Origin of the sequence: Stenotrophomonas sp. C3(2023) (genome assembly GCF_032911385.1) — a bacterium.
GTDB lineage: Bacteria > Pseudomonadota > Gammaproteobacteria > Xanthomonadales > Xanthomonadaceae > Stenotrophomonas.
On record NZ_JAWJLO010000001.1, the window covers coordinates 1,646,379 to 1,702,542 of the forward strand.

General features: G+C 66.3%; 50 protein-coding genes and 7 tRNA genes (1 of these 57 running past the window's edge). 38 read left to right on the forward strand and 19 right to left on the reverse strand.

The annotated features are described in order from the left end of the window. The 7 genes from RZA67_RS07150 to RZA67_RS07180 form a co-directional block, all read left to right on the forward strand. The coding region (locus RZA67_RS07150; RefSeq protein ID WP_317212006.1) for an XVIPCD domain-containing protein at positions 1-785 on the forward strand (785 nt) is incomplete at its 5' end. 351 nt (positions 786-1,136) lie between these two features. Beyond that, on the forward strand, positions 1,137-1,721 hold the full coding sequence (locus tag RZA67_RS07155; protein ID WP_317212007.1) for a hypothetical protein: 585 nt from the start codon (positions 1,137-1,139) through the stop codon (positions 1,719-1,721). Then, the gene (locus RZA67_RS07160) at positions 1,718-3,049 is read left to right on the forward strand and encodes an XVIPCD domain-containing protein (protein ID WP_317212009.1); all 1,332 of its coding nucleotides are present in this window, start codon (positions 1,718-1,720) and stop codon (positions 3,047-3,049) included. Before RZA67_RS07155 ends, RZA67_RS07160 begins: the two co-directional genes overlap by 4 nt. A gap of 90 nt (positions 3,050-3,139) precedes the next feature. Further along, positions 3,140-3,595 carry a manganese-binding transcriptional regulator MntR gene (gene mntR, locus RZA67_RS07165; protein ID WP_317212010.1) on the forward strand — a complete coding sequence of 152 codons (456 nt, stop codon included), beginning with the start codon at positions 3,140-3,142 and terminating at the stop codon, positions 3,593-3,595. Beyond that, the gene (tadA, locus tag RZA67_RS07170; RefSeq protein ID WP_317212011.1) at positions 3,588-4,100 is read left to right on the forward strand and encodes a tRNA adenosine(34) deaminase TadA; all 513 of its coding nucleotides are present in this window, start codon (positions 3,588-3,590) and stop codon (positions 4,098-4,100) included. The genes mntR and tadA overlap by 8 nt, the downstream gene beginning before the upstream one ends. A 72-nt stretch (positions 4,101-4,172) precedes the next feature. After that, positions 4,173-4,745, forward strand: coding sequence for an oligoribonuclease (gene orn / locus RZA67_RS07175; RefSeq protein WP_317212012.1), 573 nt, complete (start codon positions 4,173-4,175; stop codon positions 4,743-4,745). 55 nt (positions 4,746-4,800) lie between these two features. Further along, complete coding sequence (locus RZA67_RS07180) at positions 4,801-5,646, forward strand: EcsC family protein (RefSeq protein WP_317212013.1); 846 nt, start codon at positions 4,801-4,803, stop codon at positions 5,644-5,646. Between the two features lie 145 nt (positions 5,647-5,791). Here RZA67_RS07180 and ppsA read toward each other — a convergent pair whose 3' ends face one another. Then, positions 5,792-8,170: a phosphoenolpyruvate synthase gene (gene ppsA, locus RZA67_RS07185; RefSeq protein ID WP_317212014.1), complete on the reverse strand. Its 2,379-nt coding sequence runs from the start codon at positions 8,168-8,170 to the stop codon at positions 5,792-5,794. Positions 8,171-8,313: 143 nt separating this feature from the next. Between ppsA and RZA67_RS07190 the strand changes: the two genes are divergently transcribed. From RZA67_RS07190 to phaC, 6 genes are all read left to right on the forward strand, one after another. Further along, the gene (locus RZA67_RS07190; RefSeq protein ID WP_317212015.1) at positions 8,314-9,135 is read left to right on the forward strand and encodes a pyruvate, water dikinase regulatory protein; all 822 of its coding nucleotides are present in this window, start codon (positions 8,314-8,316) and stop codon (positions 9,133-9,135) included. A 112-nt stretch (positions 9,136-9,247) separates the two neighbouring features. Further along, on the forward strand, positions 9,248-9,766 hold the full coding sequence (locus RZA67_RS07195; RefSeq protein WP_317212016.1) for a DUF1249 domain-containing protein: 519 nt from the start codon (positions 9,248-9,250) through the stop codon (positions 9,764-9,766). 40 nt (positions 9,767-9,806) lie between these two features. After that, a complete protein-coding gene (locus RZA67_RS07200; protein WP_317212018.1) occupies positions 9,807-10,295 on the forward strand; it encodes an 8-oxo-dGTP diphosphatase in 489 nt (162 codons plus the stop codon). A gap of 340 nt (positions 10,296-10,635) precedes the next feature. Beyond that, positions 10,636-11,250, forward strand: coding sequence for a phosphatidylcholine/phosphatidylserine synthase (locus RZA67_RS07205; RefSeq protein ID WP_317212019.1), 615 nt, complete (start codon positions 10,636-10,638; stop codon positions 11,248-11,250). 19 nt (positions 11,251-11,269) lie between these two features. Further along, the gene (phaE, locus tag RZA67_RS07210; protein ID WP_317212020.1) at positions 11,270-12,457 is read left to right on the forward strand and encodes a class III poly(R)-hydroxyalkanoic acid synthase subunit PhaE; all 1,188 of its coding nucleotides are present in this window, start codon (positions 11,270-11,272) and stop codon (positions 12,455-12,457) included. Then, the gene (gene phaC / locus RZA67_RS07215; protein WP_317212021.1) at positions 12,454-13,518 is read left to right on the forward strand and encodes a class III poly(R)-hydroxyalkanoic acid synthase subunit PhaC; all 1,065 of its coding nucleotides are present in this window, start codon (positions 12,454-12,456) and stop codon (positions 13,516-13,518) included. Before phaE ends, phaC begins: the two co-directional genes overlap by 4 nt. Before the next feature lie 2 nt (positions 13,519-13,520). Here the strand turns inward: phaC and RZA67_RS07220 are convergent, their stop codons facing one another. After that, on the reverse strand, positions 13,521-14,021 hold the full coding sequence (locus RZA67_RS07220; protein ID WP_317212022.1) for a DUF4822 domain-containing protein: 501 nt from the start codon (positions 14,019-14,021) through the stop codon (positions 13,521-13,523). Positions 14,022-14,158: 137 nt separating this feature from the next. Between RZA67_RS07220 and RZA67_RS07225 the strand changes: the two genes are divergently transcribed. From RZA67_RS07225 to RZA67_RS07255, 7 genes are all read left to right on the forward strand, one after another. After that, positions 14,159-14,362, forward strand: coding sequence for a PspC domain-containing protein (locus tag RZA67_RS07225; RefSeq protein ID WP_317212023.1), 204 nt, complete (start codon positions 14,159-14,161; stop codon positions 14,360-14,362). A 38-nt stretch (positions 14,363-14,400) separates the two neighbouring features. Continuing rightward, positions 14,401-14,808 carry a hypothetical protein gene (locus RZA67_RS07230; RefSeq protein ID WP_317213934.1) on the forward strand — a complete coding sequence of 136 codons (408 nt, stop codon included), beginning with the start codon at positions 14,401-14,403 and terminating at the stop codon, positions 14,806-14,808. Between the two features lie 224 nt (positions 14,809-15,032). Continuing rightward, complete coding sequence (locus tag RZA67_RS07235; RefSeq protein WP_317212024.1) at positions 15,033-15,248, forward strand: hypothetical protein; 216 nt, start codon at positions 15,033-15,035, stop codon at positions 15,246-15,248. 186 nt (positions 15,249-15,434) lie between these two features. After that, positions 15,435-17,831 (forward strand): Tex family protein, encoded by a 2,397-nt coding sequence (locus RZA67_RS07240; RefSeq protein WP_317212025.1) that lies wholly within the window; start codon positions 15,435-15,437, stop codon positions 17,829-17,831. A gap of 248 nt (positions 17,832-18,079) precedes the next feature. Beyond that, positions 18,080-20,263, forward strand: coding sequence for a PAS domain S-box protein (locus RZA67_RS07245; RefSeq protein WP_317213935.1), 2,184 nt, complete (start codon positions 18,080-18,082; stop codon positions 20,261-20,263). A gap of 68 nt (positions 20,264-20,331) precedes the next feature. Continuing rightward, complete coding sequence (locus RZA67_RS07250; protein ID WP_317212026.1) at positions 20,332-20,613, forward strand: hypothetical protein; 282 nt, start codon at positions 20,332-20,334, stop codon at positions 20,611-20,613. Between the two features lie 63 nt (positions 20,614-20,676). Continuing rightward, positions 20,677-20,763 (forward strand) — tRNA-Leu (locus RZA67_RS07255). A gap of 92 nt (positions 20,764-20,855) precedes the next feature. Here RZA67_RS07255 and RZA67_RS07260 read toward each other — a convergent pair. From RZA67_RS07260 to RZA67_RS07300, 9 genes are all read right to left on the reverse strand, one after another. Beyond that, complete coding sequence (locus RZA67_RS07260; RefSeq protein ID WP_317212027.1) at positions 20,856-21,797, reverse strand: SOS response-associated peptidase family protein; 942 nt, start codon at positions 21,795-21,797, stop codon at positions 20,856-20,858. A gap of 192 nt (positions 21,798-21,989) precedes the next feature. Next, a tRNA-Glu gene (locus tag RZA67_RS07265) sits at positions 21,990-22,065 on the reverse strand. Positions 22,066-22,112: 47 nt separating this feature from the next. Beyond that, positions 22,113-22,188 (reverse strand) — tRNA-Ala (locus tag RZA67_RS07270). A gap of 45 nt (positions 22,189-22,233) precedes the next feature. Continuing rightward, positions 22,234-22,309: transfer RNA gene (locus RZA67_RS07275), tRNA-Glu, on the reverse strand. Positions 22,310-22,356: 47 nt separating this feature from the next. Next, positions 22,357-22,432 (reverse strand) — tRNA-Ala (locus tag RZA67_RS07280). A gap of 168 nt (positions 22,433-22,600) precedes the next feature. Beyond that, positions 22,601-22,676 (reverse strand) — tRNA-Glu (locus tag RZA67_RS07285). Between the two features lie 53 nt (positions 22,677-22,729). Continuing rightward, positions 22,730-22,805, reverse strand: a tRNA-Ala gene (locus tag RZA67_RS07290). A gap of 76 nt (positions 22,806-22,881) precedes the next feature. Continuing rightward, positions 22,882-25,161, reverse strand: a complete 2,280-nt coding sequence (locus RZA67_RS07295; RefSeq protein ID WP_317213936.1) for a heavy metal translocating P-type ATPase — start codon at positions 25,159-25,161, stop codon at positions 22,882-22,884. A 71-nt stretch (positions 25,162-25,232) separates the two neighbouring features. Continuing rightward, on the reverse strand, positions 25,233-25,631 hold the full coding sequence (locus RZA67_RS07300) for a heavy metal-responsive transcriptional regulator (RefSeq protein WP_317212028.1): 399 nt from the start codon (positions 25,629-25,631) through the stop codon (positions 25,233-25,235). A 193-nt stretch (positions 25,632-25,824) separates the two neighbouring features. Here RZA67_RS07300 and RZA67_RS07305 point away from each other — a divergent pair, with 193 nt between their 5' ends. The 3 genes from RZA67_RS07305 (at position 25,825) to dsbG (ending at position 28,365) form a co-directional block, all read left to right on the forward strand. Next, positions 25,825-26,874: a helix-turn-helix domain-containing protein gene (locus RZA67_RS07305; protein ID WP_317212029.1), complete on the forward strand. Its 1,050-nt coding sequence runs from the start codon at positions 25,825-25,827 to the stop codon at positions 26,872-26,874. A 70-nt stretch (positions 26,875-26,944) separates the two neighbouring features. Beyond that, positions 26,945-27,463, forward strand: a complete 519-nt coding sequence (locus RZA67_RS07310) for a hypothetical protein (protein WP_317212030.1) — start codon at positions 26,945-26,947, stop codon at positions 27,461-27,463. 83 nt (positions 27,464-27,546) lie between these two features. Continuing rightward, a complete protein-coding gene (gene dsbG / locus RZA67_RS07315; RefSeq protein WP_317212031.1) occupies positions 27,547-28,365 on the forward strand; it encodes a thiol:disulfide interchange protein DsbG in 819 nt (272 codons plus the stop codon). Between the two features lie 483 nt (positions 28,366-28,848). Here the strand turns inward: dsbG and RZA67_RS07320 are convergent, their stop codons facing one another. Continuing rightward, the gene (locus tag RZA67_RS07320; RefSeq protein ID WP_317212032.1) at positions 28,849-29,268 is read right to left on the reverse strand and encodes a hypothetical protein; all 420 of its coding nucleotides are present in this window, start codon (positions 29,266-29,268) and stop codon (positions 28,849-28,851) included. A gap of 392 nt (positions 29,269-29,660) precedes the next feature. Between RZA67_RS07320 and RZA67_RS07325 the strand changes: the two genes are divergently transcribed. Beyond that, complete coding sequence (locus RZA67_RS07325) at positions 29,661-32,426, forward strand: beta-glucosidase (RefSeq protein WP_317212033.1); 2,766 nt, start codon at positions 29,661-29,663, stop codon at positions 32,424-32,426. Between the two features lie 46 nt (positions 32,427-32,472). On the opposite strand, the gene RZA67_RS07330 is transcribed toward RZA67_RS07325, so the two are convergent. After that, positions 32,473-33,561 carry an alkene reductase gene (locus RZA67_RS07330; RefSeq protein ID WP_317212034.1) on the reverse strand — a complete coding sequence of 363 codons (1,089 nt, stop codon included), beginning with the start codon at positions 33,559-33,561 and terminating at the stop codon, positions 32,473-32,475. Between the two features lie 279 nt (positions 33,562-33,840). Between RZA67_RS07330 and RZA67_RS07335 the strand changes: the two genes are divergently transcribed. The 3 genes from RZA67_RS07335 to lldD all read left to right on the forward strand — a co-directional run bounded on the left by RZA67_RS07335 (position 33,841) and on the right by lldD (position 36,371). Continuing rightward, positions 33,841-34,599, forward strand: a complete 759-nt coding sequence (locus tag RZA67_RS07335) for an SDR family NAD(P)-dependent oxidoreductase (RefSeq protein WP_317212035.1) — start codon at positions 33,841-33,843, stop codon at positions 34,597-34,599. A 121-nt stretch (positions 34,600-34,720) separates the two neighbouring features. Next, positions 34,721-35,170, forward strand: coding sequence for an MgtC/SapB family protein (locus tag RZA67_RS07340; protein ID WP_317212036.1), 450 nt, complete (start codon positions 34,721-34,723; stop codon positions 35,168-35,170). Between the two features lie 64 nt (positions 35,171-35,234). Further along, a complete protein-coding gene (gene lldD, locus RZA67_RS07345) occupies positions 35,235-36,371 on the forward strand; it encodes an FMN-dependent L-lactate dehydrogenase LldD (RefSeq protein WP_317212037.1) in 1,137 nt (378 codons plus the stop codon). Between the two features lie 27 nt (positions 36,372-36,398). Here the strand turns inward: lldD and RZA67_RS07350 are convergent, their stop codons facing one another. Together RZA67_RS07350 and RZA67_RS07355 are read right to left on the reverse strand one after the other, a co-directional pair. Further along, positions 36,399-36,698, reverse strand: a complete 300-nt coding sequence (locus RZA67_RS07350; protein WP_317212038.1) for an I78 family peptidase inhibitor — start codon at positions 36,696-36,698, stop codon at positions 36,399-36,401. Positions 36,699-36,770: 72 nt separating this feature from the next. Further along, positions 36,771-37,337, reverse strand: coding sequence for a hypothetical protein (locus RZA67_RS07355; protein ID WP_317212039.1), 567 nt, complete (start codon positions 37,335-37,337; stop codon positions 36,771-36,773). A gap of 268 nt (positions 37,338-37,605) precedes the next feature. Between RZA67_RS07355 and RZA67_RS07360 the strand changes: the two genes are divergently transcribed. The 3 genes from RZA67_RS07360 (at position 37,606) to RZA67_RS07370 (ending at position 44,462) form a co-directional block, all read left to right on the forward strand. Then, the gene (locus tag RZA67_RS07360) at positions 37,606-38,019 is read left to right on the forward strand and encodes a hypothetical protein (RefSeq protein WP_317212040.1); all 414 of its coding nucleotides are present in this window, start codon (positions 37,606-37,608) and stop codon (positions 38,017-38,019) included. Positions 38,020-38,170: 151 nt separating this feature from the next. Next, a complete protein-coding gene (locus tag RZA67_RS07365) occupies positions 38,171-40,897 on the forward strand; it encodes an ATP-binding protein (RefSeq protein ID WP_317212041.1) in 2,727 nt (908 codons plus the stop codon). Between the two features lie 37 nt (positions 40,898-40,934). Then, positions 40,935-44,462 carry an ATP-binding protein gene (locus tag RZA67_RS07370; protein ID WP_317212043.1) on the forward strand — a complete coding sequence of 1,176 codons (3,528 nt, stop codon included), beginning with the start codon at positions 40,935-40,937 and terminating at the stop codon, positions 44,460-44,462. A 24-nt stretch (positions 44,463-44,486) separates the two neighbouring features. Here the strand turns inward: RZA67_RS07370 and RZA67_RS07375 are convergent, their stop codons facing one another. Next, complete coding sequence (locus RZA67_RS07375; protein ID WP_317212044.1) at positions 44,487-45,158, reverse strand: response regulator transcription factor; 672 nt, start codon at positions 45,156-45,158, stop codon at positions 44,487-44,489. A 110-nt stretch (positions 45,159-45,268) separates the two neighbouring features. On the opposite strand from RZA67_RS07375, the gene RZA67_RS07380 reads away from it, so the two are divergent. The 4 genes from RZA67_RS07380 (at position 45,269) to betT (ending at position 49,528) form a co-directional block, all read left to right on the forward strand. Further along, positions 45,269-45,949: a response regulator gene (locus tag RZA67_RS07380; protein ID WP_317213938.1), complete on the forward strand. Its 681-nt coding sequence runs from the start codon at positions 45,269-45,271 to the stop codon at positions 45,947-45,949. Positions 45,950-46,023: 74 nt separating this feature from the next. Further along, complete coding sequence (locus tag RZA67_RS07385) at positions 46,024-46,335, forward strand: hypothetical protein (RefSeq protein ID WP_317212045.1); 312 nt, start codon at positions 46,024-46,026, stop codon at positions 46,333-46,335. Positions 46,336-46,429: 94 nt separating this feature from the next. Further along, positions 46,430-47,362, forward strand: a complete 933-nt coding sequence (locus tag RZA67_RS07390; protein ID WP_317212046.1) for a M14 family metallocarboxypeptidase — start codon at positions 46,430-46,432, stop codon at positions 47,360-47,362. Positions 47,363-47,548: 186 nt separating this feature from the next. Continuing rightward, on the forward strand, positions 47,549-49,528 hold the full coding sequence (gene betT, locus RZA67_RS07395; RefSeq protein ID WP_317212048.1) for a choline BCCT transporter BetT: 1,980 nt from the start codon (positions 47,549-47,551) through the stop codon (positions 49,526-49,528). Positions 49,529-49,729: 201 nt separating this feature from the next. Here betT and RZA67_RS07400 read toward each other — a convergent pair whose 3' ends face one another. From RZA67_RS07400 to fabR, 3 genes are all read right to left on the reverse strand, one after another. Then, positions 49,730-50,707: a zinc-binding dehydrogenase gene (locus RZA67_RS07400; protein ID WP_317212049.1), complete on the reverse strand. Its 978-nt coding sequence runs from the start codon at positions 50,705-50,707 to the stop codon at positions 49,730-49,732. A 3-nt stretch (positions 50,708-50,710) separates the two neighbouring features. Further along, the gene (locus RZA67_RS07405) at positions 50,711-51,400 is read right to left on the reverse strand and encodes a type 1 glutamine amidotransferase domain-containing protein (protein ID WP_317212050.1); all 690 of its coding nucleotides are present in this window, start codon (positions 51,398-51,400) and stop codon (positions 50,711-50,713) included. 143 nt (positions 51,401-51,543) lie between these two features. Further along, on the reverse strand, positions 51,544-52,194 hold the full coding sequence (gene fabR, locus RZA67_RS07410; protein ID WP_317212051.1) for an HTH-type transcriptional repressor FabR: 651 nt from the start codon (positions 52,192-52,194) through the stop codon (positions 51,544-51,546). Between the two features lie 93 nt (positions 52,195-52,287). Between fabR and RZA67_RS07415 the strand changes: the two genes are divergently transcribed. The 4 genes from RZA67_RS07415 to RZA67_RS07430 form a co-directional block, all read left to right on the forward strand. Then, positions 52,288-53,346: a ferredoxin reductase gene (locus RZA67_RS07415; protein ID WP_317212052.1), complete on the forward strand. Its 1,059-nt coding sequence runs from the start codon at positions 52,288-52,290 to the stop codon at positions 53,344-53,346. Between the two features lie 12 nt (positions 53,347-53,358). Continuing rightward, the gene (locus tag RZA67_RS07420; protein WP_317212053.1) at positions 53,359-54,495 is read left to right on the forward strand and encodes an acyl-CoA desaturase; all 1,137 of its coding nucleotides are present in this window, start codon (positions 53,359-53,361) and stop codon (positions 54,493-54,495) included. 214 nt (positions 54,496-54,709) lie between these two features. Continuing rightward, complete coding sequence (locus tag RZA67_RS07425) at positions 54,710-55,669, forward strand: glucokinase (protein WP_317212054.1); 960 nt, start codon at positions 54,710-54,712, stop codon at positions 55,667-55,669. Next, on the forward strand, positions 55,666-56,164 hold the 5' portion of the coding sequence (locus RZA67_RS07430) for a copper homeostasis protein CutC (protein ID WP_317213940.1). It continues 257 nt past the right edge of the window; 499 of the gene's 756 nt are visible here — the first part of the coding sequence; it begins with the start codon at positions 55,666-55,668; its stop codon lies beyond the right edge, outside the window. Before RZA67_RS07425 ends, RZA67_RS07430 begins: the two co-directional genes overlap by 4 nt.

Genomic DNA, 56,164 nt, shown 5'->3' on the forward strand with positions numbered 1-56,164 from the left:
TGTACGCCACGCAGGCGGACATCAGCACCCTTACGATGAATGGCTACCGCAACGGCTGGGAGCGGTTCATCACCGATGACAATCCCTTGATCGTGGCGTCCTCGTCGATGAGCGCGCACAAGCTGGACAACTTCCTTGGCGAGCGCTCGGTGCTGGAGAGCCCGATTGCGCGCACGCTCGCCGAGCGCAACCAGACCATGATTGCCGAGTATCGTGAGGACATTGGGCAACGCCGCCTGGCCGTGACTGCGATCTCGCGGACAGGCCCTGGCCTGATCCTGGATGCGGTTGATGCTATTCGCGGTCCGGTCAAGGCTGGTGAGCCGGCACGCGTAGAGCAGGCCCGGCAGGAGAAACGGGCGCTGCAGCTCTCCGACCCCGAGCATCCAGCGCACGGCCTGTTCCGGAGCGCGCGTGTGGGGGTATATGCGCAGGACGCGAAGTTCGGCCGCACGCCGGATGCGGCCAGTGATCGCCTGGCCGGTGCCTTGGCGGCGGAGATCTATGCGCTCGGCGGCACGCAGATTGACCGCGTGGTGGTCAGCAAGGATGGATCGCGGCTGTTTGCAGTGCAGGGTAGGCTGGGTGATCCGGCGAATGTGTACGCTTCAGTAGATGCGGTCGAGGGACTGAACACACCGCTGACACAGTCTACCGAACGCGTGGCGCAGTGCGCCGCGCCGGTGCCACAGCAGCCTGAGATGTTGATGCAGCCGCGACTGGACCTGCATCCCGATGCCAACCAGCAGGCCTGGTCGCCGGCGGTGGGTGGGCGAGGCCTCTGATGGCGGTACACCCTGATTGACGCCTTGTCTCGTGCGTTGAGTCGATGCGCTGACCGGGGCGGTATCGAATGCAGGACATCGGCGACTGATTGCACTGAGCCCAAGTTCATCAAGTTCTGAACGTTCAGAGTGATGGACATGAGTGTGCGCGGAGCTTTCTAAAGAGCTCCTGGTGCCGATGACGCTGATCGTAAGGCGGGGCGTTCTGGTGTGAGATGAGTATTTCATTTCAAGCGTTGCCTACAAATCCCGCGAATTACTAACGAGGAAGACATGCCGCGGTCATTATTGTTCATTGCCATCCTGTCGCTGAGCGTGACGCTCGGCGCTTGCGGCATCAAAGGATCTACTATGGAAGAAAAGAATACCGAGTCCGCCCAGCGTGACTCGAATGATCGGGGCCTTGCCCACCTGAATCCGAATCCGACGGCCAGGTACAGAATTCGCCTGAGGATCAACGACGCTCCTGGGCCGTTTGAAATTGTCAAGCTCGGCGGGCAGTTCGATGTCCGCAACAAGGATGAGTGCAGCAAGATTAACTTTTTCACCGGTACAGCATCCCGAATCACCAGTTCAGAAAGGCTCCCGCTAACGCGCATATCCGACAGCGAGTACGAGGCTGTGTTGGAGCTCGACAGGATGCAAGATGAGGACTACTTCGGCCGCGGTGTATGTCACTGGGAGCTTATCCGAGCCTACGCGGTTCTGATCGCAGCCGACGAAGTCAAGGACACAAGCTTCGTCGTATCACTGCCGGTGCATGATCTACTGAATGGCAGCGCCGTTACGCGCTTCTTCGTGCATGCGCACTACCCTCGCGTTGAGGAGGTGGACGGTTATCCGGCAAGAGGCAAGAAGACGCCTGATGAGTTCCTCCCTGAGTACCGCGCGCATGTGTTCAGTATGACGTTGTCTTCGCTGGGAGCGGCTGAATGAGCATCAGATCGCCGCAGTATGCTGCACTGTCTGATAGTGCTTACGAGAATCTTCGGGCCGGAGTCCGGGATAGAACTGATGGGGAGCGGGTCGTTGCGGGCGACGTCAGGTTCGACGTGCTCAAGCATGTCGACAACAAGCAGACCGGTTACCAGGGCACGATTTACGAGCGTGTGGATACTGGCGAAATCGTCGTCGCACATCGCGGTACCGAGGCGCTCAAAGACGGTCTTGTTGACGCAAGCATGGTTACCAGTCGGCTGAATCCGCAGGCCGCAGATGCGCTTGCGCTGACCCGTGACGCGCTGTCCTTCGCGCGGAGCAGCGCGGTCGCTGAGGGCCAGGTTGTGCCGGTCACCGTAACCGGCCACTCCCTCGGCGGTACGCTCGCCCAGATCACCGCACATCACTTCAACCTCAAAGGCGAAACCTTCAACGCCTACGGCGCCGCCAGTCTTGGCCTGCGGATACCGTCCGGCGGCGATACCGTGATCAACCACGTGATGGCAACTGACGCCGTCAGCGCCGCGTCGCCGCATTTCGGTCAGGTCGTGGTGTATGCCACGCAGGCGGACATCAGCATTCTTACGATGAACGGCTACCGCAACGGCTGGGAGCGGTTCATCACTGACGACAATCCGCTGATCGTCGCGTCTTCGTCGATGAGCGCACATAAGCTGGACAACTTCCTTGGCGAGCGCTCGGTGCTGGAGAGCCCGATCGCCCGCACGCTCGCTGAGCGCAATCAGACCATGATTGCCGAGTATCGTGAGGATATTGGTCAGCGCCGCCTGGCCGTGACTGCGATCTCGCGGACAGGCCCTGGCCTGATCCTGGATGCGGTTGATGCTGTTCGCGGTCCAATCCCGGCGGGCGAGCCCGCACGAGTAGAGCAAACCAGGCAGGAAAAGCGTGCACTGCAGCTCTCCGATCCGGAGCATCCGGCGCATGAGATGTTCCGGGCTGCGCGCGTGGGCGTGTATGCGCAGGATGCACAGTTCGGCCGCATGCCCGATGCGGCCAGCGATCGGCTGGCCGGTGCCTTGGCGGCGGAGATCTATGCGCTCGGCGGCACGCAGATTGATCGCGTAGTGATCAGCAAGGATGGAACGCAGATGTTTGCAGTGCAGGGCAGGCTGGGCGAGCTGGCGAATGTGTACGCATCTGTGGACGTAGTTGCGGGGCTGAACACCCCGCTTGCGCAGTCCAGCGAACGGGTGGCGCAGTGCGCCGTACCGGTGCCGCAGCAGCCGGTGATGCTGATGCAGCCGGAACCGCAGGCCGAGGCGCACCAGCAGAGGTGGTCGCCTGCATTGGGAGGTAGATGACAGGAGGCGGGCTGCGCACCGGGGCGGCTTCAGGACAGGGCAGGCGGTACACTATGCAGCATGCCATCCCTTCTGTTGGCCGGAGTTTGAATGCCCAGCAGCACCCGCCCCAAACCCGCCTTGCCCGCGACCGAGGTGCATGTGGAGGGTTTTACCCAGGTTCGTGAAGCCCGGCGCGCCGAGCTGGTTGAGGACTATGTAGAGCTGATCGCTGACCTCATCGCCGACGGCCGCGAGGCGCGGCAGGTGGACATCGCCAGCCGGCTGGGGGTTGCCCAGCCGACGGTGGCCAAGGCGCTCAAGCGGCTGGTCAAGGAAGGTTGGGTGGTACAGCGGCCCTATCGCGGGGTGTTTCTCACGCCTGAGGGTGAGGCGCTGGCCCTGCAGGCGCGCGCGCGCCACCAGACGGTGGAGCGTTTTCTGCTTGCGCTGGGCGTGGATGCCGACTCGGCCCGCCGCGACGCCGAGGGGATCGAACACCACGTCAGTGCTGCAACGCTGGCCGCGTTCGAGGCATTCCTGGAACGGGAGAAGGCGCGTGGATGAAGCCACCGTGGTGCATGACCATGACGAGCACTGGATGCGCCATGCCTTGGCGCTGGCCGAGCGTGCCGAGCGGGAGTTCAACGAGATTCCGGTCGGGGCGGTGCTGGTAGGCGGCGATGGCCAGATATTGGGCGAGGGCTGGAACCTCAATATCGCTGACCATGACCCCAGCGCGCATGCCGAGATCGTGGCCATGCGCCGGGGTGGCAAGCGGCTTGCCAACCATCGTCTGCTCGGCAGCACACTTTACGTGACGCTCGAGCCCTGCGCGATGTGCGCGATGGCCATCGTGCATGCTCGGGTGGCGCGTCTGGTCTACGCGGCCAGTGACCCTAAAACCGGCGCCTGTGGCAGTGTGTTCAACCTGCTCGGCGACGCCCGCCACAATCACCGGGTCGACATCCACGGCGGTGTGCTGGCGTTGGAGGCCAGCCACCGGCTGACCAACTACTTCCGCGCCAAGCGCGGCAAACCGCTGTTGACGCTGCAGCCGCCTGCCGGCTGAGCATGCACGCGCGGTATCATGGGCCTTCTTTTCCGGCGGGCCCGTGGGGCCTGCCCCCGACGAGGCAGCACGATGGCGGACAAGGGCAGTGGCAACGATCGACTGATCTGGATCGACCTGGAAATGACCGGGTTGGACACCGACAACGACTCGATCATCGAGATCGCCACGGTGGTCACCGACGCGCAGTTGAACGTGCTGGCCGAGGGGCCGGAGCTTGCCATTGCCCATCCGCTTGCCATGCTCGAGGCGATGGACGAGTGGAACCGCAACCAGCACCGCCGTTCAGGGCTGTGGCAGCGGGTGCTCGACAGCCAGGTGACCCTGAGTCAGGCCGAGGCGCAAACGGTGAACTTCCTGGCCGAGTGGATCGGCGCAGGTGCCTCGCCGATGTGCGGCAACTCGATCTGCCAGGACCGCCGCTTCCTGCACCGGCAGATGCCGCGGCTGGAGAAGTACTTCCACTACCGTAATCTTGATGTGTCCACGATCAAGGAACTGGCGCGCCGCTGGGCTCCAGGCGTAGCCGCTGGCATCACCAAGACCAGCAGCCATACGGCATTGAGCGACGTGCATGATTCCATCGCCGAGCTGCGCCACTACCGCCAGTTCATGGGCGAGCTGGCGGGGTTGCGCACTGCCTGAACGATTGGCGGGCGGCACGACGCGGCGTTGAGGCGTGCGGCGCTATGATCGCGCCATGAACACACCCGTCCTGCTTCCCCGCGACATCGCTCACCATCCGGCCGACTGGGCCGACCTGCAGCGGGCGGTGGCTCTGCTGGAGGCGCCGACCTTGACCGCACGCATGGCCAACATGGTCGGTGCCCCCTTGGAGTTTGCCGTGCGGGCGCTGCCTGCAGCGGTGTCCGGGCGCATCCACGGCGCGGTGCAGATGGCGTTGAACAAGGCCGTGCAGGGCGCGCTGCTGAGCATGCGCAACGAGCCGGGGAAGGCGGCGTCCACGCGCTGGCACAAGCTGGCGGCGGCGACCAGCGGCGCGGTTGGCGGCGCGTTCGGGTTCTCGGCGCTGCTGATCGAGCTGCCTCTGTCGACGACGATCATGATGCGTTCGGTGGCCGATGTGGCGCGCAGTGAGGGGTTCGACCTGGCCGATCTTTCCACGCGGCAGGCGTGTCTGGAGGTGTTCGCGCTGGGTGGCAACGCCGAGAATGACGATGCCAGCGAGACCGGTTACTACCTGGCCCGCGGGTTTACCGCCGATGTGATGCGCCATCTTTCCGCCGAATTGGCGGGCAGGGTGGTGACCGGGCGCGACCTGACCTTGGGTGTTGCACCGAAGGAAGCCGGCAAGCTGCTGGCCAAGCTGGTGGAAAAGGTGGCCGCGCGGTTTGGCGTGGTGGTGAGCGAGAAGTTCGCGGCGCAGGCGGTGCCGGTGATTGGTGCGGCGACGGGGGCAGCGTTGAATACGATGTTCACCGATTACTACCAGGACATGGCGCGCGGGCATTTCATCGTGCGCCGGCTGGAGTTGAAGTATGGAGAGGATGTGGTGCGCGCGTGTTACCAGCGCATTGCCGGGTAGTGCAGGATTCGGCCCGGCAACAAGCAAAAGCGTGACGACCAACGGTGGTCACCTACCGGGCGCGCGGACGGCAGAGGCGTGACGACCAACGGTCGTCACCTACCGGGGCATACAAAGAACCCCGCCGGGGCGGGGTTCCTGCAGATCAGCTGTTGGCCTTGAGCTTGGCCAGGCGCAGCCAGGTGTCCACCACGGTGTCTGGATTCAGCGAGACCGATTCGATACCTTCCTGCATCAGCCATTCGGCCAGATCCGGATGATCGGAGGGGCCCTGGCCGCAGATGCCGACATACTTGCCCTTGGCACGGGCGGCCTTGATCGCCATCGACAGCAGCTTCTTCACCGCCGGGTTGCGCTCGTCGAACAAGTGGGCAACGATCGACGAGTCGCGGTCCAGGCCCAGGCTGAGCTGGGTCAGATCGTTCGAGCCGATGGAGAAACCATCGAAGATCTCCAGGAACTCGTCGGCCAGCAGCGCGTTGGACGGCACTTCGCACATCATGATGATCTTCAGGCCGTTCTCGCCCTGCTTCAGACCATTGCGTTCCAGCACCTCGACGACCTTGCGGCCTTCTTCCAGCGTACGCACGAACGGGATCATGACCCAGAGGTTGTCCAGGCCCATTTCGTTGCGCACGCGCAGCACCGCCTTGCACTCCAGCGCGAAGGCTTCAGTGAAGCTCGGATCGACGTAGCGGCTGGCGCCACGGAAGCCGATCATCGGGTTCTCTTCGTGCGGCTCGTAGTTGCTGCCACCGATGAGGTTGGCGTACTCGTTGGACTTGAAGTCCGACAGGCGCACGATCACCGGATGCGGAGCCACCGAGGCGGTCAGCGTGGCGATGCCCTCGGCCAGTCGATCGACATAGAACCCAACCGGGTCGCTGTAGCCGGCAATCTTCTCGTCGATCTTCTTCTTCGTCGCCGCATCCTGACGGTCATATTCGAGCAGGGCGTTGGGATGGATGCCGATGTGGCTGGCAATGATCATCTCCAGGCGCGCCAGGCCGATACCCGCGTTGGGCAGCTGGCCGAAGTCGAAGGCACGCTCCGGGTTGGCCACGTTCATCATGATCTTCAGCGGCGCCGGCGGCATGTTGCCCAGGTCGGTGGTGGTCCGCTCGAAGGCGCGCTTGCCTTCATAGATGAAGCCGGTGTCACCCTCGGCGCAGCTGACGGTCACTTCCTGGCCGTCTTCGATCACGTGGGTCGCGTTGCCCGAACCGACCACGGCCGGCACGCCCAGCTCGCGGGCGATGATCGCTGCATGGCAGGTGCGGCCGCCACGGTTGGTGACGATAGCCGAGGCCCGCTTCATCACCGGCTCCCAGTCGGGGTCGGTCATGTCGGCGATCAGCACGTCACCGGGCTGCACGCGGTTCATGTCATCCAGGCTGCGCACCACGCGGGCCACGCCCGAACCGATCTTGGCACCCACGGCGCGACCTTCGGCCAGCACCTTGCCGTCCTTTTCGGTCAGCGCGAAGCGCTCGATCTGGGTGGCATGGCTGCGCGACTTCACCGTTTCCGGGCGCGCCTGCACGATGAACAGCTTGCCGCTGACACCGTCCTTGGCCCACTCGATATCCATCGGGCGGCCGTAGTGTTTCTCGATGACCAGCGCCTGCCTGGACAGTTCCTGCACGTCCTCGTCGCTGATGGAGAAGGTGTTGCGCAGCTCGGCCGGGGTGTCTTCGATGCGTACGCGCTCACCGGGCACGTCCGAATACACCATGCGGATCGCCTTGCTGCCCAGCGAGCGGCGCAGGATCGCCGGCTTGCCTGCCTGCAGGGTGGGCTTGTAGACGTAGTACTCGTCCGGGTTGACCGCGCCCTGGACCACCATTTCGCCCAGGCCGAACGAGGAGGTGACAAAAACCACATCACGGAAGCCGGATTCGGTGTCCAGAGTGAACAGCACGCCGGAGGCGCCCACGCCGGAGCGGACCATCAGCTGTACACCGGCCGAGAGGAAGACGTCCTCGTGCTTGAAGCCGTGATGCACGCGGTAAGCAATGGCGCGGTCGTTGTACAGCGAAGCGAACACTTCCTTGACCTTGTGCACGACATCGTCGGCACCGGTGACATTGAGGAAGGTTTCCTGCTGGCCAGCGAAGGAGGCGTCGGGCAGATCCTCGGCGGTGGCCGAGGAGCGCACGGCCACGGCCACGTCGCCGCCGCCGTTCTCGGCGCAGAGCTTTTCGTAGGCGCTGCGGATGTCGGCATCCAGCTGCGGCTGCAGCGGTGCATCGATCACCCAGCCACGGATTTCCTTACCCGCCGCGGTCAGGGCGGTGACGTCTTCGACATCAAGCGTGGCCAGCTTGTCGAAGATGCGCGTGGACAGGTCGTTATGGGCAATGAAGTCCTTGAAGGCTTCTGCCGTGGTCGCATACCCCCCAGGAACCGAAACGCCCAGACCGGCGAGGTTGCCGATCATCTCGCCCAGCGACGAATTCTTGCCGCCTACGCGGGCCAGGTCGGCCAGACGCAGTTCGTGCAACCACAGGATGTTCTCGTTCAAGCGCGATGCTCCGTTTGGCCATCGCCCGAGGCGGGCTGAATGGCCGCGTCCGTAGGAAGAAGCCGATATGATGCAGGGCAGACGGCCGTCGGCACAAGCTTGTGTTGAGGGCATTTTTGGGCTTCGAGCGAGGTTTGCGACGCATGACGACTGTCCGACCGGTGTTCTACGTTTCCGATGGAACCGGTATCACCGCTGAAACCATTGGGCACAGCCTGTTGACCCAGTTCACCGGGTTCAGCTTCATTACCGACCGTTTGTCGTTCATCGACGATCCGGAAAAAGCCGCCGAGGCCTGCGATCGCATCCGCGCGGCCGGCGAGCGCTACAACGTGCGGCCCATCGTGGTGAACTCCTGCGTGGACCAGAGCCTGAGCGTGATCCTGGCCGACAGCGGTGCGCTGATGCTGGACGTGTTCGCCCCGTTCATCGAGCCGCTGGAGCGCGAGCTTTCCAGCCCGCGGTTGGCCAAGGTGGGCCAGGCGCATGGCATGGTCGACTTCGAGACCTACCACCGGCGCATCAACGCGATGAACTTCGCGCTGAGCCACGATGATGGGATCGCGGTGAACTACGACGATGCCGATGTCATCCTGGTGGCGGTGTCGCGGGCCGGCAAGACGCCGACGTGCATCTACCTGGCCCTGCATTACGGGGTGCGTGCGGCCAATTACCCGCTGACCGATGAGGACCTGGAAGGCGAGAACCTGCCGCCGCGGCTGCGTAATTACCGTCGCAAGCTGTTCGGCCTGACCATCGATCCGGACCGGCTGCACCAGATCCGCCAGGAGCGTCGTCCCAATTCGCGCTACGCCAATCTGGAAACCTGCCGGCGCGAGGTCACCGTGGCCGAGCGCCTGTTCCAGAAGGAGCGCATCCCCACGCTGAGTACGACGCATACCTCGATCGAGGAGATCTCCAGCAAGGTGCTGGCCACGTTGGGTCTGCAGCGCGGAATGTACTGAACCGCGCCCTACCGGGATGGGCCGGGTGGCCGCCAGCCGAGTCCGATCATGGGGCCGCAGGCGGCGTTGCACAAGGCTGCCGCGGGCGGCTGGCAGCGTGTAGCATCAAGCCATGACCCAGGCGTTGCCCCGCACCCAGCGCATCCCCCGTCTCAGCCGTCTGAGCTGGCTGATGGGGCTGTATGCCGAGAACCACCGCCACCTGGTCCGCCTGTTCGCGCCGGACCAGCTGGCGGTGGGCAGTTATGTGTCCTCGGTGGGCGACGGGCTGGATGTCCGGCTGGATGTGATCGAGTGCCACCGCTATACGGTGGAGCTGCGGCTGACCTATGACCTGTGCGACCCGGTCACCGGCCAGCCGGATCCTTCGGCCTATGTGCGGCTGTACCGCGACGCGCAGCAGGCCGAGACGACGCACTGTTACGTCGGGCGGCGCTGGCAGGACGTGGTGGGCATGTACCCGCCGCCGGCGCAGCTGATCAGCCACCGCATGCGGATGAACACCTTCCTGGGCAAATGGCTGGAGTATCTGGCCGAGCGTGGTCACGGTGTGGCGACCCTGGCGCCCGATCCGGACGCGGCGGTAGCCGGCACCGCGCTGCAGGCCCGGAACCTGTCACTGGTGCGCTGATCGGCCATAATCGGTCGCTTACCTCTCGCTGGAATCCTGCATGCCGTATACGCCGATCGTGGCCACCCTGGGCTACGTGCTTTCCCCGGACCGTCGCAGGGTGCTGATGATCCACCGCAATACGCGGCCGGGCGATCACCACCTGGGCAAGTACAACGGGCTGGGCGGCAAGGTGGAAGCCGATGAGGACGTGGCCACCGGCATGCGCCGTGAAATCGAGGAAGAGGCGGGCATCGTCTGCACGTCGATGCAGCTGCGCGGCACCATCAGCTGGCCCGGGTTCGGCAAGCATGGCGAAGACTGGTTCGGCTTCGTGTTCGTCATCGATGCATTCGAGGGCACGCCGCACGAAGGCAACCACGAGGGCACGCTGGAATGGGTCGAACTGGACAGGCTCGATTCGCTGCCGATGTGGGAGGGCGACCGCAACTTCCTGCCGCTGGTGTTCGACGCCGACCCGCGCGCCTTCCATGGGGTGATGCCCTACCGCGACGGTCGCATGCAGTCCTGGTCGTACAGCCGGCTGTAGGTCACCTGCCCGGCGAACATGTCACTGGACGGGGCCAGCCGGGCAGCATAGCGCCGGTTGTCGACAAAGGGGGTAGGAAAACCCCGCGCATGTGTGATGAAGAAATGAGCAGCGTCGCAGCGGATGCGACAGGGTTGTCCACAGGGGGTGTGGATTGTTGGTGAGCAACCGTGTGGATAACCGGCGTCGGGGCCCGCTGCGCCTGGCTGTCAAGATGGCTGGCCAAAAAATGGCCAGGGCGACCGTGGCGTGATCGCCAGGTGAAGGCGGGGCGGTGACCACGCTGTCGTCGTCATCGCCGCTCGCGTAATCTGTAGCCACTGCAGTCCTGTGAGCCTTCATGAAACGACACTTCTCAATGCTGCGGGAGTTCCAGCTCGCCGACTGGTTCACCCTCGCCAATGCGTTCTGCGGCACCGGTGCGGTGTTTGCGGCAATGCGCTTTCTGCAGGACGGTCACCACGGCTATCTGCTGTTCGGCATGGCCCTGATCCCGCTGGCCTTCATCTTCGATGCTCTCGACGGACGCATCGCCCGCTGGCGTAAATCCAGTTCGACGCTGGGGCGCGAGCTGGACTCGCTTTCGGATGTCATCTCCTTCGGTGTGGCTCCGGCCGCGCTGGCCTATGCCTGTGGCATGCAGGGAGGCTGGGACTGGCTGGTGCTGAGTTACTTCGTCTGCTGTGGCGTCAGCCGGCTTGCGCGCTACAACGTCACCGCCGAGGCCATGTCCGAGGGCGGCGACAAGGTGCCGTACTTTGAAGGCACGCCGATCCCCACCAGCCTGCTGCTGGTGATCGTGCTGGCCATTGCCGCCGGTACCGGTGCCATCGGCAGCCAGCTGTGGCTTGGGCAGTGGCAGATTGGTCCGTGGCAGCTGCATCCGCTGGTGCTGTTGTTTGCCCTGTCCGGGTCGTTGATGATCAGCAAGACGCTGCGCATTCCCAAGCCGTGAGGGCGATCAGGAGCATGCAATGAACAACGAGGGCGGCCAGGGCGGCACCGGCTTCGATCCGCGCGCGCAACAGTACTTTGCCGCGTGGAGCGAGGCCCTGCGCCACGCCGGCCACGCTGGCGCAGCTGCCGCCCCCGGCAGCAACAACCCCGGCGACTGGAAGCAGGTGCTGGACTGGTGGTCGCAGCTGCTGCCCGAGCGCAACCCCGGTGTGGTCGATGACGCGCTGCACCGCTTTGGCAACCAGGCCGGTGGCTGGTATTCGACCATGCAGGGCGTTGCCGCGCGCTTTACCGGCCGCGACACCACCAGCGCAGAGGTCGCCGCCGCCTGGCGCGAAGCGGTCATGGGAGGCGAGCAGGGTGAGGCATTGCTGGACTGGATGCTCGGCGGCGCCCGCCGCACGACGGGCGCAGCGGGGGACGGCATGGACATGGCCGCGCTGCTGCAGCAGTGGCAGCAGCATCTGGCGCCATGGCTGCAGGGGCCGGCATTCGGGCCGGGTCGCGAGCATCAGGCGCGCTGGCAGACCCTGCTGCGCGCGCAGCAGGACTACCAGGACCAGTCCAAGGCCTACATCGAGCAGATCCGCAAGGCGTTGGACGAAGCGTTTGCGTTGTTCGAGCAGCGCCTTGCCGAACATGAGGCGCCCGGCACCCAGCTCACCAGCGCGCGGGCGATGTTCGACCTCTGGATCGAAGTGGCCGAGGAGGCTTACGCCAAGGTTGCGCTCTCCGACGCGTTCCAGTCGGTCTACGCCGCGCTCGGCAATGCGCAGATGCGGCTGCGCGCGGCCATGCAGCAGGAAGTGGAGCAGGTGAGCGAGCGGGTGGGCCTGCCGACCCGCACCGAGATGGATGCGGCCCATCGCCGAATCGCCGAGCTTGAGCGCCAGCTGCGTCGGCTGCAGGCGACGGTGGCCGGACTGGCCAGCGGCGCAGTGGCCGCCGAAAGCGCAGCGCCCGACCCGTGGCAGCAGGCGGCCCAGCCTGCTGCGGCCAAGGTGACGCCGCGACGCGCGCGTGCCACTGGTGCTGGTGCAACGGCCAGTAAAGCTGCCACAGGCGCCGCGGCCAAGGCGCAGACGGGAAAGCCCGCGAAGAAAGCAGCGAAGGCGCCTGACGCTGCCACGGCGCGACCCCGTTCGGCCTCCAGGGCTGAGGAGCCCGGCCGCGCAACCACGGGCAGGCGGGGGGCACGTCGATGAAAGGGCCGTTGGGTTTCAACGCCGATGATCTGCTGCAGGAGTCGCTGGCGATGCAGCGCAAGCTGCTCGAAGGCCTGCAGCTGCTGCCCACGGTGGACGACGTTACCTACGGCGCGACCGCGCGCGAAGAGGTCTGGCGCGATGGCCGCGTGGTGCTCTACCGCTTCGTCGGCACGCAGCCGTCCAGCGCCACACGGCCGCTGCTGATTGTCTACGCCCTGGTCAACCGCCCCTACATGGTGGACCTGCAGGCCGACCGCTCGCTGGTGCAGCGTCTGCTGGCACTTGGACGCGATGTCTATGTGCTGGACTGGGGATACCCGGACCGCTCCGAGCGCTACCAGACGCTGGAAGACTATTTGCTGCGCTATATCGACGGGGCGGTCGATGCGCTGGGTGCAGCGTCGGGCGGGCCGGTGGACATGCTCGGCATCTGTCAGGGCGGCGTGTTCGCCCTGTGCTACGCCGCGCTGCGACGGCAGAAGCTGGCCAATCTCATCACCATGGTCACCCCGTTCGATTTCCATACCGACGACAACATGCTCTCGCACTGGGCGCGACAGGTGGACGTGGATCTGCTGGTGGACACGCTCGGCAACATCCCCGCCGACCTGATGAATGCCAGCTACCTGATGCTCAAGCCGTTCCGGCTCAACGTGCAGAAATATGTGGGCCTGCTCGACATCCTCGACGACAAGGCCGCGCTGGAAGACTTCCTGCGGATGGAGAAATGGATCTTCGACTCGCCGGATCTTGCCGGCGAGACCTTCCGCGAGTTCATCACCCAGTTCTACCAGCGCAATGGCCTGGTCAACGGCAGCGTCCGTATCGGCGATGAGCCGGTCGACCTGGCCCGGGTGACCCTGCCGGTGCTCAACATCTACGCCGAGCAGGATCACCTGGTGCCGCCGGATGCCTCACGCGCGATGCGTGGTCGGCTGGGCACGGCCGACTACAGTGAGTCGAGCTTCCGTGGCGGGCACATCGGCATCTATGTCTCCGGGCGGGCGCAGCGCGAGGTGCCCGCCACCATCGATGACTGGCTCAACGCCCGCCGCTGAGCTCACCGCGCGGGCCGGGGCGCGGCGGGCAGCTTGAGCGGGCCCCGGTATGGGGTGTGTACCACGTGGATCGTGACCATTGGCTGGCCCGGCTGGAGATTCTTCGGCACCTGCCGACTGTAGGTGTACTCCGAGGCGGTCAGCGTCTCAACACGACTGCGCTGGGCCGGGCCGGCCGGTGGCATCAGCACCAGCTCGCGACCGTCACCGGTGACAAGGAAATCACCGTTGCCGCCTTGGGGTGCGTAGGAGCTGCCGTCGTCCGTGTTGAAGAACTCGTAGCGGTTGCTGCAGGCGTTCCACAGCGACAGGCCGACCACGCCGCCATAGTTGGCCAGCTGGTTGTTGCTGCGGTCATTACCTACGTAAACGGCCGTGGTCTGCCAGACGGTGCTGGCCAACGTCCGCGCTGCTGGCGCGGGATGGCAGGCGGGCGCATGGTCGTGTGCGCTGGCCAGCAGGGGCAGCGCACACAGGGCGATGAACAGGGAGGCACGAGGCATGGGAACTCCTGTTGCTTGGCTATCAGGAGGCCCTACGGTGATGTGAGCACTCTCCTGAGGCCATGCAGTAAGCTGCAATCAGGCCCGTTCCGTACCGGAGCGCGTCAGACCGACACCATCAGCCCGGAGATCACGCCATGAGCGCCGCCCCCCGCGCGTTAGCCCGCTCCTTGAACGACCGCATGCTCGCCGGCGTGCTCGGCGGTATTGCCCATCGCTTTGGCTGGCAGCCGAACCTGCTGCGCGTGGTGTATGTGCTCGTCTCGATCGTCTCAGCCGCATTCCCGGGCATCCTGGTGTACCTGATTCTGTGGCTGCTGATGCCCAACGAAGCCGATTGAGGGCAACAGACGTGCGGCCGTTGCTGCTTGGGCTGGGCATGCTGTGGGCCAGCCCCAACACCCTGGCCGGTCTGCTGGCCGGCGCGGCTGGCATGCTGGCCGGTGCACGACCGCGCTGGAGCGCCAACGAGCATGCGCTGGTCTTTGCGCACTGGCCATGGGGGCCGGGCGGGGCGATCACGCTGGGCAATGTCATCCTGCACACCGGTGCGCAGCTGGAGCTGGCCTGTCGTACCTACGCGCATCAGGCGGGGTGGGGGCCTGAGCCGGTGATCGGCCTGCACGACCATGAGCGCGCGCATGTCTATCAATACATGGTGCTCGGCCCGTTGTTCGTGCCCGTGTATCTGCTCTGTGGCGGTGTTTCAGCGCGCAATCCTCTGGAGCGCGCCGCTGACCATTACGCGCGCCACGGCCATGGCTGGTGGCCGTGGCGGCTGCGCTGAAGGGCCATGTCGCTGCAGTGCGCAGGCGACCCCCACCGGCGCTTGTTATTGGTTCGTTAAAAAGTGATGTCTACGCGCTGACAACTGCCGTCATAAGCCCGCAACAGGTCCACATTACCTTTCGTGACATTCCAGTCAGGTTTTACCGGCTAAGCTGGAATCCGGTGCTGGCGCTTCGGGGCTGCACCGGTTGAAGCAAAGCGTAATCTGGAGGAACACATCACATGGCAATCGTTCTCTATGTCGGTGGTAGCAAGGACGGCGACAAAGGCGTGGTGCCCTACGGTTTCAGCAAATCCCGTGCGGATACTGCGCTGGGGCCGGAGATCTATACCGAGCGGTTCATGGAACTGCAGGGCGTGGGCAAGGTGCGCTTGATGGCACTGGAAGGCCTGCGCGATGAGATCGTCATGCAGCACGCGGTGCGTCACTACCGCTGAGTCACCTGACATACAGGCAGGTACGCGCCGGGTATGCGCGCGTCGTCGGCATCCAGCCCCCCGCCAGGATGCCGGCGCCCCCCGCGAAGCGCTGCCTGTCCGCAGTGGACCTGTCAACGCCTTCCCCCTGCCGCCCGGCACCGCCAGAATGGGGTCTTCCCCGAACCGCGGCCCAGGCCGGAAGCAATGCACGACGCCAAGCAAGCCCAGAGCGCACTCGCGCAGCAGATCGCCCAGACCATTGCCGAGGAAATCGGCGCCCAGTCCGCCCAGGTCCGCGCTGCGGTCGGGCTGCTGGACGAGGGGGCGAGCGTTCCCTTCATCGCGCGTTATCGCAAGGAAGTCACCGGCGGACTGGATGACACCCAGCTGCGCAACCTCGAATCGCGCCTGACGTATCTGCGTGAGCTGGAGGACCGGCGCGCCACGGTGCTGGCCAGCATTGACGAACAGGGCAAGCTCAGCGATGCGCTGCGCAACGAGATCCTTGCCGCCGACAGCAAGAGCCGGCTGGAAGATCTTTACCTGCCCTACAAGCCCAAGCGCCGTACCCGCGCGCAGATCGCCCGCGAAGCGGGGCTTGAGCCACTGGCCGATGGTCTGCTTGCCGACCCGACGCAGGACCCGCAGGCGTTGGCCTCCGGTTTCGTCGATGCAGACAAGGGCGTGGCCGATGCCAAGGCGGCACTTGAGGGCGCGCGCGCGATCCTGATGGAGCGTTGGGGCGAGGATGCCGCGCTGGTCGGCGAGCTGCGCACGTGGCTGGCCGAGAACGGTGTCATCCGTGCTCGCCTCGCCGAGGGCAAGGAGGCGGAGGGCGCCAAATACCGTGACTACTTCGAGCATGCCGAGGCCTTGGCGAAGATCCCCTCGCACCGCCTGCTGGCCCTGTTCCGGGCGCGTCGTGAAGAAATCCTGTTCCTGGAACTGGACCCGGGTACCGATGCCGAGGCCGGCAACCAGTATGCCGAGGGCCGCGTGGCGCGCCGTGCCGGCATCGCCGACCAGGGGCGTCCGGCCGACCGATGGCTGCTCGACGCCTGCCGCCTGACCTGGCGGGCAAAGCTGCACATGCATCTGATGCTGGACCTGTTCAACCAGGCGCGCGAAAAGGCCGAGGCCGAGGCGATCAACGTCTTCGGCGACAACCTGAAGGACCTGCTGCTGGCCGCGCCGGCCGGGCCGAAGACCGTACTTGGGCTGGACCCGGGCATCCGCACCGGCTGCAAGGTGGCCGTGGTCGACGCCACCGGCAAGCTGCTGGCCACCGAGACCATCTACCCGCACGAGCCGCGTCGGCAGTGGGAGCAGTCGCTGCAGACGCTCAAGCAGCTGTGCGCCAAGCATGATGTGGAGCTGATCGCCATCGGCAACGGCACCGCGAGCCGGGAGACCGACAAGCTGGCCGGGGAGGTCATCAAGGCCAGCGGCAACAGCCGTCTGCAGAAGGTGGTGGTCAGCGAAGCCGGTGCCTCGGTGTATTCGGCCTCCGAGGTTGCTGCCCGGGAATTCCCGCAGCTGGATGTGTCGCTGCGCGGCGCGGTGTCCATCGCCCGTCGCCTGCAGGACCCGCTGGCCGAGCTGGTCAAGATCGAGCCCAAGGCCATCGGTGTGGGTCAGTACCAGCACGATGTCGACCAGTACCGTCTGGCGCGCGCGCTGGAAGCACGGGTTGAGGACTGCGTCAACGCGGTCGGCGTGTTCGTCAACACCGCCTCGGCTGCGCTGCTGTCACGGGTGTCGGGCCTGTCCAGTACGGTAGCCGAGAACATCGTGCGCTACCGCGATGAGCACGGCCCCTTCAAGCGGCGCCGCGAGCTGCTGAAAGTGGCCCGGCTTGGCGAGAAAACCTTCGAGCAGTGTGCCGGCTTCCTGCGCATCGCCGACGGCGACCAGCCACTGGACGCCTCGGCCGTTCACCCGGAGGCGTACCCGGTGGTGGAGCGCATCGTGGCCAGTACTGCGCGCCCGATCAAGGCGCTGCTCGGTGACGGCAGTTTCCTGCGCGGCCTCAAGCCGGAACAGTTCACCGATGAGATCTTTGGCGTGCCTACAGTGCGCGACATCCTCAAGGAACTGGAAAAGCCGGGCCGAGACCCGCGACCGGAGTTCAAGGCCGCGCGCTTTGCCGACGGCGTAGAGGACATCAAGGATCTGCGCGAGGGAATGGTGCTGGAAGGGGTGGTCAGCAATGTGGCCGCGTTCGGTGCCTTCGTTGATATCGGCGTCCACCAGGACGGGCTGGTACACATCTCTGCACTTGCTGACACCTTCGTCAAGGATCCGCGTGATGTGGTGAAGGCCGGCGACATCGTCAAGGTGAAGGTGCTGGAGGTCGATGTGGCGCGCAAGCGCATTGCACTGACCCGGCGCCTGGACGACAGCCCCGGCCAGAGCACCAGCCGACCGGGCGAGCGGGCCGCGCGCGCGGCAGGCGCCGCTGGCGTCAGGCATGAGGCCGACAGCCCGCGTCCGGCCGGCCGTGGCCCGGCCCGCGGTGGCGGCGGCCGAGGCACCACCGCCACTGCGGCCCCGGCCAACAACGCGTTGGCCGAGGCCTTCGCGCGGGCCAAGCGCAGCTGACCCGCCGCCTCTGGCTCGCCCTGCAATGCTTGCACGCCTCCCAGACATGGGGGGGCTTACGCTTTTGCCTGCTATTGCGCAAACTGCGGCCAACAGGGCCCCCGTCGGGCCTTACCTGCCTGTCGGAAGCGGAGGCCAACGATGCGTGCCACCACTGACAACGATGTATGGCTTCCGCCGCTGGCGCACCGTGCCCGCCAGCTTGTCTGCGGCGTCGTTCGCCGATGAGCGCCGCAGCGCAGGACGAGATGCAGCAGCTGCGCGAGCGGCTGGCGCGTGCCGAGGAAATTTCGCGCCGGTTGCAGATGGTGGTCGACGGCATTGCCGTTGGCAGCTGGGAGTGGAATCCGCAGACCGGTCAGATGCGCGTCAACGAGCGCTGGGCGGAGATCGTCGGCTACCAGCGCGCCGAGCTTGAGCCTATCTGCGCGCAGACCTTCGTGAGGCTTGTGCACCCCGATGACCTGCAGCGTTCAGACCAGGCGCTGCAGGCGCACTTCGACGGCCGCGAGCCCTACTATGAATGCCTGTGCCGCATGCGCCACAGGCAGGGGCATTGGATCTGGGTGCAGGACCGTGGCAAGGTCTACGAGCGCGACGCGCAGGGGCAGCCGCTGTGGATGGCCGGCGCGCATGCCGATGTCAGCGACCTGCAGCGGGCACGACAGCAGGCGGCCGAGGCACGCCAGCGCCTGCAGGCGATCGTCGATGCGTCCGACGAGGTGGCCATGATCGTCACCGACATGCAGGGCACGATCGTGATGTTCAACACCGGCGCCGAGCGCCTGCTGGGGTACCGCGCCGATGAAATCGTCGGCAAGGCCAGCCCGATCCTGTTCCATGAACATCAGGAGGTACAGACCCAACTACGTGCCACCGGCGCACCGGCCGGCACGCCGGAGGAGCTGTTCGCCTGTCTGGTCGAGCGCGCGCGCGAGCAGACCTACTCGCGTCAGTGGACGTTCGTACGCAAGGACGGGCAGCATCGGCAGGTGCGGCTATCCATCAGTGCATTGGCAGACGGGCAGGGTGAGCTGACCGGGTTTGTGGGCATGGCGACCGACCTGACCGAGACTCTGCAGGCACGCGCCGAAGCGCGACTGGCAGAGGAGAAGTTTGCCGGCGCCTTCACCGGTGCAGCACTTGGGATGGCGCTGGTGTCGCTGCAGGGACGCTGGCTCGATGTGAATACCGCCCTGTGCCGGATACTCGGATATTCGCGCGAGGAGCTGCTGCAGGTGGATTTCCAGCGGCTTACCCATCCTGACGATCTGGACACTGACCTGCGCCTGGTGCAGGACCTGCTGCAGGGCCTGCGCAGCCACTACCACCTGGAAAAGCGCTACATCGGGCACGATGGCAATGTCATCTGGGGCCGATTGTCGGTGTCGCTGGTGCGAAACGAGCGCGGTGAGCCACTGCATTTCGTCTCGCAGATCCAGGATGTGACCGCGCAGCGCTCCAGCGAGATGCGCCTGCTCGAATCCGAGCGCCGCAACCGCATCACGCTGGACGCGGTCACCGACCTTGTTGTCAGTGTCGGTCTGGACGGCATCATCGAGCACGCCAACAGCGCCGCAGTGCGTGAGCTGGCCGGTGAAGACGCGGTGTCCCTGGCCGGCCGTCATCTGCAGGAAGTGATCGCCCTGACCACTGAATATGCGCCCGGTTCCGTGCTGGATGTCTCGGTGCTGCTGGATCCGGAAAGCAACGCGGTGGACCTGCAATCCGACCTGCTGCTGCGCCATGGCGGGCGCAACCTGCCGATCGACCTGACCCGTGCCTGGCTGCACGATGAGCGCGGCGAGCTCAGTGGCGCGGTCTGGGTGCTGCGCGACGCCACCCAGCAACGCGCGCGGCAGCGCGAAGCCCGCCAGTTGGCCGAGATCGATCCGCTGACCGAGCTGAGCAACCGTCGTGGGTTCGAGGCACACCTGCAGCGGGCGCTGACCCGCGTTGAGCGCACCGGTCAGTCCGCCTCGTTGATGTTCATCGACCTGGACCGGTTCAAGCCCATCAATGACACCTGGGGTCACCTTGCTGGCGATGCGGTGCTGTGGGCGGTGGCCAGCGTCCTGCGCCATGGGGTGCGCGATTCGGACATCGTCGCCCGGCTCGGCGGCGACGAGTTCGCGGTCATCCTGCCGGGCTGCTCGCTGCGGCGTGCGCGCCGCATCGGGCTGGACCTGCTGCAGACGCTGTCGCTGCTGGCGGTGCCTTGGGAACGTGAGCGGTTGCAGGTGGGTGCAAGCATCGGCATCGCCGCGCTGCGCGGCGGCATGGATGTGGACCAGGCGGTGGCCGCTGCCGATGCGCAGTGCTATCGCGCCAAGGCGGCCGGCCGCAACAACGTGCAGGTCCAGCCCAGCGTCGAGGAGGTCGATGGCGGCGGGCCCGAGGATGGGCCTGGCGAAGAAGGCGAGGACGGCTGAGGCTGTCTCAGCTTGTGAGAGCGCCGCGCGTCAGACTCGTCTCCCAGGCAAACGGCAGGGAGATGCAGATGAACGCAACATGGGACAAAGAAGCCATCCGTCAGTTCGCTCCGGCAACGGTGTGCTGGTTGCTGGCCGTGGCGGTGACGCAGCTGCACGGCTGGGCGCAGTCGCAGCCGACGGGGACGGCGCCGTCCAGCGTGCTGTTCTGGGTAGCGGGGGCGCTGTTGCTGGGCAGCATGGTGCTGACGGCCAAGGCCTGTTGGCAGGCAGGGCGCAGGCAGGCCGAACCCGGTGGCGACCCAGCGCCGGCGGCGGCTGCCCGCGTGCAGATGACAGCGCACGGTTGAGCGCAGCGCCTGTCAAAGGACTGCCCATTGCAGCCGGTTTGCTTTACACTTGCCGCCCAGCCAGCCGAAGTGGCGGAATCGGTAGACGCAGCGGACTCAAAATCCGCCGCCCTTAAAAGCGTGTGGGTTCGAGTCCCACCTTCGGCACCAAGGGTTTCAGGCTGTCATTCACATCCTGAAAAAGCTCCGCAAAAACAGGCCCGCTTCGCATTTGCTGCGAGTGGGTCTTTTTTTTTGGTCGTTCAGCCGGCCTCGCGCCAGAGGTAACGCAGATCCTCGCGGTCGTCGAGAATGCGGTACTGCGCCTGCAGGTCGGAAGGGTCCGGGTTGAGCCAGGCATCGAGATGGCGTTCACGCAGCGGGATGATGCTGCGGTCATGCCCTGCAGCGGCGACGTCGGGATGTGGCGTGTCGGTGATCGCTGCGAAGGACAGCAGCGTGCCTTCCGGCCCCTCCCATTCGGCCCAGAGGCAGGCCAGCAACAGATCCTGCGGAGGATCAGGCCGGAACTCAAGCACCTGCGTGGCCGGTTCGGCGCTTCCCAGCTGCTGGCTGCGTTGGACGTGTTCGTGGAAGGCGCTGACCACCAGGACGCCGTGACGGTGGCCAAACGCGCTGCGCCAATACCCCTGCAGACTTTCGCGCCGTGCGTTGTAGGTGCCCGGGTAGAGCACGTCGTTGCGTGCAGACTTGTCGGCGAGGCGGCATTGGTAGCGCATTGGCTTGAGCACGCGCTGGCCATTCTCGCTGATCAGCAGCGGTGCATGCAGGCCCGGGAACAGACGGTTGTCGCGCGGCAGGTGCTGGCTGCGCTGCAGGTCCTCCAGCCGGGCATGCGCACGTGCGATGCGGTTGCCTGCGATGCGGGCCTCATTTCGCGCTTTCTGCGTGGGCCGGGTGGCCAGGTGCGTGTTGGCCAGCGCGAGGCGCTCGTGTTGTCGCTGCAGCTCTGCTTCCAGTTCGGCCTGCTCACTGGCGTGCCATTGCTGGATCATCGCCACGATGTCCTGGCCGCGCGGGGTGCGTGCACCGCAGAAGCCATCATCCATCGCCTTTGGCGTCTTCGGGCGCTTCTTGGCCGGGTCGAATGCATACAACGCCGCGAAGGCGTCCAACGACATCACAGCGCCGTACTGTCGTACCAGCTTGGCGTAGTCGGCGCTGATCTGTGCGGAGTAACACATGTGGACAGTGTAGAGGGGTGGGGCACCGGTGTAATGACGGGCTCCGCCCGGCAGCTGCCAAAGACGTGACGACCAACGGTCGTCACCTACCGGAGCCAAGAAAAATCCCGAGCTGCCAAAGGCGTGACGACCAACGGTCGTCACCTACCGGAGCCAAAAAAAATCCCGGCCGAAGCCGGGATTTTCAGAAATTGGCGTCCCCACGGGGATTCGAACCCCGGTCGCCACCGTGAAAGGGTGATGTCCTAGGCCTCTAGACGATGGGGACGCACGAAAACTTCAAGTTGTAGAACCTTCGACGGCCTATGTCGAAAGTGGTGGAGCCAAGCGGGATCGAACCGCTGACCTCCTGCATGCCATGCAGGCGCTCTCCCAGCTGAGCTATGGCCCCAATGAAACCCAGGTACTTCTGCCGAAGCAGAGACCTGTTTGAAACTGGCGTCCCCACGGGGATTCGAACCCCGGTCGCCACCGTGAAAGGGTGATGTCCTAGGCCTCTAGACGATGGGGACGCACGAAAACTTCAAGTTGTAGAACCTTCGACGGCCTATGTCGAAAGTGGTGGAGCCAAGCGGGATCGAACCGCTGACCTCCTGCATGCCATGCAGGCGCTCTCCCAGCTGAGCTATGGCCCCGTGTTACCGAGCCGCCTATCATACCGGCTTATTCACGTTTGTGGAAGCTGTTTCCAACTTCCTGATGATCGTCCGACGCACCGAAGCGCGCCTCGCGATACATCACATGAACGCCGGGTGGCGGTGGACCAGAAGCGCCGGCGAACCGGTTCCGCTGATCCAGATGAGTGGCGTCCCCACGGGGATTCGAACCCCGGTCGCCACCGTGAAAGGGTGATGTCCTAGGCCTCTAGACGATGGGGACGCAGATCTCATCAATTCATTTCGCGACCTTCCGACGGCCTAATGCCGAAAGTTTGGTGGAGCCAAGCGGGATCGAACCGCTGACCTCCTGCATGCCATGCAGGCGCTCTCCCAGCTGAGCTATGGCCCCACGTCGCTGAGGAGCGAGATAATAGCGATGGGTATCCGCCTTGGCAAGCCTTTCCTGCAGTTTTTCGCGTGCGGGTTCATTGCACGCCAAGGCCTTGGTTGCGGAGCCGCAATGCGTTAGTGATGACCGACACCGAGCTCAGACTCATCGCCAGTGCGGCGAGCATTGGCGACAGGCTGATGCCCCATGGCACCAGCAGGCCCGCAGCAATCGGAATGCCCAGGCCGTTGTAGGCTAATGCGAATCCCAGGTTCTGCCGCATGTTGCGCACGCTCAGGCGTGAGAGCTGTCGTGCGCGGAGAATGCCGCGAAGATCGCCCTTGACCAGGGTGACCTGCGCGCTGGACATCGCCACGTCGGTGCCCGTACCCATCGCGATGCCGACCTGCGCGGCAGCCAGGGCAGGTGCATCGTTGATGCCGTCGCCCGCCATCGCCACCACACGACCCTCCTGCTGCAACCGCTGCACAAGAGCAGCCTTGTCGGCCGGACGTGTTTCGCCATGCACCTCGTCAAGGCCCAGCCGCTGAGCTACCGCGCGCGCGGTCAGCACGCCATCGCCACTGGCCATGATGATGCGCATGCCACCACGCTGCAGGGCGGCGATGGCCTCGGCGGTGGTGGGTTTGATCGGATCGGCCACCGCCAGGGCACCGGCCAGCTGGTTCTCGATGGCCAGGTACATGACACTGGCACCTTCGCGGCGCAATGCATCGGCCTCAGCGGCCATCGTGTCCACCGTCACGCCATGCTCCTCCATCAGGCTGGTCGTGCCGAGCAGAAGCGCGTGCTGGTCAACGGTGCCTGCCACACCCTGGCCGGTGATGGAATCGAACCCGTCCACGGGCTGCAGTCCCAGCCCGCGTCGGCGCGCCTCGGCAACCAGCGCAGCAGCCAAGGGGTGCTCGCTGCCCTGGTCCAGGCTGGCGGCCAGCCGCAGCACGCTGTCCGCGTCGAACCCGGCCGCTGTCACGACGCCATGGAATGCCGGCCGACCTTCGGTCAGGGTGCCGGTTTTGTCCACGACCAGCGTGTCGACCGTGCGCAGCGCTTCGATGGCCTCGGCATCACGGAACAGCACGCCCTGCTGCGCGGCGCGGCCGGTGGCGACCATGATCGTCATCGGCGTGGCCAGGCCCAGCGCGCACGGGCAGGCGATGATCAGCACCGCGACGGCGTTGAGCACGCCATGTGTCCACGACGGAGCTGGGCCGAACAGCCCCCAGCCGAGCAGGGTGAGCAGGGCGACCATCAGCACGGCCAGGACGAACCAGTAAGCGACGGTGTCGGCCATCCGCTGCATCGGGGCGCGCGAGCGCTGTGCCTGCGCCACCAGCTGCACGATCTGCGCCAGCGTGCCGTCATCGCCCACGCGCTCAGCTTGGATCAGCAGCGCGCCGGTGCCGTTGAGGGTGGCCCCGATCACCGGGTCGCCGATGCTTCGGGTGATCGGCAAGGACTCACCGGTGAGCATCGACTCATCCAGCGTGGAACGCCCTTCCAGCACGCGCCCATCGACCGGGATCTTCTCGCCCGGACGGACGCGCAGGCGGTCGCCTGCGCGCACCTGTGACAGCACGATGTCCTCTTCACTGCCGTCGGCATTGATGCGACGCGCGGTCGTCGGCGCCAGCGCAAGCAGCGAACGGATCGCTGCCGAGGTCCTGGCGCGCGCGCGCAGTTCCAACAGCTGGCCCAGCAGGGTGAGCGAGACGATCATCGCCGCCGCTTCGAAGTACACACCGACGCGGCCATGTTCCCGGAAGGAGGGCGGGAACAGCGACGGGGCAATCGTGGCAACGGCGCTGTAGCCGTAGGCAGCGAGAACCCCGGTACCGATCAGCGTCCACATGTTCGGGCTGCGGTTGGCAATCGACTGCGCCCAGCGCTGCAGGAAGGGCCAGCCTGCCCACAGCACGACCGGCGTGGCCAGTGCGGCCTCCAGCCACACCCGCAGCGTCGGCGACAGGTCCTCCAGCAGCGGGGTCATGGCCAGCATCGCCAACCCCATGGTGGCCACGCTCAGCGGCAGGCTCCACCAGAACCGGCGCCGGAAATCGACAAGCTCAGGCGACTCACTCTCGTCCAGGCTCGGCATCATGGGCTCCAGCGCCATGCCGCAGATCGGGCAGGAGCCCGGGCCTTCCTGCACGATCTGAGGGTCCATCGGGCAGGTGAACAGCGTACCTTCGGCCACCGGCTCGACATCGGCGCCCTGCGGGGCCAGGTAGCGCTGCGGATGCGCGCTGAACCGCCGCCGGCAGCCGTCACTGCAGAAAAAATGGCGGCTTCCGTGGTAGTCGGCGTGGTGCGGCGTACGCGTTTGATCCACCTGCATGCCGCACACCGGGTCGATTACCCTGGGTCCGGCGGCACCTGGTGTGGTCTGGCCATGACAGCAGTGACCGTGCGCAGGCCCGGGCGCGGTCACGACGCTGACTCCTGGAGCGCGGTGATGATCGGGCAGGCGGCAAGGTCGCCGTGGCCGGGGCAGGCCTGGACCAGCTGGCTGAGCGCGATATGCATGCGTTGCAGTTCCTTGATGCGGTGTTCGATGTCGGCCAGACGGGCACTGGCGGCGTCACGCACGCCGGCCATGTCGCCGCCGCGCTGGTCGCTCAGCGCCAGCAGACTGGCGATTTCCTCCAGGGTGAAGCCCAGCGCCTTCGCGCGCCGGATGAATCGAAGTCGTTTCAAGGCCTTTTCGTCGAAGATCCGGTAACCGGCGCCTGAACGACGCGCCACCGGCAACAGGCCCTGTCTTTCGTAGTAGCGAACCGTATCGACCGGTACCCCGGCACGGTGTGCTAGCTGTCCAATGTTCATGGAAACCTCCAGGTGCCGATTCTGAACCCTGGAGTCTACTCACGAGTCAAGGCCCTAACGTCCTGAGGCTGTGACGCTCTTTGCAATTATCTTCATAGCCTGCGCCTGTCCTCAGTTCCTACCCTGCATCCACCGGGAAGTCACGTCGTCAATCGCGACGCTCCCGGTTCATCGGAGGCACGAGGAGGAGCTGATGGACGCACACAAGAACGACCTGACCGAAATTGCAGTGGTGGAATACCCGGGCGCCGATCCATCGGCAGCATCAATGCTTGCCGAAATGGCCCACGTGGCCAATCGTCTCGCCCAGCAGCAGGGGCGCCGTGTGCCCGGGCTGCTGGTCACCCGCTGGGTACTGGCCGCCGACGGTGGCGGTCCGCAGCGTGTGGCTGGCGCCGATCTGCTCGACGCCACTGTACCGGCCGCTATCGCGCTGCCCGGTCAGGTCAGTCAGAGCGCACGGATCCAGGATGAGGCCGTCCTGCAGGACTGGCTGAGCGCTCACTACGACGGCGGCAGCCTGCTGGCGGCTTCCAATGACGGAATCTGCGTGCTGGCGCGTGCCGGCCTGCTGGTTGGCCGGAGCGTGGCCAGCCTGGATCTGGGGCGACATCCCGACCTGTCGGCACAGGCCGCGAACTGGGCACCGAGCGAGCGCGCGCTCGTGGACGACGGTGATCTGCTCACCGTCAGCGGCAACCAGGCCTGGAGGTTCCTGGGCCTGCGACTGCTGTACCGCCTGCACGGGCAGGGCATCATGAACGCGGTCGCGCAGCAGCAGGGCGTGGCCATTCCAGCCAGCATCCAGCAGGACCTGGAACGCTTCAGCGCCAATTTCGCCCATGGCGACCGCGATGTACTCAAGGCCCAGCGCTGGTTGCACACCACGGCCGCCCGCGGGGCCACGCTGGGGGCGATCTGTCAGAGTTCCGGGCTGGAGCCTCGGACCCTGCAACGCCGCTTCCTCAAGGCCACAGGCATGCGCCCCATCGAGTACTGCCAGCGGCTGCGCATCGCCAAGGCGCAACTGCTGCTGCAGGATGGCGGCGCCATCGACGAAGTAGCGTGGGGTGTGGGCTATGCGGACCAGAGCGCGTTCCGCCGCCTGTTCCTGCGCATTGTCGGCATGACCCCGGCCAGCTATCGGCGCATGGTCGCGGGCAAGCTGCGTGAGCGCGCGGCAGCACCGGCCAACCCGGTGTTGACCGGGGCAGTACGCGGGTTCGACCGTCACGCTGCGTGATGTGTGACGGTGCTGCGCTGTCGGCCTGCGGGCCGGCGGCGCAGCGCACTTCGGAGGAGGCGCGCCACGCGTGTCGATGTTTCTGAACGAGGGGCCAGCATCGCCGATGGGCGTGCTGGCTTTCTGCTGTGTGATGCTCGCTCTGGTGCTGGCACGCTGCTGGCCCAGGCAGCCTGCGCGACAACGCCAGGCCGCTGCGCGGCTGCTGCTGGACGTGGCGATGGCGGCGCTGCTGGGCAGTGCGCTGGCCCGCCTGGTGCACCACCTTCCGGCGCAGCCGCCCTGCACGTCTGTTCTGCACGGGCTCGCAGCATGGGCATGGCAGACGCTCATCGGGCTGCTTGCCGCAGCGGTCTGGGCGGTGAGGCAGCTGCGCCACCAGGCGCCCCTGCGTTTGCCGGTCATCGGCTCGGCGATGCTGGCGCTGCTGATATGGTCCGGCGCCGCCGCAGTGCTTTCAAGGCAGGCACCGCCCGGCATCGCGGCGACCTCGACCACCAAAACCGCAGCGGCAGGCGCGTGTGGAGAGCCCGCAAACAACCGCCCTTCCAACGGCTGCAGGGCCGAAGCCCGTCGGGCGCTGCCCTGAGCAACATCCCATCGCGGGCCTCAACCAGGCGCCACGTCCGGCGACCTGCGGTAGCCTGCGTCCGTACTCAACAAGGAGCCATCATGTTTTTCCCACTTCCGCGGCGTACGTCGCTGGCGATCCTGCTGCCTTCACTGCTGACGCTGGCGGCCTGCAGCCAGGCGCAGCCGCCTGCGCCCGCCCCCACGCCGGCCCCCGCTGCTTCCGCCGAGGCCCCCAAGGCGCTCGACGGTCTGCGCAGGCACGGTTTTGAACTGGTGGGTCCGATCCAGGCGCCGCCAGGGCTGCAGGGGTTTGCAGGCGTGGTCGGTGGACAGCAGCCGGTCGCCGCTTATGTCACGGCCGATGGACAGAGCGTGATCGTTGGCAGCCTGTTCGACGCTGAAGGCAATGACCTGTCGGCAAAGGTGCTCGAAACCGCTGTCGCCGGACCGCTCTCGGAAAAGACCTGGGCGCGGCTGCAGGACAGTGCCTGGGTACGTGACGGTCGCGCCGATGCGCCGCGGGTGATCTATACCTTCAGCGATGCCAACTGCCCTTACTGCCACCGCTTCTGGGAGGCGGCCCGCCCATGGGTGGACGCGGGCAAGGTGCAGCTTCGGCATCTGATGGTCGGGGTCATCCGCGAGGACAGCCCGGGCAAAGCGGCGGCGATTCTGTCCGCTGCCGACCCCTCTGCTGCCTTGCTTGCGAACGAGCGTGCATTTGACAAGGGCGGGATCAAGCCCACCGCCATCAGCGCTGAGGTTGCCGCCAAGCTGGACGCCAACCAGGTCCTGATGGTCGAAATGGGCTTCCAGGGCACGCCTGGCATTCTGTTCCAGGATGAAAAGGGGCATGTACAGCGCCGTGCTGGCATGCCGCAGGGCAATGATCTCCAGGTCGTGCTCGGACCACGCTGATCCCAATTGTTGTGTGATGCCAATCACAGGCCCGCTCTGGCAGAGCGGGCCTTCTGCATTCTGCAGCAGGCAGAATGCGACGAGAGCGTGCTGTGCAGCCTGGGCGGGCAGGCGTATGGGCGCGCGTTGCCGCTGATGATGAGAATACCGGTCTGTCTGGTCGATCGGCCTGATGGCGACAGTGGCGCGACCTGTCGACGCGCCACTAGCGACAGCGGCTGTCCCGGTAGATCGCGCAGACCCCTGCTGCACGGCAGCCCTGGGGTTATCGGTACGGGCGTGAAGGGTGTGTATTCAGTTCGCGCGGCGGTGTGTGCACGGCGCCGTATCCGACGATCACCAGCGTGAGGGCAGCGGGGCACGCAGGTCGCAGCCCGGGTCCGCCCTTGCGCGCCGCCCCGCGTTGATGCTGTGGCTCAATGGGGCAGAGGGGCGGCGGCGGTGAACTGACGCGGGCAGCAGACAGCAGACCCCCCCCCGGCACTAAGGCGCGGCAGCGGCACCTGGACGGACGAAGAAGGCACGGCCGCCGTCCTCGACAAACAGCAGTTCCGGCGACCCTTGCCAGGAGGTCAGCATCGCGCCGGTATTGTTCTGGTGCTTCACCGTCAGCGTCGCGCCCCGGTCCGGGTTGGCCACCACCTTGAATACTTCGGTGGCGCCGCTGGCGTCGTCCAGCCGCAGCACCGCTTCGCCACCGGCGTCGAACGTCGCGTAATGGCCACGCTCGGCGCCATCCGGGCCGAGCAGGGTCAGCCCTGAACTGGAGAGCGCCTGGTCCGGTGACGGCATCTGGGGACGGGTGGACTTTGCGGCGTGCGCACCGAGTACCACCCGCGGCTGTCCGTGGTGGTCGGCGATGACCAGCCCGCGGGCGTGCAGTACCCGGTGAGGTGAGTCCATTCGTTGCTGTTGCACCAGTGTCCAGCCGCACATCAACAGTGCGACGGACGATATGCCGATGGCGGTCAGTGAGAGCGCACGTGACATGTCCGTGGGATTCCTTCCTGGGATCGTGAGCGGACGATAACGGAAGCGCTGGCAGCTTGACCAGCGTTGTGTACGACGAAGGTCGATGCGTCGTTGGTTGACAGAAATCGCGCGCCTGCCCACTCTTGGCCCGGGACATGCTGTCCCGAACGGGCACGGTATGTGCATGGACGGAGGGGTCCATGCGTCGCCTGCCCGGACCTGCCGCGCGGGCACGCCACTGTGGTGGCGCGCCCGCGCATGACGCTGCTCCCTTCGGCGGCATTTCCGGATGTGGTCTGATTCCGGTTTTTTTACGCGTGCCGATGAAAACGATTACAAAGCCCCGCCTGCTGGCCTCGGCCATCCTCCTGTCGCTGGCCGCCCAGGCCTCCGCTGCCGATCCGGCGGCATTCTCGCTTCTGCAGTTGCAGCGTGCGCCATCAGCCTCCGACGTGTCCGGGCTGGCGAGCCAGCTCCCGGTGCTGGGGGCGGACGTGATCAGCGTCCCCGGGGTTGCACGTGCAGCGGACCAGGTGGATCCGCTGCAGACCCTGGCCGATCAGCTCGGTTATGGCTACCGCTTCATCGCTGCGGCACCGGAGTCCGATGGCAGCACCCGCGGGCAGGTGCTGCTCAGCCGTGTGCCGGTGCAGCTGGAGTCGGGCACCGAGCAGGCCGGTCAGGCCTACCTCCGCGTTGCCGACGATCGCCACGTGGTCGCTGTCTACGCTGCTGCCGAGAACCCGTCGCAGGAAGCTGTGGCCCAGCTGGTCAAGGCATCGCGGCTGGCTGCACCGGCGGTGGCCATCGGACTGCCGGCTGCGGCGGTTGCAGGCTGGCAGCAGGAGGGCGCCGTCGCCAGTGATGGCTTCAGTGCGCGCAGCAGCCGCAAGGTCAAGGTCGCAGGCCTGCCGGCGACCCTGCAGCAGTTCGCCTATGCGGACGAGGCAAAACAGGAGCGGCCATGGATGGATACGTCGCTCAATGCCGACGCGCGCGCCGCTCTCCTGCTGGCGCAGATGACCGAGGACGAGAAGTTCCAGATGCTGCACAGCTACTTCGGGCTGGGCAAGGATGGCGGTCCGTTGCCGGAGGGCGCGGTGGGATCGGCCGGCTTCGTGCCGGGCGTGCCGCGTCTGGGTATTCCCTCGCAGCAGTCGGCCGACGCCGGTGTCGGTGTGACCAACCCGGGTGGCATCCGGCCCGGGGACTTCGCCACCGCAATGCCGTCCGGCCCGTCCACGGCAGCGACCTGGAACCCGGAACTGGCCTTCGCCGGCGGTGCCACGATGGGGCGCGAGGCCTGGCAGCAGCGCTTCAACATTCTGCTTTCGGGCAGCGTGAATCTGCAGCGCGACCCACGCAACGGGCGCAACTTCGAATACGCCGGTGAGGACCCCTTGCTGGCAGGCGTGATGGTAGGTGCGGTGATCCGCGGCGTGCAGAGCGAGCATGTGATTTCCTCGATGAAGCACTTCGCGCTCAACGACATGGAAACCCGGCGCAACTTCCACGACGTCCGTATCGGCGAGCAGGCAATGCGTGAGTCGGATCTGCTGGCATTCGAGATCGCCATCGAGGCTGGACGCCCCGGTGTGGCGATGTGCTCGTACAACAAGATCAACGGCACCTACGGCTGTGAAAACGGCTACCTGATGAACGAGGTGCTCAAGCAGGAGTGGAAGTTCCCCGGTTTCGTGATGAGTGACTGGGGTGGTGTGCACAGCGGTTCCAAGGCTGCGCTGGCCGGGCTCGACCAGCAGTCTGCCGGCGAGGTCTTCGACGCGGCGGTGTTCTTCGACGAACCGCTGAAGATGGCCGTGGCGGCCGGAGTCGTGCCGATGGCGCGGCGCGATGACATGGTGCTGCGCATCCTGCGGACAATGATCCTGCACGGCAACTTCGACAACCCGCCGCAGCACCAGCCAATCGACGTGGACGCCGGTTACGCCAGCGCCCAGCGGACCGTCGAGGAAGGCAGCGTACTGCTGCGCAACGAGGGCAACGTGCTGCCGCTGGACCCGTCGGTCAAGCGCATCGTCATCATCGGCGGCCATGCCGACAAGGGCGTGATCGGCGGTGGTGGATCCTCGATGGTGGGCGTGACCGCGAAGGGGACAAACGCAGTGCCGGGCGTGATGCCGACCACCTGGCCCGGTCCGGTGATCTTCCATCCGTCCTCGCCACTGGAAGCGCTGCGGGCAGCGCGCCCGGACGCGCAGATCGATTTTGTCAGCGGTACCGACCGGGTGGCCGCTGCCAAGGCGGCCGCAGCGGCCGACGTGGCCATCGTGTTTGCCACCCAGTGGGCCGCAGAGTCGGTCGACCTTCCCGACATGCAACTGCCCGACCAGCAGGACGCGCTGATTGCCGCCGTGGCGCAGGCCAACGCGAAGACCGTGGTGGTGCTGGAAACCAATGGGCCGGTGCGTACCCCGTGGTTGAACCAGGTGCCGGCCTTGCTGCAGGCGTGGTACCCCGGCATCCGCGGCGCGGAGGGCATCGCCGCGCTGTTGACCGGTCAGGCCAACCCGTCCGGACGTCTGCCGGTGACCTGGGTGAGCGATGAATCGCAGTTGCCGCGTCCACACATCGACGGCCTGGGTTTCAACCCGAAAAAGGCGTTCAACGATGTCTTCGATTTCGACATCGAGGGTGCGAACGTGGGGTACAAGTGGGCCGAGGCCAACCGCCTGAAGCCCACCTTTGCGTTTGGCCATGGCCTGTCCTATACCCGGTTCGAGTACCAGAACCTGACGGTGAACGTGGACGGTGGGCGACTGGTAGCCAGCGTGGACATCCGCAACGCCGGCGCGCGCGCCGGTGCCGATGTGGCCCAGCTGTACCTGAAGCTGCCGGCGGGCAGCCAGACGCCGATCCGGCTGATCGGCTTTGAGAAGGTGACCTTGCAGCCTGGCGAGCAGCGCCGCATCCGGATCGAGGCCGAGCCGAAGACGCTTGCCAGCTTCGACGCGCAGGTACGCCAGTGGACGATCGCCGCTGGCACCTACCAGGTGCAGCTGTCGCGCAACGCGGCCGAACCGCTGCAGACCGTGGATGTGCAGCTCACCGGACAGGTGCTGCGCTGATCGCGCCGGGAGCCGGGCATCGCCCGGCTCCCGGGCGTGCGTGCGCTCAGGTAGCGCTGGGGTAATCGGTGTAGCCGTGAGCCCCACCGCCGTACAGCGTGTCCTGGTCGACCTCGGCCAGCGCGATGCCCTGGTGCAGGCGCTCGACCAGGTCGGGGTTGGCGATGAAGGCGCGGCCGAAGGCCACCATGTCCGCATAACCCGACTCGACTGCTGCTTCGGCGCGCTCGCGATCGTAGCCGTTGTTGGCGATCCACGCGCCGCGGAACAGCGCGCGCAGGGCCGGGTAGTCGAAGGGCAGGTTGTCGCGGTCACCGCCGGTAGCGCCTTCGATGACGTGGATGAACGCCAGTCCGTCGATCCGGTCGAGCTGCTGCACGGCGTGGCGGAACAGCGGCTGAGGATCACTGTCATGCGCATCGTTGGCCGGCGTGGTCGGCGACAGACGCACGCCGGTCCGCTCCGGACCGATCGCCCCGGCCACGGCGGAGACCACCTCCAGCAGCAGGCGACAGCGGTTTTCGATGCTGCCACCGTAGGCATCCTGCCGCTTGTTGCTGCCATCGCGCAGGAACTGGTCGATCAGATAACCATTGGCAGCGTGCACCTCCACGCCATCGAAACCGGCCTCGATCGCGTTGCGCGCGGCCCGCCGGTAGTCCTCGATCAGGGCCGGAATCTCCTCAAGTGCAAGCGCGCGTGGCGCCGATACGTCTTCGAAGCCTTGGGCGGTGAAGGTTTTGGCCTTGGCGGGCAGCGCGCTGGGGGCAACCGGCACCTCTCCCTGCGGCAGCAGGCTGGTATGGGAGATGCGTCCGACATGCCACAACTGCAGCACGATCCGGCCGCCCCGCGCATGCACCTGCGTGGTGACTTCGCGCCAGCCGGCAATCTGTTCGGGACTGTAGATGCCGGGGGTATCCAGGTAGCCCTGGCCGAGCGGGCTGATCTGGGTTGCCTCGGCGATCAGCAGACCCGCGCTGGCGCGTTGCGCGTAGTAGGTCGCCGCCAGCGGCGAGGGGGTTCTGTCGGGCTGTGCGCGGTTGCGGGTCAATGGCGCCATCGCGATGCGGTTGGCCACGGGAATTGCGCCGATGCGCGTTGCGGAAAAAAGGGTGGCGGTTTCGGAGGTCATGCACAGGCCTGGCAGGGTGGGGAGGGGTACAGACTGCACCGGTCGGTGTGGTTGCGGCGTTGTGGTGGTGAGAAGAAGCGTTGCGCGCTCGCCGGGCAGAGCCCGGCGCTACCAACGCAGGGCTGCGCGGCCAGCGCGTGACGACCAACGGTCGTCACCTACCAGCTCGCAGATCACCAGCGTTGCGTACGGCAGCGCTTGCATTTTCATGACACGCACCGGCCTACGCTGGAGGCAGCGCCGCGATGGTCGCGGCCGTAACCAACAGGAGTGCTCCTCATGCTTGACTACCAGCTCAACGGCCGCGTGGCCATCGTGACCGGCGGCGTATCCGGCATCGGCCTGGCGGTGGCGCGCGCGCTGGCCGCCTCGGGGGCGAAGGTATCGGTGTGGGATCTGAAGCAGGATGCGGTGGATGCCACCGTGGCCGCCCTGCAGTCCGATGGCGCTACGGCAATCGGCGTTGCGCTGGATGTCACCGACCCGCAGGCAGTGGAAGCGGCCGTCACGCGTACGGTCGACGAACTGGGCGGCCTTGATATCGGCGTCAACAATGCCGGTATCGGCGGGCCGGGCGCCAGCAGTGGCGATTATCCGGTCGACGGCTGGAAGCGGGTGATCGATGTGAACCTCAACAGTGTTTTTCTTTGCCAGCGCGCGCAGATCCAGGCGATGCGCACGGCCGGCAAGGGCGGCAGCATCATCAACATGGCCTCGATACTGGGCCAGGTTGGCTTCCCGCAGTCGCCCGCCTATGCGGCCGCCAAGCACGGCGTGGTCGGGCTCACCCAGACCGCCGCATGGGAGCATGCCCGCGACGGCATACGCATCAATGCGGTGGGACCGGGGTTCATCCGTACCCCGCTGGTGGAGAAGATGGACCCGGCGGCGCGCGACGCGCTGCAGGCAAAGCATGCCCTGGGTCGCCTGGGTACGCCCGAGGAGGTGGCCGCCCTGGTCGCCTGGCTGGCCAGCGACGATGCCTCGTTCGCCACCGGCACTTACTACGCCATCGACGGCGGTTACCTGGCCGTGTGAGCGCAGTGCGTGGCGCTGCCGGTGCCGGACTGGACCTGGCACTGCCAGGGAGCCGTGGCGGGCCTTCACGGCTCGCGCACGGACACCGCGCCAGCCTCTGCTGACTTGATCGGGGACTGACATGGAACTCAGTGCGGATGTTTCGATTCTGCTGCGCGTTGCCGCTGCCATGCTGTTCGGGGCGGTGCTGGGCATAGAGCGGGAGATGGGCAAGCACGCGGCCGGGCTGCGCACCCACATGCTGATCGCCGGCGCAGCCGCGCTGATTGTCGGCCTCGGTGACTCGGTGGCCGAGCATTTCCAGCAGGAGCGCTACCGCGACCTGATGCAGGTCGACCCGGTGCGTCTGATCGAAGCGGTCGTGGCGTGCGTCGGCTTTGTTGCCGCCGGGACGATCCTGCGCGGCAGCCGCGACGGTGAGGTCAGCGGCCTGACCACGGCAAGTTCACTGATCATGGCCTCGGCGATCGGCATAGCGGTCGGCATCGGCAAGTACGTGCTGGCATTCGGGGTGTGCCTGCTGTGCGTGATGGTGCTGACCCTGATGCGGCGGATAGAGCGCCGCTTGTAGTGGCGCGAGCGCACATGGGTGATGATGGGGTCCCTTGGCGCGATTCTTCCTCTACGGTTGCCCCATGATCATCTCCGCCTCGAGCGATTACCGGACCGCCGCCCAGCGGCGTCTGCCGCCCTTTCTGTTCCATTACATCGATGGGGGTGCGTACGCCGAGCACACGCTGCGTCGCAACGAGGCGGACCTGGCTGCCATCGCCCTGCGTCAGCGCGTCCTGCGTGACATGGGCGAGCTCAGTCTGGAGACCGAGCTGTTTGGTCAGCCGCTGGCGATGCCCGTCGCGCTGGCGCCGGTGGGCCTGACCGGCATGTATGCACGGCGCGGGGAGCTGCAGGCTGCGCGTGCTGCCGACAGCCGCGGGGTTCCCTTTACCCTGTCCACGGTCTCGGTCTGTGCCATCGAGGAAGTTGCGCCTGCGCTGCAGCAGCCGATGTGGTTCCAGCTCTATGTGCTGCGTGACCGTGGTTTCATGCGCAATGCGCTCGAACGAGCGCAGGCGGCAGGGGTGAGCACGCTGGTGTTCACGGTGGACATGCCGGTGCCTGGCGCCCGCTACCGGGATGCCCATTCGGGCATGAGCGGACCGCGCGCCGCGCTGCGCCGGTTCGGCCAGGCGCTGACCCACGCCCGTTGGGCGTGGGATGTCGGCGTGCGGGGCAAGCCGCATGATCTGGGCAATATTTCGGTTTACCGCGGTCATCCCACCGGGCTGGCCGACTACATCGGCTGGCTCGGCAGCAATTTCGATCCTTCGATCAGCTGGAAGGACCTGGAGTGGATCCGCGCTTTCTGGAAAGGGCCGATGGTCATCAAGGGCATTCTGGATGCCGAGGATGCGCGCGATGCGGTCAGCTTCGGCGCCGACGGGATCGTGGTGTCCAACCATGGCGGGCGCCAGCTCGACGGCGTGCTGTCCACCGCGCGGGCGCTGCCGCAGATCGCCGATGCGGTGCAGGGTGATCTGAAGATCCTGGTGGACTCGGGCATCCGCAATGGCCTGGACGTCGTGCGCATGCTCGCCCTCGGTGCCGATACGGTGCTGCTGGGCCGTGCCTTCGTCTATGCGCTGGCCACCCATGGCCAGGCCGGGGTGGCCAATCTGCTCGACCTGGTCGCCAGGGAAATGCGTGTGGCGATGACGCTGACCGGCGCGCGGCGCATCGCCGATATCGGGCGCCACTGCCTGGTGCAGGCCTGAGGCCGACCCTCGAGGACCGGGCCGGCCTTACTCGCAGCGCGCGGCGGTGATCACGTTGTCCTTGTCAACGAAGACGCGTAGCCGGTCCTGGCGCAGGTCACGGGTGGTGATGGTCGCCGGACCTATTGGATTGACCAGGCCGGCGCCACTTTCGCGCGAAAGCCGGCGCATCGTCGCTTCGTCAGCCTTCTGGCCTACAGCCCAGGCCAGCCCGCTGGCATCACAGCGGCCGCTGCCCTGCACCTGGGGACCGGGCGTGCTCACGCAGCCGGCAATCAACGCCGCAGCAGACAGGGGCAGCAACAGCAGTTGGGGCATGCGGCGCATGAGCAGCGTCCTGACGGTAGAGAGCTGCACCTTACCACTGTGGCCGCTGTCGCGCGTCCAGGCTGGGCACCGTCAGGGCAGGACCTGCGGCAGATAGCGCTCCACCACATAGCTGAAAGGCCGCTGGTGGCGGTCGCGCAGCAGCGCGCGGACTTCAAGCAGCACATCCTGTCCGTCGTCGCCGCGCTGAGGCGGCCACATCAGCTGCTCGCGCAGGGTCTGGCGCACGAAACCCAGTGTCGTCACCACACGGCCGAACGGCGTCTGGCTGCCATCGAGCGCCCGGATCATGGCCGCACTGAGCAGCGCGGGCCGATACCAGTTATCTGCTTCGGACAGCACACGCTGACCGCATGTCAGCTGCACCCGGCGGTAGGCAAGGGCCTCGCCTGCCTCGACAGCCAGCGCCTGGCGCACCGCCGGCGGCGCAGGCCGCTGCGTGTGCAGGCGCACCGCTCGCAGGCTGCCGTCCTCGTCGAAGCGGTGCTCGGCACACCACTGTTCCAGCGTGGCAGTGGCACTCGTGCTGGTCAGCAGGCGTTCGCGCAGCAGCTCGGCTGCCACCGGCAGCCCGGCAGTCCCGGCAGGGCCGCTGCCACTCCCGCTGTTGCGTGGATCGGAACGATTGGACGGAGCCATGCAGGTCTACGGCAGAAACAGGATGCAATGGTAACCCGCGCGTCGCATGCCGATCACCGCAACGCACTGCATGGATCGTGATACTGCCAGCGGTCACACAGATGCAGTGACTGCGGTACGCACCCGGCGGCCGGCTTCAAACGCTGACAGAGCAGGCTGGACTGGACCGACCGGCGTGACCGGTGCGCCCCCCTCCTGCCTGCCGCAGCCATACCGCAGGATGGGGGTGGATGGGAGCGTCCTGGGACGGGGAGCCGGTATGTGCCATATGGCAGCAAGCCTTGTCCTGCACCGTGCGCTGGTGATGTGCCTGGTGGCGACCGCTCTGGCTGCAGCCGGTGCGAGCGATGCAGCCGTCTATCGCTGCCAGTCGGGCGGCCAGGTGGTCCACCAGGACCAGCCCTGCAGCCCCGGTTGGCTGCAGCAGTGGCGCGGACTTCCCGGCGATCACGGCACGGCGGAGGAGCCGACCGCAGCGTCCGGGAACCCGCCATTGCGTGACCGACGTGCCCCGCGAGCTGGCCGTGCCGCACGCGCGGCGCTGATCCGGCTGGAGCGCGACCCGCAACGTTGCGATCGTGTCCGCCATCAGCGCGACCGGGCGCTGGCGCAGCGACGACGTGCGCCCGATCTGCTGATGCAGCGCGCCTGGAACGACAGGGTGAACGCCGCCTGCCAATGAGCGGCGGGTGCAGGACATTCAGCCGCGTCCGATTCGGCGTTAGGCCGCGTCCCAATACCGTGTTGATCGAGCAGATCCCCGATGACGCCTTCCGACGATGGCTTGTGCCGGCACGGGACTGCTGCCCTTGTCGCTGACCGTACCGGCCGTCATGAACCGCACGTTGGACCGCATTGTGGAAGCGTTGCCCCGCTGCAGCGGTCGCGCCGTCGACCCGGCAGGCAGCCTGCGTGCCCTGCGCACGCATCCGCGTCGCCTGTTGTACACCGCCGGTGTGCTGGTCAGCACCTTGCTGCTGTGCGCTCTGTCGGTGGCGGCTGTGCAGCATGTCAATGCGTTCCGCGACCAGCGTGTCCAGGAGCTGGTTCGGGCCCGTGATGCGCTGCAGGCTCATCTGGCCGAACGCGAGTCCAGCCAGGCGCGGCTGTCCAACATGACCGAGTTTGTCTGGGAACACCGGCTTGCCAGCGAACAGGCGACCGCCCGGGCCGATCTTGCCGCCTTCAAGGCGGCTGGGCAACGTCTGCAGATCGAACACGATGCGAGCAGCACGCCGCTGACGGTGATCGGCGAGAATCTCGATGACTGGCAGCCGGCGCAGCTGCGCCGCTATCTGGCGCTGGCGCGCTTGCTGTCGGCCGTTTCGCGGCTGGCCTACACCGGTGGTGTGGTCTCCCAGGGCAGTGTGGGCTATTTCCTCGATACCAGCGGCCGCTTTGCGGTGCTCAATCCGGGCATGGAGGCTGCCGTGGCCTCGCAAGGGCTTGATGCTGCGCAGCGCGAAGCCTGGTTCGTGCGCCTGCGGGCCTACGCCAACCTCAATCCACCCGTGCTGCCCAGCGACACCGTTTCCTCCCTGCATCCGCTGGGCGGCCACGAGGTGGCGCGGCTGGGGTACGCCCCCCATCCGCTCACCGGTGAGCCGGCTTTGGTCAGCAGCTACCCGGTTCATACCGGCAACCAGCTGCTGGGGCATTTCGTCAGTTTTGAGCCCACCTGGCAGCCGGGTCAATCCCTGCTCCACGACGTGGGGGGACAGATGCTGGTGGTCGCGCCCAGTGGACATGTTGTGTTCGGCTCTGATCAGCCGCAGCCGGCCGCGTTGGCCGGTGCGCTGCATGATGCGGGTGTCTGGACCCACGCCTACGGCCGGGTCACCCACTACTGGCGGCACGGCCAGATGTACCTGGCGACGCTGGTCCAGGGCAGCGACTGGACCGTGCTGAGCACCTTCGGCTGGCGAGAGGTGCTGTTCGGAGGGCATTCGCTGTGGCTGCTCGGCCTGGGTATCTGGGCGGTGCTGATGGTCAGCCTGTGGCTGCTGTTGCTGTGGATCGACCGGCGTGTTTTCGCCCCGGCTGCCGCGCATGCCGGCCAGATCTATGCGAGCGAACAGCTGAGCCGCTCGCTTATTGAACTGACGCCCATCGGCTTGTGCCTGCTCGACATGTCAGATGCCACCCCGGTGATCCAGAACGCCCTGGCCCATCGCCATGCGGCTGCGGCTGCAGAGGCAGGGCTGGCGTTGTACCCGGCATTGATCAGCAGCTATCTGGCCGCGCCGGCCAACGGCCAGCTGGCGGAAATCCGCGAGTTCGAGCTGTCCCATGGCGATCCAACGGCAGGTCAGCAGTCCATGCGTCACCTGCTGGTGGGCGCCAAGCAGGCCGAGTTCGGCGGGCGGCAGGTGCTGCTGTGCGCGCTGCAGGATCTGACCGCACGGGTCGAGCTGGAAGCCGAGCAGGCGCGACTGCGCGGGGAAGCAGAGGCGGCCAATGAGGCAAAGTCGCGGTTCCTGGCGACGATGAGCCACGAAATCCGTACGCCCCTGCATGGGATCCTCGGCCATCTCGAGCTTCTTGGTCGTTCCCGCCTGGACCCGGAACAGAAGGTCCGGCTGAACCGGATCAACCAGTCGGCGGACTCCTTGCTGCTGATCGTCAACGACGTGCTTGACGTCTCGCGCATTGAATCGGGACAGCTCGGCATAGATGCGGTGGGCTTTGATCCTGTCAGTCTGATCGAACGGGTCGCGCTGCTGTACTCGCCGCTGGCGCTGGCCAAGGGCGTGGATCTGGATTTCATCGTCGATGGCGAGCTGGCCTCCCGCTACAGCGGTGCCGTGGCACGTATCGAGCAGGTACTGCGCAACCTGGTGAGCAATGCGGTGAAGTTCACCCAGTCTGGTCGCGTGGAGATCCGCCTGCTGCCTGCCCGGAAGATCGCTGGCCTGCGTTTTGAAGTCGCCGACTCGGGCATCGGCCTGACCGACCTTCAGCAGCAGCGTCTGTTCCAGCCGTTCATGCAGGCCGATGCTTCCATCGGCAGCCGCTTCGGCGGCACCGGTCTGGGGCTGTCGGTATGCCGCCAGTTGTGCGAATTGATGGGCGGCAGCATCGATGTGCGCAGCACCCCGGGCGTCGGCAGCGTGTTCTCCTTTGAAGTCCGGGCGCAGACAGGTGCCGTCCGCGAGCCGCTGCGGCCTCTCGTTGGTCGCCAGGTGGTGCTGGTGTCGGCGGTCATTACGTGGCGTGAAGAACTGGCGCGCAGGCTGCGGCGATGGGGGGCGACGGTCTACACGACCGAGCAGCTGTCCCAGGTCGCAACACTCGACCTGCCCGAGGCCACAGCCGTGGTGGTGTTCGAGCGCAATCTGCCGGTGGATGGACCACCGCGGCCGCACCAGCCAGGGCTCGGCCACGCTGGCCCGGTCTTCCGTGTGCGCGCGGATGCACCGCTACGCGCGCTGTTCCGCGACGGCCAGTGGTGGGTGTCCTGCTATGCCGGGCAGTCGTTGCTCGATGCGCTGATCGCTACGGGCCCCGGCGAAGAGGCCGATACCGGTCCTGACGTGACCATTGCCCGCATGATCGGCTAGATTGCGCCATGCCCCCCTTCGTTCAAAAGGACCCCGCATGGACGCCTACCCCCGGGTGCACGCCGCCACAGGTGCGGGCAGGCAACCTGTGAGCCAGCTGCGGCGCTCGCAGCGCCGGTTGCTGCTGGGCGGCGGCGGGCTGGTGAGCCTGCTGTTCGTGGCTGTTGCCGCCGTCAGTGCCTGGTCCATCATCGCCGACTTCCACACCGACAGCCGCCGCCGTTTCGTTGAAGCGCAGTCAGCCGTCAACTATTACCTGCATGTGCGCGATCGCGCGTACGCCAGCAGCGTCAACGGCAACGATACGCTGTGGATGGACTATCGGCCGCTCCTGGAACAGCAGGGCCAGCGCTGGCTCACGCCGCTGGTGCAGGGAGGCGGTGCCGTGGTAGTGCGGGCCGACCCACAGGCTGTTCCGTGGCTGGTGTTGACGCGCGACCCCGACACGCTGGAACGCTCCACACTGGCGGCTTATCTGGGCATGCTCGATCAGTACTCGACGTTCACTGCCAGCGCCGTGGCGGCGCTCGGCGCGCCGGGACCGATGGGCATGTATGCCTATGAGCCCCAGGGACGTCTGCTGGCCGTCGGCGGTGTAACCGACGAACGCCAGCTGTTCGCGGCTTTGGGGGTCAAGGATCGTGACGGTGTCTTCGCTGCGCTGATGGCCGGTGAGAGCCTGGCCCGCACGCAGCTGCCCGGGCGCGGTCCGGTGTCCAGTGCGATCGAAGGCGGGCGTCTGCTGTCGCGGTTTGCAGACAATCCGTTCGACGGAACGCCATCGCTGGTAGGCGTGCTGACCATGGCCGACGGCCGCAGCCCGTATTTCCGGCGCGTGGTCTTCGAACCGGTGGCGAACATCAAGATGCGGTTGGATGCGGCGGCGCAGGGCAGTTACGCGGTGACCACGCGCGACGGGCATCAGGTGTTTGCAAGCAAAGGCTATGTTGCCGACGCGGACTACCCGCTGGAGCACATCAGCAGCGGGCTGCAGGGCGGTCAGGCGCGGCGGATCTACAGCGACGGGCGCTGGGTGCTGGCCGGGCCGCTCAACGGTGTGGACTGGGTCATCGTCAACGGTTACGGCTGGCGTGATATCTGGGCGGCCAGGTCGGTGGCGTTGTCGTGGCTGCTTGGTGGTGCGCTTGCCAGCTGCCTCGCCCTGTGGGGGTTGCTGCTGCGGCTGGACCGGAAGGTGTTCCGACCGGCACTGGCTGACGCTGCGCGCGTATATGAGAGCGAAGCACTGAGCCGGGTGATCGTCAACACCTCGCCGGTGGGGCTGGTGCTGATCGATTCGGAGAGCCGCCAACCTCTGGTCGAAAACCAGCTGGCGCAATCGCTGGCCGAAGGCGGGGAGGGCGATTCGGAAACGCTCTACGACCAGCTTTGCGCGCAGACGGACGCGCGGGCACCGGAAGGAGCACACGAATTCAAATGGCGGCCACCCGGCAGCGCGGTGCAGCTGCAGGTATCGATGAGCCGGGCCAACTACCGCGAGCGCGCGGTCTGGGTGTGTGCACTGCGCGATGTCACGGCCCAGGCGGAGCTTGAGCGAACCCTGTTCGCCGCGCGTCGGGACGCAGAGCGGGCGCGTGAGGCGGCGGAGTCGGCCAGTCGCGCGAAAACCGCGTTCGTGGCCACGATGAGTCACGAGATCCGCACGCCGCTCAACGGGGTCCTGGGCCACCTGGAGCTGCTTGCTCACAGTCCGATGTCTCCGGCCCAGCGTGAACGTGTTGAACGCATACGGCTATCTGCCGATACGTTGCTGGGCATCATCAGTGATGTACTGGATTTCTCCAAAATAGAAGCCGGACAGCTCGACGTCGATCCCGTGGTCTTTTCAATGCGGCCGCTGATCGAGCAGGCGGCGCTGCTCTATTCGGCCGAGGCGCAGCGCAAGGGGGTCAAGCTCTACTTTGCCGTCGATGGTGCGCTTGAAGCCCCGCTGGTGGCTGATGTGCACCGCATCCGCCAGATTCTCAACAATCTGGTCAGCAATGCGGTCAAGTTCACCGAGTCCGGGCGCATCGTGATCCGCGCCGATCTCCAGCCCGGTACCCTGGAACGTCCCCTGATGCTGCGGCTGCAGGTGGTTGATTCGGGCATCGGGCTCAGTGAAGATCACCTGGCCCAGTTGTTCCTGCCCTTCCAGCAGGCCGATGCAAGCATTTCGCGCCGCTATGGTGGCAGCGGGCTTGGCCTGGCGCTGTGCCAGCAGCTGGCGCGCCTTCTCGGTGGCAGCATCCAGGCCGACAGCACGGCCGGGGTAGGCAGCGTCTTCGCGCTGTCGGTGCCGGTGGACATGGCCGAGTCGACGCCGGCGCCGGCTTCGGGAGGAGCGCTGACCGGGCTGCAGGTGGTCCTGCTGTCAGCCGCAGCCGAGTGGCGCAGCGAGATCGGCCAATGGCTGGTACGCCGGGGCGCGGAGGTCAACGTACACGAGCAGCCGCAACAGGTGCCCCCCGGCGACCTTCAGCAGCACATCCTGTTGCTGTTCGGTGAGCGTCGCGCATGGAGCGAGCTGGACGAGATGGCATTGGCGGCCCGTTTCGGGCGCGTGGTGCGCGCCTATCCCAATGGTCCCCTGGCGCCCGAATCGCGCGCCAATGGGACGCATGTTTCGGCCTATGCGGGAGATGCCCTGCTGTCGGCACTCAGGGGGGAGGCCTCCGCCGCGGGCGCGCCGCAGGCGCTGCCGCCGTCCACTGCGGCACGGCGTGGCCGCCTGCTGCTGGTGGAGGACAACGCGGTCAACCGGGAGTTGATACAGCAGCAGCTGGAAGCGCTCGGGTTTGCGGTGGACCTGGCGGAAAACGGTCACGATGCGCTGACAGCCTGGCAGCCGGGGCGCCACCGGGCCGTGCTGACCGATATCAACATGCCGGTCATGAACGGCTACGACCTGGCGCGCGCGCTGCGTCGCCAGGCGCCGGACCTGCCGATCTTCGCGGTCACCGCAACGGCATTGTCCAGCGAGCGCGAGCGCTGCCGGGAAGCCGGCATCACCGATCTGCTGCTCAAGCCACTGGGGCTGCCGACCCTGCAGCGGATGTTGACGCGTTACCTCGCCGACGAGCAGGACGCGTACCCGATTGCCGAACAGGACGTCGGGCAGGGGGCCGCAATCGATGCCGCCCCGCCCCGGGCGGACGCGGACGACCACGAGCACGGGCACGGACCAGGGCAGGTCGCCGCTGCGGACGCGGCGCCTGCGACGCGGACCGATGACGCCGACGATCGGGCCATGGTGCTGGTGCCGGAGAAGGTCCGCCGTATTTTCGTGACCAGCGCCAGGGACGACCTGGCCCGGTTGCGCCAGGCCAATGCCGACCGTGACGGGGCAGGGCTCCTCAACCGTGCTCACGCGATCAAAGGCGTGCTGATGATGCTTGGTGAGCGTGAGTTGGGCGCGCACTTCAGCGCCCTGGAGGCCAATCTGCGTGAAGCGGTGACCGAGGTGGTCGACGCGGCCGACCGCGAACGCGTGGAGCAGCTGGGGCAGGCCCTGGAGGAGCTGATCGAGCGCTATGCGGCCAGCCTGACGCCCGCAGAGGGCTGATGCAGCTCAATCACTGCGGGCTGCTTACGCCGCCGGGTCCTCGCTGCCCGGCGCCGCCCGCAGGCCCAGTTCGACGGCGAATTTGAACAGGTCCGCGTCACGCTCGATGCTCAGCTTGCGCATGCCGCTGACCTTCTGCGTGCTGATGGTCTGCTTGCGGCGGTTGAGCAGCTCGGCAATCTCGTTGACGCCTTTGCCCGAGACGAACAGCGTCAGGACTTCGAGCTCGCGCGGAGACAGTACCGCCGGCGCGCGCACGGGCCCGCGACTGGGCAGGAGCTGGGCAATGCTGGGCGAGTAGTAGCGACGGTTGGCCTGGGCGGCCATGATCGCCTTGGGAACGTGGAACGTGTCGTCGGCCTTGCTGATGATGTGGTTGATCCCCAACGCACTCAGCGACAGGATCATCACCGGCTGGTCAAGACCGGTCATCACCACCACCTTGAGGTCGGGGTAACGCGTCTGCAGCAGTGAGAGCAGCTCGCTGCCGTCGCCGTGGCGGCCACCGGGCATCGCATAATCGGTAACGACCAGGTCGCATTCGGTCTCATCGAGCAGCGCGATCAGCTCGGTGGAGTCCGACGCGGTTCCCACGATTTTCAGGGTGGGCTGCGCCTCTATCGCGGCCTGGATGCCAAGCCGTATGAACGGATGGTCGTCGGCGACGACGACCCTGAGCGGAGTAGCGGAACTCATTGTGGTCGTGCTCTCTGAAAAAGGGGGTATGCTTTGGCCAACGACAATATGCCAGCTTCCAGCGATGCTGGCATGCTTGAATCAATGGGCCTCCGGGGAACGTGCCGACGATGACAATTCATGTCGTGATTGCTGACGATCATCCGGTCGTCCTGGCCGGAGTGGCGGCCGCCCTGCAGGGCGTCGAAGGTATTTCGATCGACGCGGTCTTTCCGGGGTCCACCGAGCTGGTCCAGCATATCTCGCACACCTGGGCGGGGGTGGTGGTCACTGACTACTCGATGCCCGGCGGTGAGTACGGTGACGGCGCCACGTTGCTCGCCTTCCTGCAGCGGCGGTTCCCGCAGCTGAAGATCGTCGTGCTTACCGGCATCGAGAACCCGGTGGTGTTGGGGGGCATTCTCGATGCAGGGGTCAAATGCGTCGTCAGCAAGACCGATGCCGGGCATTTTCTCGGCCATGCCATCCTGGCCGCGGATCAGGGCAAGGGTTACATCTCGCCGGAAATTGCACACGCCATCGCCGGTGTGGAGAAGACCGACGAGCCACATCCGGGCCTGTCACGGCGCGAGGCGGAGGTGCTGCGCATGGTGGCCGAAGGGCTTGAGGTGGTGGAAATCGCCAATCGCATCCGACGCAGCCGCAAGACGGTGAGCACGCAGAAAATATCGGCCATGCGCAAGCTCAATCTCGAGAAAGATCTCGACATCTTCGACTATGCAATCAAGCATGGCCTGGTGCCGGCATCGCAGTTGGCCCGGGGTGTGCGCCGCGGCGACAAGGAAGACTGAGCGACGGCTTTTTCGGCGCCGTCCGATGGTACGCCGCTGGCAGCGGACTATCGTGGATCGGCCACAGCTGCCCGATGGTTTCCGAAGTGCCGCCTGCTCTCGATCCGCGCATCGTCATACTGTTGATGCATTTTGCCGATCTCACCCAACTCGACCAGACGCATTTTCTGGACGTGGTGAATGCGTATCTTTATGCATCACCGCAGCGGCGGACGCGGCTGCGCAAGAGTTGGGAGCGTGAGGCGCAGAGCGCGCACCAGGGACCCCCCGCCCGGCAGCAACCCTGTTTACCCATCACGCTGCCCGTCAGGGCGGAGAAAAGTAGCGAGGTGACGGACGGCAGCCCGGGGACGCCGCGCGTGATGCCAGGAAAAACCGCCGGCTGAGGGACAACGGTGGCGCACCGGGACGGCGTGCAGGGGTGTGTTTGCGAGCGCACCGGGCGATAATCGACTGCCTGTCGACCCTCTGTGAGCAGCCATGAGTGCGAACTCCTTCTATCCGATCGGTACCGCGGGCCGGCCCTGGGGCGCCGCCGAGCGCGCGCAGTGGCGGGCACGGCAGCAGCGTCTTCGCCGCTATGACGTGCTGGTGATGCCGCGCGCGCAGGCGCTTGCGGACCGGTTCGACTGCATCGTGTACGGGACGCTCGACTACGACGACGATCATTACGACCTGGTGGCGCTGCGCAGCCGGAACTGGAACCCCGCGCTGCCCGCCGTGCTTGTTACCGGCGGCGTGCATGGTTACGAAACCAGTGGCGTGATGGGTGCTCTGCAGTTCATGGAAACGCGTGCAGCCAACTATGCAGACCGCGTCAACCTGCTGGTCGTGCCCTGCGTCAACCCCTGGGGCTTTGAGCGGATCAACCGGTGGAACCGCGATGCCGTGGACCCGAACCGCAACTTCCGCCCTGACGGACCGGCGCGCGAGTCCACCGCGCTGCTGGAACTGCTGGAGCCGCTGCGGGGCCAGTTCGTGGCCCACGTCGACCTGCACGAAACCACCGACAGTGACGAGAGTGAGTTCCGGCCGGCACTCGCCGCACGCGATGGCAAGGCGTTTGAACCCGGCTCGATTCCCGATGGGTTCTATCTGGTTGACGACACGGAAAACCTGCAACCTGCCTTCCAGCAGGCAGTAATTGCCGCCGTGGAGCGCGTGACCCACATCGCGCCTGCCGACGCGCGTGGAGAAATCATTGGTTCGCCGGTGCTGGCGCACGGGGTGATTGCCTACCCACTGGCGCAGCTTGGCCTGTGCGCGGCGATCACCGGCGCGCGCTTCACCACCACGACCGAGGTTTACCCGGACAGCCCGCGTGCCACGGCCGAACAGTGCAATGACGCCCAGGTCGCCGCAGTGTGCGCGGCGATCGACTTCGCGCTGGCCGACGGCGGTCAGCGCGGCTGAACGCGGCCGGGTCAGCGCATCCGCGGCAGATCGAGTGGGTGACGCGATTGCCCGGTCTATTTTCCGGGTTTATCGACCGATAGAAGAAGATAGGCGCATCTTACTGTCCTTCATGGCGTTTCGACGTCGCGCGTGCCATGTTCCGGCAGCTCTTTCCCCCCACATCGACACCGGAGAAGGCCGTCCATGGAAGCCCTGGAGCCTCAACCCCACCCGGTGCGCACTCTCCGACCCGTGTTCGCCCTGGCGGCGATCGTGGTCGTGGCGTTCGCCACCTTCGTCAGTTTTTTCCCGCTTGGTGCCGGCCGCCTGCTGATGCAGGCGCAGGACTGGGCGGCTTCCAACGTCGGCTGGTATTACCTGCTGGCGATGACGCTGTACCTGCTGTTCGTCGTGATCACCGCGCTGTCGCCCTACGGCAACATCAAGCTTGGGGCCGATCATGACGAGCCGGAGTTCAGTTATCTCTCCTGGGCCGGGATGCTGTTCGCAGCCGGGATCAGCATCACGCTGTTCTTCTTCTGCGTGTCCGAACCGCTGACCCACTACATGAACCCGCCACAGGGGGGGGCGGCTGCGGGCGAGGCCGGCGCGCGCCAGGCGATGCAGGTGCTGTTCCTGCACTGGGGCCTGCATGGCTGGGGCGTGTTCGCGCTGGCCGCGATGGCCATGGGTTACTTCGCCTATCGCCACAACCTGCCGCTGGCCCTGCGCTCGGCGCTGTATCCACTGATCGGCAACCGCATCAACGGGCCGATCGGCTACACCGTGGACGCGCTGGGGATCGTCGCCACCGTGTTCGGGCTGGGCGCGGACATGGGTTTTGGTGTGCTGCATCTCAATGCCGGCCTGTCGCACCTGTTCAACGTACCCCACGCGCACGTGGTGCAGGTCATCCTGGTCGCGGTGATGATGGGAGCTGCGGTGATCGTGGCGGTTTCCGGCGTGGAGAAGGGCGTGCGCTGGATGTCCAACATCAACATGGTGCTGGCCATCGCGCTGGTGCTGTTCATGCTGTTCGCCGGGCCCACCCAGTACCTGCTGGCCACACTGATGCAGAATGCCGGTGATTATCTCGGCAGCGTCGTCGGCAAGAGCTTTGACATGTACGCCTACGGCGGCACACCGGGCTGGATGGGCGGCTGGACGGTGTTCTACTGGGCCTGGTGGATCGGGTGGGCGCCGTTCGTCGGCCTGTTCATCGCGCGCATTTCGCGTGGCCGGACGATCCGCCAGTTCGTGTTCGGCGTGCTCTTCATTCCACTCGGTTTCACCCTCGCCTGGCTGTCCATCTTCGGCAACAGCGCACTGGACCAGGTGCTGCACCACGGGCAGCAGCAGCTGGCGCACCTGGCGGTGGACAACCCGCCCGAGGTGCTCTACGCGCTGCTGGACGGCTATCCCTGGAGCCGCCTGGTGATCGGCGTGACGGTATTCATCAGCTTCGTGTTTTTCGTGACCTCGGCCGATTCGGGCGCGGTGGTACTGTCCACGCTGTCCTCGCATGGCGGAAGTCCTGAGGATGACGGTCCCAAGTGGCTGCGCGTGTTCTGGGGCGCGGTCATTGCCGTGGTGACCTCGGGCCTGCTGCTGGCCGGGAACATGGACGCGCTCAAATCGGCGGTGGTACTGGCATCACTGCCGTTCTCGGCGGTGCTGCTGCTGATGGCCTGGGGTCTGATGCGGGCGTTCAGTGATGAAAGTCATCGTCGCCGCGCGCAGCAGTACCGTGCCTCGCCGCTGGTCGGTGCCAGCCGTCATCACCAGGGGTGGCGTCAGCGCCTGGGTCAGGCGGTCCAGTTCCCCGCACGCGACCAGGTCTATCTGTTCATGGACGAGGAGGTGAAACCGGCGCTGGACGCGGTGGCCGAGCAGCTGCGCGAGCAGGGCTGGAAGGTGCAGACCCGGATCGAGTCGGGTGACATGGAGTTGTCCGTCGACCATGGCGAGCAGCAGGACTTCCTGTACCGGGTGATCCTCAGCGGCTACCGCACGCCGAGCTTCGCCGCGCGACAGAACCGCAACCAGCGCTACTACCGTGCCGAGGTGCATCTGTACGAGGGCAGCCAGGACTATGACCTGGTGGGCTACAGCCGCGCGCAGATCATCAACGACATCATCAGCCAGTACGAGCGCCACGTGCAGTTCCTGCATCTGAGCCGGTAGCGCCGGGCGTTGCCGCGCGTGCCGGGCTCTGCCGGGCTGCTCTCCGGTCACCGCTACGCCAACGGCCGCGCTGGGCGCTCGCCGGGAACAGCCCGTCGCTTCGAACAGCGCACTTCGGTAGGTGACGACCGTTGGTCGTCACGCCGATACCCTGGAGCGTGACGACCAACGGTCGTCACCTACCGGCGCCGGGGGCCTGCGTCAGGGGCGCAGCAGGATCTTGCCGGTGCGTCCCGAAGCCAGGCTGGCGGCGGCGGCCTCAGCGGCCTGTTCCAGCGGGAAGATCTTTTCCACCGGCAGCCGCAGTTCACCAGCGGCAGCGCGCTTCAGCAGCTCGCCGACGAGCCGACGCTTGTCCTCCACAGCCATGGCCTGGCTCACTTTGCTGCCCCAGAAACCCTTCACCGTGGCCTGCTTGAAGATCACCGCGCCAGAGGGAATCTGCATCGGTTCGCCCGTCATCGAGCCGAACGAGACCAGCGTGCCGCCGTCGGCCAGCAGACTGACAAGATCCCCGCTGGCAGTGCCGCCCACCGAGTCGACCGCTGCAACCGCGCCGGTGTCGCCCATCGCTGCCCGAGCCTTGTCCTGCCAGCCGTCCTGTGCAGTGGAGATCACGTTCTCCACGCCGACCGCGGCCAGCTCTTCGATGCCTGCATCGCGTCGGACCAGGTTGAGCACATGGACCCCGCGGGCAGCGGCCAGCATGGCCAGCGTTTTGCCAACCGCGCCATTGGCCGTGTTCTGTACGATCCACTGGCCCGCCCGCACATCCAGAAACTCCAGCAGCATCAGTGCGCTCAGCGGCATGGCGATCAGCTGTGCCGCTGTTTCGTCGGCAATGCTGTCCGGCATCGGGATGACCATCCGCGACGGTGCGATGAAGGCCTCTGCCCAGGTGCCGTGTACCGAGGCGGCGGCCACGCGCTGGCCGACCTGCAGGTCGGTCACGCCGTCACCCAGCGCGTCGATGATGCCCAGCCCCTCGCTGCCGCCGATCGCCGGTAGCGGCGGCTTGTATCCGTACTGGCCACGGATGGTCCACAGGTCATGGTTATGGATGGGGGTGAGAATGGTGCGGATGCGCACCTCGCCCGCGGCTGGCGTGGGAAGGGCGTCCTCGCCAGCGGCAAGGACCTGTGCCGGTTCGCCGAACCGGGTGTGTCGTGCACTGCGCATGGCTCAGACGTCCTTGCGCTGGAGAAGGCGCAGCAACGCCTGCGCGGCATCCTCGCTGCTGGCCGGGTTCTGCCCGGTGACCAGCAGGCCATCCTCGACTACGTGCACGCTCCAGTCGGCGCCCTTGCTGTAGTCGGCGCCGAGGCGCTTGAGTTCGTCTTCGACCAGGAACGGCACCACCTTGGTCAGGCCAACCGCCTCTTCTTCGCTGTTGGTGAAGCCGGTGACCTGGCGGCCGGCGACCAGCGGCGTCCCGTCCAGTGCCTTGGCGTTGCGCAGCACGCCGGGTGCATGGCAGACCAGCGCCAGCGGGGTGCCATCACGCACCGCACTTTCGATCAGCTGCAACGACGTGCGGTCGTTGGCCAGATCCCACAGCGGTCCATGCCCACCGGGATAGAAGACCGCATCGTAGTCGGCCAGGTTGATCGCATCCAGCCGCAGCGTCGTGGCCAGGGCGCGCTGCGCGTCCTTGTCGCTGCCGAACCGGTGGGTCGCCTCGGTCTGTGCATCCGGCTCATCGCTCTTGGGGTCCAGCGGCGGCTGTCCGCCGGCCGGGGAGGCCAGAGTGACGACGGCGCCAGCATCGGCGAACACGTAGTAGGGCGCGGCAAACTCTTCAAGCCAGAAGCCGGTCTTCTTGCCGGTATCGCCCAGCTGGTCGTGAGAGGTCAACACCATCAGGATCTTCATGGAACGCACCATGTGGGAGGGGCGTCCAGCATCGCAGGGCATTGGCTAAGGGCGCGTGGAGGCGGGCACGACAGACCGCTGCCAGCGGCAATCCGCGCACACTGCTTCAGCGCGCGGCAAGCCTGGGCATCCCGGCGGCCCGCTCAGCCGCGGCGAAAGGCACGCGGACTGCGCGCGCCGATGATGATCATCCGCACCATCGTGGAGATCTGCTCGACAAGCTCGGGGTCTTTCTCCGGCGGCTGGTCCATCGCCGCCGCGCCCATGGCAAACACCAGCCGGGTGATCGCTGCCGATGCCAGCTCGGGCGCATGCAGGGCCGCTCCGTCCAGGGCTGCCAGCCGCACCAGGTCGTGCTGCAGTTCTTCCTCGAAGTAGTGCAGCTCGCGCTCGACGGCGTGCTTGAAATCGTCCGAGCCCACTGCGCCTTCGCGCAGCAGCACATGCAGCAGCTTGTCATCGGCACGCAGCTGCTCGATGAAGGTTTCCACCGAAACGCGTACCACGCTGGTCGAGGTCGACGTAGCACGACGTCGCGCCTGGCCAATGATGGTACGCAGCGACCGGCCGGCAAGGTCGATCAGCGCGATCGCCAGCTCGTCCATGTCGCGGAACTGCCGGTAGAAGCTGTTCGGCGCGATGCCGGCTTCGCGCGCGACTTCGCGCAGGCTGAGCGTGGACAGGCTGCGATTGGGCCCGATCAGCTTGAGCGCAGCTGCCAGCAGATCCTCACGGGTGACCGTGCGGCGGGCCGGGGTGGCGTCGTCCGGAGAGGGCAGGGCGATCTGGGTCATGGGGCGGCCGGTATGACAAGGCTGAATCATACCCAATTATGGGCGGTATACACCTGTATACACATCTGTATCTGCACACGTATAGTGCGAGGCATGAACGCTGCCGTCCGTCCTCCATTGGTTTCGCCGCAACGCTGGCTGTCTCCGGGCCTGTTCGATTTCTGGGCCGGCAAGCTCAACCCGCTGTGGACCCTGCAGCAGCCGATGGCGCGTCTGTTGCGCCGTGAACCGGCCGGAGAGGGCGCGTCGACACTGGTGCTGCGCACCAACCGTCATTGGCGCGGCATGCAACCGGGCCAGCATGTGACGCTCGGGGTAGAGTTGGACGGGCGCATCCTCCAGCGCAGCTACAGTCCGACTCTGCTGGGGCGGCGCGAACTGGCGATCACCGTGAAAACGGTCGACGGCGGCAGGGTCAGCCATCATCTTGCCGAGCAGGCCAAGCCGGGAACGGTGTTCCATATCGGCCAGGCGTTTGGTGAGTTCAGTCTGCCTGCCCACCCCGCACCGCTGCTGCTGCTCGCGGCGGGCAGCGGCATCACGCCCATGCGGAGCCTCCTGCGCAACCTGCTGCAATCGCCGCTGCGCGCGCCGGTGGATCTGTTCTACTGGGAGCGTGACGCTGGCCGCTTCAATTTTGCCGACGAGCTGGCAGCGATGGCGGCCGGCGAACCGCAGCTGGGCGTCCACCTGTGCGCTACGCGTGGCAGCGCACCGGCGCTGCGGGTGGACCAGCATGCACTGGGCGCGCTGGAGCCGTCGGCGCTGCTGCAGCGCCAGGTGCTGGCCTGCGGCCCGGATGGATTCGTCGCGGCGGCGCGTGCGCGCCTGCAGGGGCAGGTGGCCGGCTTCCAGGCCGAAGCCTTCACCCCGCCGGTGGTCAGTGACCTGACAGGCACTGTGCAGCTCACCCTGGCCCGCAGTGGCCGGCAGCTGACCGTGCCGCGCGGACAGTCGCTGCTGGAAAGTCTGGAAGCCCAAGGCATCAAGCCGAAGCATGGCTGCCGCATGGGCATCTGCAATACCTGCACCTGCACCCGCATGAGCGGGGGTACCCGCCATCTGCGGACCGGCGAGGAGCAGGGCGAACCTGCACATCCGCTGCGCATCTGCATCAACGCACCGACGACCGACCTGGTCCTGGACCTGTAAGGAACTGTTTCGATGAGCCGCTCCCGTGACCGTGTGCTGTCTCCCTCCGAACTCAACGCTTTCGGCGCCGAGCTCGACGCCATCCGCGATGGGGTGATCAGCACGCTAGGCGCCGCCGACACCCGCTATATCCGCCGCGTCGCGGCCGCCGTACGCTGGTGCGGTGTGCTCGGTCGCATCCTGCTGTTCGTCGGCGCGTTCTCGCCGCTGTTCTGGGCAGCATTGCTGTGGCCGGCGTGCATTGCCGGCACGTTGCTGCTGGCCTTGGCCAAGATCCTGGAGAACATGGAACTGGGGCATAACGTGATGCACGGCCAGTACGACTGGACCGGCGACCCCAAGCTCGATGGCAACCGCTACGAGTGGGACATCGTGGCGACGAGCGACAACTGGCGCAAGACCCATAACTTCCGCCACCACACCTACACCAACGTGCGCGGCATGGACGATGACATCGGCTACGGCCTGCTGCGCATCTTCCCCGAGCAGCGCTGGCGTCCGTTCTACCTGCTGCAGCCGCTGATCGCGCCGGTGTTCGCGCTGATGTTCCAGTGGGGCGTGGCGATCCAGGACCTGCGCATTGGCCGCTGGCTGAAAGGGCGCATCAGCGCGCGTCAACTGTGGGCGCATACGCGGCCGGTAGGCGTCAAGATGGCCCGCCAGCTCGGCAAGGACTATGTGCTGTTCCCGGCGCTGGCCGGTCCGTTCTTCCTGCCGGTGCTGCTGGGCAACCTGGTGGCCAATGGGCTGCGCAATCTGTGGACCTACACCATCATCTTCTGTGGTCACTTCACCGCCGAGGCCGAGACCTTCCCCAAGGAGTGCCTGCGCAATGAGTCGCGCGGTCACTGGTACCTGCGCCAGCTGCGCGGCTCCTCCAACCTGACCGGCGGCTGGGTGATGAACGTGCTCTCCGGCAATCTGAGCCACCAGATCGAACACCACTTCTACCCGGATCTGCCGGCCAGCCGCTATGCAGCGATTGCGGTGCAGGTCAAGGACATCTGCCGCCGCTACGGCCAGCACTACAACACCGGGTCACTGCCGCGCCAGTTCGGGCAGGTCATGTGGCGCATCGTGCGCCATGCGTTCCCGAGCCGTCCGCTGGCACTGCCGGGTGCTGCGCAGCCGACGCCGGATCCGGCCTGATCGATGCTCTGGTCGTCCGCGCCGGACTCGCCGGCGTGGACGGCAGCGCTGCAGGAACAGCCTTGCGCGCCGTTCGCTGCTGCATTGCCCGCTTTGCAAAGCGCAGGCGATCACACAGAATCGGCGGCATGAAATTGTCTTCGCTCAAAGGCTGCCGGTGAACATCGCTACCCCGTCCTCCGGCACTTCCGGTCCTTCGTCCCGGTCAGCGGACATGCCCTTGCTCGTGGCCGACGTCGGCGGCACGTTCGCCCGCGTCGCCTGGGCGGGCGAGGATGGCTCAGGCCCGGTGCTGCATGGACTGCAACGCTACCGCTGTGCCGACCATCCGAGTCTTGCAGCGATTCTTTCAGCCTTCTCGCTCAGCACGCCACCGCCGCGGGGCAGCCGCAGTCTGGCCCGTGCGGTTGTGGCCATCGCCGGCGTGATGCAGGGCGATGCGCTGGTCAATGCCAATCTCGCCTGGCCGGTATCGCTGCGGGAAACCCGTGAGCAGGCCGGGCTGCATGGTCTGGAACTGATCAACGATTTTGAGGCCATCGCCCTGGCCGTGCCATTCCTGCGCAGCGACCAGCGCAGTCTGGTGCATGCTGGCGGCAGCGGGTCCCCGCAGTGGCCGGCGCTGGTTCTCGGGCCCGGCACGGGGCTGGGTGCTGCGCTGTGCTTTGCCGATGGCAGTCGCCGTGTGCTGAGCAGCGAGGCAGGCCATGCGGCCCTTGCCGCCGGCAATTCAATCGAGCTTGCGGTGGTGGCCCAGCTGCTGCAACGCTGGCCGCATGTGGGCAACGAACGCGTGCTGTCCGGTACGGGGCTGCTCAATCTCTACCAGACACTTGCCGGCGTGGAAGCGCAGACGGTGCGATGGCACAGCACCGAAGCGCTGCTGGCCGCCGCAAAGGGGGGCGAGGATGCGCTTGCCGTGCGCACCGTTGAGGTGTTCTGCGCATGGCTGGGCAGTCTGGTGGGCGATCTGGCGCTGACGTTCGGTGCACGTTCGGTGTTCCTGGCCGGCGGCATCACCGAACACGTGGCTGACTTCCTGGCAGCGCCGGCGTTCGGCGCGCGGATGGTCGACAAGGGCGTGCTCGGCGCGATGCTGCGCCAGGTACCGGTGTGGCGTGTTGAGGATGCGGCCATCGGTGTCATGGGTGCAGCGGCGTGGACACCCGGCTGAGCGGTGTGATGGAGCTGGAGATCGCCTGCGGCTGCCTGCCCTCGGCGCTTTCCGCCCAGTCAGGCGGGGCCGATCGTCTGGAACTGTGCGGCGATCTTGCCAACGGTGGCACCACACCCTCGTGGGGAACACTTCGACAGGTGCGCCAACGGGTGCAGTTACCGCTGTTCGTGCTGGTGCGGCCGCGAGCGGGCGACTTCGTTTACAGCGAAGACGAGGCGCAGGTGATGCTCGACGATATCGCCTGCTGCCGTCAGCTTGGCTGCGATGGTGTGGTGATCGGTGCGCTGACCGCCGAATGCGCGGTCGACACGGCGCTGTGCGGGCGCCTGATCGATGCGGCCGGGCCGCTTGCAGTGACCTTCCATCGCGCCTTCGACCTGGTGGTCGACCGGCGTGCGGCGCTGGAGGCAGTGGTCGCGCTGGGATGCCAGCGCATTCTCAGCTCGGGTGGGCAGCCCGACGCGCTGACGGGAAGCGCAGTGCTTGCCGCCG

What these genes read in the sequence shown, in the direction of transcription:
- RZA67_RS07155 (WP_317212007.1), top strand. Translation starts at nt 1,137, where the DNA reads ATGGAAGAAAAGAATACCGAGTCCGCCCAGCGTGACTCGAATGATCGG.
- RZA67_RS07160 (WP_317212009.1), top strand. Translation starts at nt 1,718, where the DNA reads ATGAGCATCAGATCGCCGCAGTATGCTGCACTGTCTGATAGTGCTTAC.
- mntR (WP_317212010.1), top strand. Translation starts at nt 3,140, where the DNA reads ATGCCCAGCAGCACCCGCCCCAAACCCGCCTTGCCCGCGACCGAGGTG.
- orn (WP_317212012.1), top strand. Translation starts at nt 4,173, where the DNA reads ATGGCGGACAAGGGCAGTGGCAACGATCGACTGATCTGGATCGACCTG.
- RZA67_RS07180 (WP_317212013.1), top strand. Translation starts at nt 4,801, where the DNA reads ATGAACACACCCGTCCTGCTTCCCCGCGACATCGCTCACCATCCGGCC.
- RZA67_RS07190 (WP_317212015.1), top strand. Translation starts at nt 8,314, where the DNA reads ATGACGACTGTCCGACCGGTGTTCTACGTTTCCGATGGAACCGGTATC.
- RZA67_RS07195 (WP_317212016.1), top strand. Translation starts at nt 9,248, where the DNA reads ATGACCCAGGCGTTGCCCCGCACCCAGCGCATCCCCCGTCTCAGCCGT.
- RZA67_RS07200 (WP_317212018.1), top strand. Translation starts at nt 9,807, where the DNA reads ATGCCGTATACGCCGATCGTGGCCACCCTGGGCTACGTGCTTTCCCCG.
- RZA67_RS07205 (WP_317212019.1), top strand. Translation starts at nt 10,636, where the DNA reads ATGAAACGACACTTCTCAATGCTGCGGGAGTTCCAGCTCGCCGACTGG.
- phaE (WP_317212020.1), top strand. Translation starts at nt 11,270, where the DNA reads ATGAACAACGAGGGCGGCCAGGGCGGCACCGGCTTCGATCCGCGCGCG.
- phaC (WP_317212021.1), top strand. Translation starts at nt 12,454, where the DNA reads ATGAAAGGGCCGTTGGGTTTCAACGCCGATGATCTGCTGCAGGAGTCG.
- RZA67_RS07220 (WP_317212022.1), bottom strand. Translation starts at nt 14,021, where the DNA reads ATGCCTCGTGCCTCCCTGTTCATCGCCCTGTGTGCGCTGCCCCTGCTG.
- RZA67_RS07225 (WP_317212023.1), top strand. Translation starts at nt 14,159, where the DNA reads ATGAGCGCCGCCCCCCGCGCGTTAGCCCGCTCCTTGAACGACCGCATG.
- RZA67_RS07230 (WP_317213934.1), top strand. Translation starts at nt 14,401, where the DNA reads ATGCTGTGGGCCAGCCCCAACACCCTGGCCGGTCTGCTGGCCGGCGCG.
- RZA67_RS07235 (WP_317212024.1), top strand. Translation starts at nt 15,033, where the DNA reads ATGGCAATCGTTCTCTATGTCGGTGGTAGCAAGGACGGCGACAAAGGC.
- RZA67_RS07240 (WP_317212025.1), top strand. Translation starts at nt 15,435, where the DNA reads ATGCACGACGCCAAGCAAGCCCAGAGCGCACTCGCGCAGCAGATCGCC.
- RZA67_RS07245 (WP_317213935.1), top strand. Translation starts at nt 18,080, where the DNA reads ATGCAGCAGCTGCGCGAGCGGCTGGCGCGTGCCGAGGAAATTTCGCGC.
- RZA67_RS07250 (WP_317212026.1), top strand. Translation starts at nt 20,332, where the DNA reads ATGAACGCAACATGGGACAAAGAAGCCATCCGTCAGTTCGCTCCGGCA.
- RZA67_RS07260 (WP_317212027.1), bottom strand. Translation starts at nt 21,797, where the DNA reads ATGTGTTACTCCGCACAGATCAGCGCCGACTACGCCAAGCTGGTACGA.
- RZA67_RS07300 (WP_317212028.1), bottom strand. Translation starts at nt 25,631, where the DNA reads ATGAACATTGGACAGCTAGCACACCGTGCCGGGGTACCGGTCGATACG.
- RZA67_RS07305 (WP_317212029.1), top strand. Translation starts at nt 25,825, where the DNA reads ATGGACGCACACAAGAACGACCTGACCGAAATTGCAGTGGTGGAATAC.
- dsbG (WP_317212031.1), top strand. Translation starts at nt 27,547, where the DNA reads ATGTTTTTCCCACTTCCGCGGCGTACGTCGCTGGCGATCCTGCTGCCT.
- RZA67_RS07320 (WP_317212032.1), bottom strand. Translation starts at nt 29,268, where the DNA reads ATGGACTCACCTCACCGGGTACTGCACGCCCGCGGGCTGGTCATCGCC.
- RZA67_RS07325 (WP_317212033.1), top strand. Translation starts at nt 29,661, where the DNA reads ATGAAAACGATTACAAAGCCCCGCCTGCTGGCCTCGGCCATCCTCCTG.
- RZA67_RS07330 (WP_317212034.1), bottom strand. Translation starts at nt 33,561, where the DNA reads ATGACCTCCGAAACCGCCACCCTTTTTTCCGCAACGCGCATCGGCGCA.
- RZA67_RS07335 (WP_317212035.1), top strand. Translation starts at nt 33,841, where the DNA reads ATGCTTGACTACCAGCTCAACGGCCGCGTGGCCATCGTGACCGGCGGC.
- RZA67_RS07340 (WP_317212036.1), top strand. Translation starts at nt 34,721, where the DNA reads ATGGAACTCAGTGCGGATGTTTCGATTCTGCTGCGCGTTGCCGCTGCC.
- lldD (WP_317212037.1), top strand. Translation starts at nt 35,235, where the DNA reads ATGATCATCTCCGCCTCGAGCGATTACCGGACCGCCGCCCAGCGGCGT.
- RZA67_RS07350 (WP_317212038.1), bottom strand. Translation starts at nt 36,698, where the DNA reads ATGCGCCGCATGCCCCAACTGCTGTTGCTGCCCCTGTCTGCTGCGGCG.
- RZA67_RS07355 (WP_317212039.1), bottom strand. Translation starts at nt 37,337, where the DNA reads ATGGCTCCGTCCAATCGTTCCGATCCACGCAACAGCGGGAGTGGCAGC.
- RZA67_RS07360 (WP_317212040.1), top strand. Translation starts at nt 37,606, where the DNA reads ATGGCAGCAAGCCTTGTCCTGCACCGTGCGCTGGTGATGTGCCTGGTG.
- RZA67_RS07365 (WP_317212041.1), top strand. Translation starts at nt 38,171, where the DNA reads ATGAACCGCACGTTGGACCGCATTGTGGAAGCGTTGCCCCGCTGCAGC.
- RZA67_RS07370 (WP_317212043.1), top strand. Translation starts at nt 40,935, where the DNA reads ATGGACGCCTACCCCCGGGTGCACGCCGCCACAGGTGCGGGCAGGCAA.
- RZA67_RS07375 (WP_317212044.1), bottom strand. Translation starts at nt 45,158, where the DNA reads ATGAGTTCCGCTACTCCGCTCAGGGTCGTCGTCGCCGACGACCATCCG.
- RZA67_RS07380 (WP_317213938.1), top strand. Translation starts at nt 45,269, where the DNA reads ATGACAATTCATGTCGTGATTGCTGACGATCATCCGGTCGTCCTGGCC.
- RZA67_RS07385 (WP_317212045.1), top strand. Translation starts at nt 46,024, where the DNA reads ATGGTTTCCGAAGTGCCGCCTGCTCTCGATCCGCGCATCGTCATACTG.
- RZA67_RS07390 (WP_317212046.1), top strand. Translation starts at nt 46,430, where the DNA reads ATGAGTGCGAACTCCTTCTATCCGATCGGTACCGCGGGCCGGCCCTGG.
- betT (WP_317212048.1), top strand. Translation starts at nt 47,549, where the DNA reads ATGGAAGCCCTGGAGCCTCAACCCCACCCGGTGCGCACTCTCCGACCC.
- RZA67_RS07400 (WP_317212049.1), bottom strand. Translation starts at nt 50,707, where the DNA reads ATGCGCAGTGCACGACACACCCGGTTCGGCGAACCGGCACAGGTCCTT.
- RZA67_RS07405 (WP_317212050.1), bottom strand. Translation starts at nt 51,400, where the DNA reads ATGAAGATCCTGATGGTGTTGACCTCTCACGACCAGCTGGGCGATACC.
- fabR (WP_317212051.1), bottom strand. Translation starts at nt 52,194, where the DNA reads ATGACCCAGATCGCCCTGCCCTCTCCGGACGACGCCACCCCGGCCCGC.
- RZA67_RS07415 (WP_317212052.1), top strand. Translation starts at nt 52,288, where the DNA reads ATGAACGCTGCCGTCCGTCCTCCATTGGTTTCGCCGCAACGCTGGCTG.
- RZA67_RS07420 (WP_317212053.1), top strand. Translation starts at nt 53,359, where the DNA reads ATGAGCCGCTCCCGTGACCGTGTGCTGTCTCCCTCCGAACTCAACGCT.
- RZA67_RS07425 (WP_317212054.1), top strand. Translation starts at nt 54,710, where the DNA reads ATGCCCTTGCTCGTGGCCGACGTCGGCGGCACGTTCGCCCGCGTCGCC.